Origin of the sequence: Kineococcus halophytocola (genome assembly GCF_041276425.1) — a bacterium.
Lineage (GTDB): Bacteria > Actinomycetota > Actinomycetes > Actinomycetales > Kineococcaceae > Kineococcus > Kineococcus halophytocola.
Window position 1 is genome coordinate 1 of record NZ_JBGFTU010000010.1, and the last position, 57,477, is coordinate 57,477.

Annotated in this window: 59 protein-coding genes, 1 tRNA gene and 1 rRNA gene (1 of these 61 only partly in view); 45 read left to right on the forward strand and 16 right to left on the reverse strand. The window is 75.4% G+C overall.

Going from position 1 to position 57,477, the window contains the following annotated elements; all coding sequences use genetic code 11:
• The first annotated feature begins 67 nt into the window (after positions 1–67).
• Positions 68–184: ribosomal RNA gene (gene rrf, locus AB2L27_RS10010) — 5S ribosomal RNA — on the forward strand.
• A gap of 135 nt (positions 185–319) precedes the next feature.
• Here the strand turns inward: rrf and AB2L27_RS10015 are convergent.
• Positions 320–1,576, reverse strand: a complete 1,257-nt coding sequence (locus AB2L27_RS10015; RefSeq protein ID WP_370441327.1) for a DUF1015 family protein — start codon at positions 1,574–1,576, stop codon at positions 320–322.
• Between the two features lie 135 nt (positions 1,577–1,711).
• Between AB2L27_RS10015 and AB2L27_RS10020 the strand changes: the two genes are divergently transcribed.
• The 13 genes from AB2L27_RS10020 to AB2L27_RS10080 are packed head-to-tail and all read left to right on the forward strand — an operon-like array spanning position 1,712 to position 15,312.
• Positions 1,712–2,077, forward strand: coding sequence for a tetratricopeptide repeat protein (locus AB2L27_RS10020; RefSeq protein ID WP_370441328.1), 366 nt, complete (start codon positions 1,712–1,714; stop codon positions 2,075–2,077).
• Positions 2,074–3,162: an HAD-IIA family hydrolase gene (locus AB2L27_RS10025; RefSeq protein WP_370441329.1), complete on the forward strand. Its 1,089-nt coding sequence runs from the start codon at positions 2,074–2,076 to the stop codon at positions 3,160–3,162. The genes AB2L27_RS10020 and AB2L27_RS10025 overlap by 4 nt, the downstream gene beginning before the upstream one ends.
• Positions 3,163–3,172: 10 nt before the next feature.
• Positions 3,173–3,394: a hypothetical protein gene (locus AB2L27_RS10030; protein WP_370441330.1), complete on the forward strand. Its 222-nt coding sequence runs from the start codon at positions 3,173–3,175 to the stop codon at positions 3,392–3,394.
• Between the two features lies 1 nt (position 3,395).
• Entirely contained in the window at positions 3,396–4,208 is an 813-nt protein-coding gene (locus AB2L27_RS10035) for a TlyA family RNA methyltransferase (protein ID WP_370441331.1), read from the forward strand.
• Positions 4,205–5,173 (forward strand): NAD kinase, encoded by a 969-nt coding sequence (locus AB2L27_RS10040; RefSeq protein WP_370441332.1) that lies wholly within the window; start codon positions 4,205–4,207, stop codon positions 5,171–5,173. Before AB2L27_RS10035 ends, AB2L27_RS10040 begins: the two co-directional genes overlap by 4 nt.
• Before the next feature lie 8 nt (positions 5,174–5,181).
• Positions 5,182–7,005: a DNA repair protein RecN gene (gene recN / locus AB2L27_RS10045; protein WP_370441472.1), complete on the forward strand. Its 1,824-nt coding sequence runs from the start codon at positions 5,182–5,184 to the stop codon at positions 7,003–7,005.
• A gap of 30 nt (positions 7,006–7,035) precedes the next feature.
• Positions 7,036–8,253 carry a putative cytokinetic ring protein SteA gene (gene steA / locus AB2L27_RS10050; protein ID WP_370441333.1) on the forward strand — a complete coding sequence of 406 codons (1,218 nt, stop codon included), beginning with the start codon at positions 7,036–7,038 and terminating at the stop codon, positions 8,251–8,253.
• A gap of 46 nt (positions 8,254–8,299) precedes the next feature.
• The gene (locus tag AB2L27_RS10055; RefSeq protein WP_370441334.1) at positions 8,300–9,304 is read left to right on the forward strand and encodes a copper transporter; all 1,005 of its coding nucleotides are present in this window, start codon (positions 8,300–8,302) and stop codon (positions 9,302–9,304) included.
• Positions 9,301–10,152, forward strand: a complete 852-nt coding sequence (locus AB2L27_RS10060; RefSeq protein WP_370441335.1) for a hypothetical protein — start codon at positions 9,301–9,303, stop codon at positions 10,150–10,152. The genes AB2L27_RS10055 and AB2L27_RS10060 overlap by 4 nt, the downstream gene beginning before the upstream one ends.
• 7 nt (positions 10,153–10,159) lie before the next feature.
• Positions 10,160–11,785 (forward strand): murein biosynthesis integral membrane protein MurJ, encoded by a 1,626-nt coding sequence (gene murJ / locus AB2L27_RS10065; protein ID WP_370441336.1) that lies wholly within the window; start codon positions 10,160–10,162, stop codon positions 11,783–11,785.
• Positions 11,786–11,799: 14 nt separating this feature from the next.
• The gene (locus AB2L27_RS10070; RefSeq protein WP_370441337.1) at positions 11,800–12,876 is read left to right on the forward strand and encodes a glycosyltransferase family 4 protein; all 1,077 of its coding nucleotides are present in this window, start codon (positions 11,800–11,802) and stop codon (positions 12,874–12,876) included.
• 34 nt (positions 12,877–12,910) lie between these two features.
• Positions 12,911–14,641: a CTP synthase gene (locus AB2L27_RS10075; RefSeq protein WP_370441338.1), complete on the forward strand. Its 1,731-nt coding sequence runs from the start codon at positions 12,911–12,913 to the stop codon at positions 14,639–14,641.
• Complete coding sequence (locus tag AB2L27_RS10080) at positions 14,638–15,312, forward strand: NUDIX domain-containing protein (protein WP_370441339.1); 675 nt, start codon at positions 14,638–14,640, stop codon at positions 15,310–15,312. Before AB2L27_RS10075 ends, AB2L27_RS10080 begins: the two co-directional genes overlap by 4 nt.
• Positions 15,313–15,325: 13 nt before the next feature.
• On the opposite strand, the gene AB2L27_RS10085 is transcribed toward AB2L27_RS10080, so the two are convergent.
• Together AB2L27_RS10085 and AB2L27_RS10090 are read right to left on the reverse strand one after the other, a co-directional pair.
• Positions 15,326–16,252, reverse strand: a complete 927-nt coding sequence (locus AB2L27_RS10085) for a methyl-accepting chemotaxis protein (protein WP_370441340.1) — start codon at positions 16,250–16,252, stop codon at positions 15,326–15,328.
• Positions 16,249–16,794 carry a PAS domain-containing protein gene (locus AB2L27_RS10090; protein ID WP_370441341.1) on the reverse strand — a complete coding sequence of 182 codons (546 nt, stop codon included), beginning with the start codon at positions 16,792–16,794 and terminating at the stop codon, positions 16,249–16,251. Before AB2L27_RS10090 ends, AB2L27_RS10085 begins: the two co-directional genes overlap by 4 nt.
• A gap of 137 nt (positions 16,795–16,931) precedes the next feature.
• Between AB2L27_RS10090 and AB2L27_RS10095 the strand changes: the two genes are divergently transcribed.
• The 24 genes from AB2L27_RS10095 (at position 16,932) to AB2L27_RS10210 (ending at position 38,622) form a co-directional block, all read left to right on the forward strand.
• Positions 16,932–17,981, forward strand: coding sequence for a site-specific tyrosine recombinase XerD (locus tag AB2L27_RS10095; protein ID WP_370441342.1), 1,050 nt, complete (start codon positions 16,932–16,934; stop codon positions 17,979–17,981).
• 310 nt (positions 17,982–18,291) lie between these two features.
• Positions 18,292–19,107, forward strand: coding sequence for a ParA family protein (locus AB2L27_RS10100; protein ID WP_370441473.1), 816 nt, complete (start codon positions 18,292–18,294; stop codon positions 19,105–19,107).
• Positions 19,108–19,304: 197 nt separating this feature from the next.
• Positions 19,305–21,953 (forward strand): AMP-binding protein, encoded by a 2,649-nt coding sequence (locus AB2L27_RS10105; RefSeq protein ID WP_370441343.1) that lies wholly within the window; start codon positions 19,305–19,307, stop codon positions 21,951–21,953.
• Between the two features lie 143 nt (positions 21,954–22,096).
• Complete coding sequence (locus tag AB2L27_RS10110; RefSeq protein WP_370441344.1) at positions 22,097–22,852, forward strand: SAF domain-containing protein; 756 nt, start codon at positions 22,097–22,099, stop codon at positions 22,850–22,852.
• A gap of 11 nt (positions 22,853–22,863) precedes the next feature.
• Complete coding sequence (locus AB2L27_RS10115) at positions 22,864–23,658, forward strand: hypothetical protein (protein ID WP_370441345.1); 795 nt, start codon at positions 22,864–22,866, stop codon at positions 23,656–23,658.
• Entirely contained in the window at positions 23,655–24,974 is a 1,320-nt protein-coding gene (locus AB2L27_RS10120) for a CpaF family protein (protein ID WP_370441346.1), read from the forward strand. The genes AB2L27_RS10115 and AB2L27_RS10120 overlap by 4 nt, the downstream gene beginning before the upstream one ends.
• Entirely contained in the window at positions 24,971–25,840 is an 870-nt protein-coding gene (locus AB2L27_RS10125) for a type II secretion system F family protein (protein WP_370441347.1), read from the forward strand. The genes AB2L27_RS10120 and AB2L27_RS10125 overlap by 4 nt, the downstream gene beginning before the upstream one ends.
• The gene (locus AB2L27_RS10130) at positions 25,837–26,799 is read left to right on the forward strand and encodes a type II secretion system protein (RefSeq protein WP_370441348.1); all 963 of its coding nucleotides are present in this window, start codon (positions 25,837–25,839) and stop codon (positions 26,797–26,799) included. Before AB2L27_RS10125 ends, AB2L27_RS10130 begins: the two co-directional genes overlap by 4 nt.
• A gap of 57 nt (positions 26,800–26,856) precedes the next feature.
• Positions 26,857–27,111: a hypothetical protein gene (locus AB2L27_RS10135; protein WP_370441349.1), complete on the forward strand. Its 255-nt coding sequence runs from the start codon at positions 26,857–26,859 to the stop codon at positions 27,109–27,111.
• On the forward strand, positions 27,072–27,524 hold the full coding sequence (locus AB2L27_RS10140) for a TadE/TadG family type IV pilus assembly protein (RefSeq protein WP_370441350.1): 453 nt from the start codon (positions 27,072–27,074) through the stop codon (positions 27,522–27,524). The genes AB2L27_RS10135 and AB2L27_RS10140 overlap by 40 nt, the downstream gene beginning before the upstream one ends.
• On the forward strand, positions 27,521–27,940 hold the full coding sequence (locus AB2L27_RS10145) for a TadE/TadG family type IV pilus assembly protein (RefSeq protein ID WP_370441351.1): 420 nt from the start codon (positions 27,521–27,523) through the stop codon (positions 27,938–27,940). The genes AB2L27_RS10140 and AB2L27_RS10145 overlap by 4 nt, the downstream gene beginning before the upstream one ends.
• Entirely contained in the window at positions 27,937–28,407 is a 471-nt protein-coding gene (locus AB2L27_RS10150; RefSeq protein WP_370441352.1) for a pilus assembly protein TadG-related protein, read from the forward strand. Before AB2L27_RS10145 ends, AB2L27_RS10150 begins: the two co-directional genes overlap by 4 nt.
• Positions 28,404–29,015: a hypothetical protein gene (locus AB2L27_RS10155; RefSeq protein ID WP_370441353.1), complete on the forward strand. Its 612-nt coding sequence runs from the start codon at positions 28,404–28,406 to the stop codon at positions 29,013–29,015. Before AB2L27_RS10150 ends, AB2L27_RS10155 begins: the two co-directional genes overlap by 4 nt.
• Positions 29,015–30,217: a hypothetical protein gene (locus tag AB2L27_RS10160; protein WP_370441354.1), complete on the forward strand. Its 1,203-nt coding sequence runs from the start codon at positions 29,015–29,017 to the stop codon at positions 30,215–30,217. Before AB2L27_RS10155 ends, AB2L27_RS10160 begins: the two co-directional genes overlap by 1 nt.
• Positions 30,214–31,161 carry a LysM peptidoglycan-binding domain-containing protein gene (locus AB2L27_RS10165; protein ID WP_370441355.1) on the forward strand — a complete coding sequence of 316 codons (948 nt, stop codon included), beginning with the start codon at positions 30,214–30,216 and terminating at the stop codon, positions 31,159–31,161. The genes AB2L27_RS10160 and AB2L27_RS10165 overlap by 4 nt, the downstream gene beginning before the upstream one ends.
• Before the next feature lie 35 nt (positions 31,162–31,196).
• Positions 31,197–32,102: a segregation and condensation protein A gene (locus tag AB2L27_RS10170; RefSeq protein WP_370441356.1), complete on the forward strand. Its 906-nt coding sequence runs from the start codon at positions 31,197–31,199 to the stop codon at positions 32,100–32,102.
• Positions 32,099–32,836 carry an SMC-Scp complex subunit ScpB gene (gene scpB, locus AB2L27_RS10175; RefSeq protein ID WP_370441357.1) on the forward strand — a complete coding sequence of 246 codons (738 nt, stop codon included), beginning with the start codon at positions 32,099–32,101 and terminating at the stop codon, positions 32,834–32,836. Before AB2L27_RS10170 ends, scpB begins: the two co-directional genes overlap by 4 nt.
• A complete protein-coding gene (locus tag AB2L27_RS10180) occupies positions 32,833–33,837 on the forward strand; it encodes a pseudouridine synthase (RefSeq protein ID WP_370441358.1) in 1,005 nt (334 codons plus the stop codon). The genes scpB and AB2L27_RS10180 overlap by 4 nt, the downstream gene beginning before the upstream one ends.
• Before the next feature lie 59 nt (positions 33,838–33,896).
• Positions 33,897–34,259, forward strand: a complete 363-nt coding sequence (gene aroH, locus AB2L27_RS10185) for a chorismate mutase (RefSeq protein WP_370441359.1) — start codon at positions 33,897–33,899, stop codon at positions 34,257–34,259.
• Between the two features lie 21 nt (positions 34,260–34,280).
• A complete protein-coding gene (locus AB2L27_RS10190) occupies positions 34,281–35,393 on the forward strand; it encodes a prephenate dehydrogenase (protein WP_370441360.1) in 1,113 nt (370 codons plus the stop codon).
• Between the two features lie 47 nt (positions 35,394–35,440).
• On the forward strand, positions 35,441–36,244 hold the full coding sequence (cmk, locus tag AB2L27_RS10195; RefSeq protein ID WP_370441361.1) for a (d)CMP kinase: 804 nt from the start codon (positions 35,441–35,443) through the stop codon (positions 36,242–36,244).
• Positions 36,241–37,005: a lysophospholipid acyltransferase family protein gene (locus AB2L27_RS10200; RefSeq protein WP_370441362.1), complete on the forward strand. Its 765-nt coding sequence runs from the start codon at positions 36,241–36,243 to the stop codon at positions 37,003–37,005. Before cmk ends, AB2L27_RS10200 begins: the two co-directional genes overlap by 4 nt.
• 26 nt (positions 37,006–37,031) lie before the next feature.
• Positions 37,032–38,507, forward strand: coding sequence for a ribosome biogenesis GTPase Der (gene der / locus AB2L27_RS10205; protein WP_370441474.1), 1,476 nt, complete (start codon positions 37,032–37,034; stop codon positions 38,505–38,507).
• A gap of 41 nt (positions 38,508–38,548) precedes the next feature.
• Positions 38,549–38,622, forward strand: a tRNA-Pro gene (locus AB2L27_RS10210).
• 351 nt (positions 38,623–38,973) lie between these two features.
• Here AB2L27_RS10210 and AB2L27_RS10215 read toward each other — a convergent pair.
• From AB2L27_RS10215 to AB2L27_RS10240, 6 genes are all read right to left on the reverse strand, one after another.
• A complete protein-coding gene (locus tag AB2L27_RS10215; RefSeq protein WP_370441363.1) occupies positions 38,974–39,363 on the reverse strand; it encodes a site-specific integrase in 390 nt (129 codons plus the stop codon).
• Positions 39,364–39,546: 183 nt separating this feature from the next.
• On the reverse strand, positions 39,547–40,368 hold the full coding sequence (locus tag AB2L27_RS10220) for an NAD(P)-dependent oxidoreductase (protein WP_370441364.1): 822 nt from the start codon (positions 40,366–40,368) through the stop codon (positions 39,547–39,549).
• A gap of 27 nt (positions 40,369–40,395) precedes the next feature.
• Complete coding sequence (gene folE / locus AB2L27_RS10225) at positions 40,396–41,016, reverse strand: GTP cyclohydrolase I FolE (protein WP_370441365.1); 621 nt, start codon at positions 41,014–41,016, stop codon at positions 40,396–40,398.
• Positions 41,016–41,771 (reverse strand): bifunctional 5,10-methylenetetrahydrofolate dehydrogenase/5,10-methenyltetrahydrofolate cyclohydrolase, encoded by a 756-nt coding sequence (locus AB2L27_RS10230; RefSeq protein ID WP_370441366.1) that lies wholly within the window; start codon positions 41,769–41,771, stop codon positions 41,016–41,018. The genes folE and AB2L27_RS10230 overlap by 1 nt, the downstream gene beginning before the upstream one ends.
• A gap of 11 nt (positions 41,772–41,782) precedes the next feature.
• Positions 41,783–42,688 (reverse strand): formyltetrahydrofolate deformylase, encoded by a 906-nt coding sequence (purU, locus tag AB2L27_RS10235; RefSeq protein ID WP_370441367.1) that lies wholly within the window; start codon positions 42,686–42,688, stop codon positions 41,783–41,785.
• Positions 42,689–42,753: 65 nt separating this feature from the next.
• Positions 42,754–43,656, reverse strand: coding sequence for a methylenetetrahydrofolate reductase (locus tag AB2L27_RS10240; protein WP_370441368.1), 903 nt, complete (start codon positions 43,654–43,656; stop codon positions 42,754–42,756).
• A 402-nt stretch (positions 43,657–44,058) separates the two neighbouring features.
• Here AB2L27_RS10240 and AB2L27_RS10245 point away from each other — a divergent pair, with 402 nt between their 5' ends.
• The 7 genes from AB2L27_RS10245 to AB2L27_RS10275 all read left to right on the forward strand — a co-directional run bounded on the left by AB2L27_RS10245 (position 44,059) and on the right by AB2L27_RS10275 (position 52,265).
• Positions 44,059–45,372, forward strand: a complete 1,314-nt coding sequence (locus tag AB2L27_RS10245) for an aminomethyl transferase family protein (protein WP_370441369.1) — start codon at positions 44,059–44,061, stop codon at positions 45,370–45,372.
• A gap of 378 nt (positions 45,373–45,750) precedes the next feature.
• Positions 45,751–46,677, forward strand: a complete 927-nt coding sequence (locus AB2L27_RS10250) for a PDR/VanB family oxidoreductase (RefSeq protein ID WP_370441370.1) — start codon at positions 45,751–45,753, stop codon at positions 46,675–46,677.
• Positions 46,678–46,698: 21 nt separating this feature from the next.
• Positions 46,699–47,937 (forward strand): cytochrome P450, encoded by a 1,239-nt coding sequence (locus AB2L27_RS10255; protein WP_370441371.1) that lies wholly within the window; start codon positions 46,699–46,701, stop codon positions 47,935–47,937.
• 45 nt (positions 47,938–47,982) lie between these two features.
• On the forward strand, positions 47,983–49,098 hold the full coding sequence (locus AB2L27_RS10260) for an alcohol dehydrogenase catalytic domain-containing protein (RefSeq protein WP_370441372.1): 1,116 nt from the start codon (positions 47,983–47,985) through the stop codon (positions 49,096–49,098).
• Between the two features lie 70 nt (positions 49,099–49,168).
• Positions 49,169–50,485 (forward strand): MFS transporter, encoded by a 1,317-nt coding sequence (locus tag AB2L27_RS10265; protein WP_370441373.1) that lies wholly within the window; start codon positions 49,169–49,171, stop codon positions 50,483–50,485.
• Between the two features lie 467 nt (positions 50,486–50,952).
• Complete coding sequence (locus AB2L27_RS10270; RefSeq protein WP_370441374.1) at positions 50,953–52,026, forward strand: methyl-accepting chemotaxis protein; 1,074 nt, start codon at positions 50,953–50,955, stop codon at positions 52,024–52,026.
• Positions 52,023–52,265 (forward strand): hypothetical protein, encoded by a 243-nt coding sequence (locus AB2L27_RS10275; RefSeq protein WP_370441375.1) that lies wholly within the window; start codon positions 52,023–52,025, stop codon positions 52,263–52,265. Before AB2L27_RS10270 ends, AB2L27_RS10275 begins: the two co-directional genes overlap by 4 nt.
• Positions 52,266–52,328: 63 nt before the next feature.
• On the opposite strand, the gene AB2L27_RS10280 is transcribed toward AB2L27_RS10275, so the two are convergent.
• The 7 genes from AB2L27_RS10280 to AB2L27_RS10310 form a co-directional block, all read right to left on the reverse strand.
• The gene (locus AB2L27_RS10280; protein WP_370441376.1) at positions 52,329–53,093 is read right to left on the reverse strand and encodes an HpcH/HpaI aldolase family protein; all 765 of its coding nucleotides are present in this window, start codon (positions 53,091–53,093) and stop codon (positions 52,329–52,331) included.
• Positions 53,090–53,884: a 2-keto-4-pentenoate hydratase gene (locus AB2L27_RS10285; protein ID WP_370441377.1), complete on the reverse strand. Its 795-nt coding sequence runs from the start codon at positions 53,882–53,884 to the stop codon at positions 53,090–53,092. Before AB2L27_RS10285 ends, AB2L27_RS10280 begins: the two co-directional genes overlap by 4 nt.
• Positions 53,878–54,291 carry a RidA family protein gene (locus tag AB2L27_RS10290; protein WP_370441378.1) on the reverse strand — a complete coding sequence of 138 codons (414 nt, stop codon included), beginning with the start codon at positions 54,289–54,291 and terminating at the stop codon, positions 53,878–53,880. Before AB2L27_RS10290 ends, AB2L27_RS10285 begins: the two co-directional genes overlap by 7 nt.
• Positions 54,288–55,055, reverse strand: coding sequence for an RraA family protein (locus AB2L27_RS10295; protein ID WP_370441379.1), 768 nt, complete (start codon positions 55,053–55,055; stop codon positions 54,288–54,290). The genes AB2L27_RS10290 and AB2L27_RS10295 overlap by 4 nt, the downstream gene beginning before the upstream one ends.
• A complete protein-coding gene (locus tag AB2L27_RS10300) occupies positions 55,046–56,320 on the reverse strand; it encodes a DUF3500 domain-containing protein (RefSeq protein ID WP_370441380.1) in 1,275 nt (424 codons plus the stop codon). The genes AB2L27_RS10295 and AB2L27_RS10300 overlap by 10 nt, the downstream gene beginning before the upstream one ends.
• An 8-nt stretch (positions 56,321–56,328) precedes the next feature.
• Entirely contained in the window at positions 56,329–56,877 is a 549-nt protein-coding gene (locus AB2L27_RS10305; protein WP_370441381.1) for a cupin domain-containing protein, read from the reverse strand.
• Positions 56,878–56,947: 70 nt separating this feature from the next.
• On the reverse strand, positions 56,948–57,477 hold the 3' end of the coding sequence (locus AB2L27_RS10310) for an alcohol dehydrogenase catalytic domain-containing protein (protein WP_370441382.1). The gene runs 583 nt beyond the window's last position; the window shows 530 of its 1,113 coding nt (coding positions 584–1,113); the start codon falls outside the window, past its right edge — the gene reads right to left on this strand; it ends in the stop codon at positions 56,948–56,950.

Below are 57,477 nucleotides of genomic sequence, written 5' to 3' on the forward strand. Positions count from 1 at the left end.
CGAGTGTTTCGCGTCCATTGTGTGGTTCTCGGGAGAGAACCCTTGTGTTCGATCCTGGCCTGTGTGGTCCGGTGGTCATAGCGGTGGGGAAACGCCCGGTCTCATTCCGAACCCGGAAGCTAAGCCCACCTGCGCCGATGGTACTGCTCGGGAGACTGGGTGGGAGAGTAGGTCACCGCCGGCCACTCATCTTTGGTGAGTGAGTACGTGGTGGAGGGGAGTGGCACCGCCTGTGGGCGGGGCTGCTCCCCTCTTCTGCGTTCCCGGGGGGTGCGCCCCCGGAGAACCGCGATGAGGCGGTGTGGTGGGTGCGGGGGAGTCAGCGCAGGCGCAGAACCGTCCCGGCCAGTGGCTTCGGGCGGAACGACGTCGTCTTGCGTCCCATGAGCGCCCCCTCGTCCGCCAGCGCGGTGAGGCCGGCGATGGTCGGGCGCGGCAGGAGCACCGCTGCGGCACCTCGCGCCTCGGTCAGGACCAGGTCCAGGTCGGACTGGTAGCGCACCGAGTCCGCCGGCGTCCCCCCGTCCCGGACGAGGGCGTCGACCCACGCGCCGGCGCCCACCGTCCCGTCGCCCGGGGCCGAGCCCTCGACGACCTCTGCGCCGGCGGGCAGCACGACGACGGCCTGCGTGGCACCCAGCGCGGCCTGCACCTCGCGCAGGACGGAGGGGGAGAGGTCGGGGAGGCGCCGGCGCCGGTCCGCGCCGCGCAGCACGCACTGCGCCGCCTCCGTCGGCAGGACGCGGTGCAGCGCGCGGACGTCGACCGGTTCCACGGACTCGTCCGCGACGGCCACCAGCAGCTGCTGGGGACGCCCGCTGCGACGCGCGGCCAGCAGGGCGGCCGCGTACCGGTGGTGCCCGTCGGCGATGAGGAAGCGGTGCCAGGCCGAGGCCTGCACGAGCGCGTCCACGACGTCCGGCTCGCGCACGCGCCAGACGTCCACGCTCCCGAACGCCCCCGCCGACCCCAGCACCCGATCGCCGAGACGCTCCGGGCCGGACCAGGCCACGGGCCACGGGTCGCTGTCCACGACCAGCACCGGTTCGGAGTCGACCCGGGTGGCCTCCAGCCGGTGCAGGCGCGCCAGCACGGCCTGCTCGAAGACCCCCTCGTGCGGGTGGACGCGCCGGTCGTCCGGGGTCACCGTCAGCGTGCCCAGGAGGAAGTGCCGCGTCCCCCCGGACGCCTCGCGCTGGCGGACCACGTAGAAGGAGGCCGGGTCCTGCAGCAGCACGCCGCGGTCGAGCCAGTCCAGGACCAGCGGCCGCGTCGAGCCCGTCCCGTGCTCGGGCCGTTCCAGGTGCGTCACCACGTGCGGTGAGGACGCCAGGAAGGCCGCGCGCCGGGCCCGGTCGAGCTCGGTGTGCGGGGGGGCCAGGAGGTCCTCGACCGGGCCGGCCACCCGGGGGTCGTAGCGCAGGCCGGGGAAGGGGCGCAGCAGGGGCTCGTCCGGGCGGGCCGGCGCCGCGGGGCCGGAGAGGTGTCCGGGGGTGTCGGTGCCGTCCAGCACGGTCTCCGACCCGATCTCCGGGCCGCCCGCGGGGACGCGCGCCCCCGTGCGTGCTGGCTCCACCCGTCGCATCCTACGGTCGGGGTGTCCACGGTGCCGACCGCCCGGCGGCCCGGCACCCCTACCCCGATCCCGCGAGGAGGCGCCGTGCCCGGACCGGAACCGTCCGGCCGACCGTCCGGAGGACCCTACGAGTGGTTGCAGCGGGGGCTGGCGCTGCTCGCCGCCGGGGAGGCCGCCGCCGCGGCGACCCTCCTCGCGCGGGCGCACGCCGAGGAACCCGGGTCCACCGTCGTCCTGGAGGCGCTCGCCCGGGCGCGGTACGACTCCGGGGACGTCCCGGGCGCGGCGGAGTGCTTCCGCGACCTGGCCGCCGCCCGTCCCGCCGACGACTACGCTCACTTCGGTCTGGGGCTCAGCCTCAGCCGCCTGGGACGGTTCGGGCTCGCCGCCGAGCACCTGGCCATGGCCACCGCCATGCGCCCGGACCGACCGGAGTACGCCGACCGCCTGCGACAAGTCCGCGCCACCCTCCGCGCGCGGCAGAGTCCGGAGACCCCGTGAGCACCCCCGCCGCCCACTTCCTGCCCACCACCGCGACGCTGCTGCACGACCACGACGCCCTCCTGCTCGACCTGGACGGCGTGGTCTACGTGGGCCCCGAGGCGGTGCCCCACGCGGCGCGGGCGCTCACGGCGGCGGTCGAGGCGGGGCACCGCCTCGGCTTCATCACGAACAACGCCTCCCGGCCACCGGCGACCGTCGCCGCCCACCTGCGCGACCTCGATGTCCCGGCCACCGCGCAGGACGTCGTCAACTCCGCGCAGGCTGCCGCCGAGCACCTGGCCCGGGAGTTCCCGGCGGGGTCGCCGGTCCTGCTCGTCGGCACCACCGGGTTGCGCGAGGCGCTCACCGACGTGGGCCTGCGACCCACCGGGGACCGCCACGAGGCGGTCGCCGTCGTCCAGGGGTTCTCCCCGGACCTCGGCTGGCAGCAGCTCGCCGAGGCGACGCACGCGGTCCGGTCCGGGTTGCCCTGGATCGCCACGAACCTCGACGCCACCGTGCCGACGCCGGGTGGTCCCGCCCCGGGCAACGGCCTGCTGGTCGACCTCGTCGCCCGGGCCGCCGGGCGCGGACCGGACGTGGTGTGCGGCAAGCCCGAACCGGCCCTCTTCGACGCCGCCGTCACGCGCCTGCGGGCCCGCCGCGCCCTCGTCGTCGGTGACCGGCTCGACACGGACCTGCAGGGTGCCCGGACCGCCGGCCTCGACGGGCTCCTCGTCCTGACCGGCGTCACGGGGGTCCGTGAGCTGCTCGCCGCGGCACCTCACGAGCGGCCCACGCACGTCGGGCACGACCTGCGCTCCCTGGCCGACACCCACCCCGGCGTCCGGGTGCGGGCCGGGGACGGGCAGGCGGCGGCCACCTGCCGGGACGCCGTCGTCGAGGTCACCGGGGGGCGGCTCACCGTGACGGCGGGGGAGGCCGGTCCGGACGGGCTCGACGTCCTGCGCGCGGCCGCGGAGGCGTCGTGGGCGGTGGCCGACGCCGGGGCGGGGCTCGCCGGGGACGGGCTGGACGCCGCGGCCGGCGCGGTCCGGGACGCGCTCGTGGTGCCGTCGGGCGATGTCCGGGCCGGCTTGTAGCGTGACGCCCGTGACTGAACCCGTGGGCCAGAGGACCTCCGTGCCCGCTCCCGCCCCCCGGCCCGGCCCGGCCCGGCCCGGGGCCGGCGCCCCCGCCGAGCAGGACCGCGCGCTGCAGGACGTCCTCGACCGCCTGGACGGGCTGGACGCGCTCGGCGTCCACGACCACGTCGAGGTCTACGCCGCCGTCGACCGCGCCCTGCGGGAACGACTGGCCGGCGCGGAGTCCTGACGTGGGTGCCCGCAGGCTCCGGCTCGACGCCGAGCTGGTCCGCCGGGGACTGGCCCGCTCCCGCGAGCACGCCGGGGAGCTGGTCGGGGCCGGCCGGGTGCGCGTCGGCGGCACCCCGGCGCTCAAGCCCGCGACCCAGGTCGACCTGGCGGCGGCCATCGTCGTCGAGGACGCCGGTGAGGAGGACGGGTACGTCTCGCGCGGGGCGCACAAGCTCGTCGGGGCCCTCGACGCGTTCGCCGTCGACGTCACCGGCCGGCGCTGCCTGGACGCCGGGGCCAGCACCGGCGGGTTCACCGACGTCCTGCTGCGGCGCGGCGCGGACCACGTCGTGGCGGTGGACGTCGGCTACGGGCAGATCGCCTGGTCGCTGCGCACCGACGAGCGCGTGAGCGTCCTGGAACGCACCAACGTCCGGACCCTGGACCCCGAGGTCGTTGCGCCGGCCCCGTCGCTGGTCGTGGCCGACCTGTCCTTCATCTCCCTCACCCTGGTCCTGCCCGCGCTCGTCCGGTGCGCCGCGCAGGACGCGGAGCACGTGCTCATGGTCAAGCCCCAGTTCGAGGTCGGGCGCGAGGCGCTCGGCGCGGGCGGTGTCGTGCGCAGCGCCGGCCTGCGCGCCGACGCCGTCCGCCACGTCGCGGCCGCGGCCGCCGACGCCGGGCTGGGGGTCCGCGGCGTCGCGGCCAGCCCGCTGCCCGGCCCCAGCGGCAACGTCGAGTACTTCCTGCACCTGGCGGCGGGCGCGCCCCCGCTGGAGGAGGACGCCCTGGCCCGGGCCATCGCCGACGGCCCGCAGGCGGGGCTCGCGTGAGCGCCGGGCAGGCGGCCGCGGACGTCCCCCGGGGCGCGCGCAGCGTCCTCGTCCTGGCCCACACCGGCCGCCCCGAGGCCGTCACCGCGCTGACGAAGGTCGTGCACCGCTTCGCCGAGGCCGGCATCCGGACGGTCATGACCCCCGAGGAGGCCTCGGCGCTCACGCAGGCCGACCAGGACCTCGTCGTCCGGTGCGAGCTCGAGGGCGCGGTCGACACGGCCGAGCTCGTCATCGTCCTGGGCGGGGACGGGACCATCCTGCGCGCGGCCGAGATCGTGCGGGGCAGCGAAACCCCGCTGCTCGGGGTGAACCTCGGGCACGTCGGCTTCCTGGCCGAGGCCGAGCGCGAGGAGGTCGTCGGGACGGTCGCGCGCGTGGCGGCGGGCGACTACCGGGTCGAGGAGCGCATGACGCTCGACGTGCGGGTCGTCCACGACGGCGCCGTCCTCGCGTCCTCCTGGGCCGTCAACGAGGTCTCGGTCGAGAAGGCGAACCGCGAGCGGATGCTCGAACTCGTCGTCGACGTCGACGGCCGCCCGCTCAGCAGCTTCGGCGGGGACGGCGTCATCGCCGCCACCCCCACGGGCTCGACCGCGTACGCGTTCTCCGCCGGCGGCCCCGTCGTGTGGCCGGAGGTCGAGGCGCTGCTCGTCGTGCCGATCAGCGCGCACGCGCTCTTCGCCCGCCCGCTGGTCATCGCCCCCGACTCGGTCGTGGGGGTGGAGGTGCTGCCCGAGATGGGCGACGGCGGCGTCCTGTGGTGCGACGGCCGCCGGACGTTCCCGGCCCCCGCCGGGGCGCGGGTGGAGGTCCGGCGCTCGGCGCAGCCCATCCGGCTGGCGCGGCTGAGCACGGGGGTCTTCACCGACCGGCTGGTGGCCAAGTTCGGGCTGCCGGTGACGGGGTGGCGCGGACCGCGGGAGCCGCGCGGACCGCACCACGGCGAGGGGGCCGGGTCGTGATCGAGGAGATGCACATCCGCTCCCTCGGGGTCATCCGGGACGCGCGGCTGCCGCTGGGCCCCGGGCTCACCGTCATCACGGGGGAGACGGGCGCGGGCAAGACGATGGTCGTCACCGGCCTGGGCCTGCTCATGGGGGAGCGCGCCGACGCCGGCGCGGTGCGGGCCGGGGACGAGAGCGCCGTCGTCGAGGGGCGCCTGCAGGTCCCCGAGGACGGGCCCGTCGCGGCGCGCACCCGGGAGGCCGGCGGCGAGGTCGACGCCGGTGAGCTCCTGCTCGCCCGCACGCTGTCGGCGGGTGGGCGCAGCCGGGCCCACGTCGGCGGCCGCAGCGCCCCCGTCGGGGTCCTCGCGGAGATCTCCGAGCACCTCATCGCGGTGCACGGCCAGACCGACCAGCTCCGGCTCCGGTCGGGGGTGCAGCAGCTGCGGGTGCTGGACGCCTTCGCCGGCCCGGCCGTCGCCGGGGACCTGGCCGAGTACCAGCGGCTGCACACCCGCTGGCGGACGGTCAGCGCCGAGCACGACCACGTCGCCGGTCACACCGCCGACCGTGCCCGCGAGGCCGAACTGCTGCGGCTGGGCCTGGACGAGGTCGAACGGGTGGACCCGCAGCCGGGTGAGGACACCGCCCTGCGGGAGGAGTCCGAGCGCCTGGCGCACGTGGAGGTGCTGCGCGCGGCCGCGGTCACCGCGCACGCGGCGGTCACCGGCCAGGGCCCGGGGGAGGAGGGGGTGGGCGAGGGCGGGGCCGACGCCCGCGTCGACGCGGCCCGGCGCGCCCTGGAGCAGGCGGGGGAGCACGACGCCGCGCTGGCCGCGCTGGCCGCGCGCGCGGCGGAGGTCTCCTACCTGCTGGCCGACCTGGGCACCGACGTCGCCGCGTACGCGGACTCCCTGGAGGCCGACCCGCTGCGGCTGCAGGCGGTCCAGGAACGGCGGGCGCAGCTGGCCGCGCTCGTGCGCCGGCACGCGGACGACCCGGACGCGGGGGTCGCCGGGGTGCTGACCTGGGCGCGGGAGGCCGCGCAGCGGTTGCTCGACCTCGACGACGACGGCCGGCTGGAGGCCCTGGCCCGGGAACGGGCCGAGCTGGAGGAGGAGCTGCGCCGTCTCGCCGGGCGCCTGACGGTGGCGCGCCGGGCGGCGGCGCAGGACCTGCGCGAGCGCGTCGCGACCGAGCTGGCCGCCCTGGCCATGCCCAGCGCCCGCCTCGAGGTGGCCGTCCACACCGGGAACGACCTGGGGCCCTGGGGCAGCGACGGCGTCGAGCTGCTGCTGGCCGCCCACTCGGGGGCCGCGCCGCGACCGCTGGCCCGCGGGGCCTCCGGGGGTGAGCTGTCCCGGGTCATGCTGGCCCTGGAGGTCGTCCTGGCGGGGGCCGAGCCGGTGCCCACCATGGTCTTCGACGAGGTGGACGCCGGTGTGGGCGGGCGCGCGGCCGTGGAGATCGGCCGCCGGCTGGCCCGCCTCGCCTGCAGCACCCAGGTCGTCGTCGTCACGCACCTGGCCCAGGTCGCGGCCTTCGCCGACACCCACCTGACGGTCGTGAAGACCGACGACGGCAGCGTGACCGAGTCCGGCGTGGTCCGCCTCGACGACGAGGGCCGGGTGGGCGAGCTGGCCCGGATGCTGTCCGGGCGCGGGTCCGGCACCGAACGGGCCCACGCCGAGGAGCTGCTGCGCTCCAGCCGGGCCGAGGCCACGGCCGCACCGTCCGCCGGGCGCGCGGGGCGGTCCCGCCCGGCGCGTGCGGCGCGGGGCGGTGCCGCCCGCGTGGGACGATCGACGTCCGCCCCGGACACCGGCGGGGCGCGACGGGCACGGAGCTGACGGCACGCGGGTGAGGAGAACGGTCCAGTGATGAGGCGTCGACGTGACCGCGGCGCCACCGCGCCCGGCTCCACCGGGGGCGCCGCGCCGGGCACCAGCGCCGTGCGCGGCACCGTCCGGGTCGACCGCCGGACCAAGCGCCTGACCAAGCGCCTCAGACCGGGCGACATCGCCGTCATCGACCACCTCGACCTGGACCGCGTCTCGGCCGAGGCGCTGGTCGCCTGCGCACCCGCCGCCGTCGTCAACGCCGCCCGCAGCACCTCCGGCCGCTACCCCAACCTCGGCCCGGGCATCCTCGTCGAGGCCGGCATCCCCGTGCTCGACGAGGTCGGCCCGGACCTGCTGACGGAGCTGTCCGAGGGCGCGGCGGCGGTCCTGCTGGGTAACCGTCTGGAGGTCGGGGGGGCCGTCGTCGCCTCCGGCCGCCGGCTCGACGCGGACGTGGTCGCCGCGGACATGGAGGTCGCCCGCGCGGGCCTGTCGCTGCAGCTGGAGGCCTTCGCGGCCAACACGATGGAGTACCTGCGGCGCGAGCGGGAACTGCTGCTCGACGGTGTCGGCGTCCCCGACATCCGCACCGACCTCGACGGCCGGCACGTCCTCATCGTGGTGCGCGGCTACCACTACAAGGAGGACCTCGTCACGCTGCGCCCGTACGTGCGCGAGTACAAACCCGTCCTCATCGGCGTCGACGGCGGCGCGGACGCCATCCTCGAGGCGGGCTGGAAGCCGGAGCTCATCGTCGGGGACATGGACTCGGTCTCGGACGCGGCCCTGCGCAGCGGCGCCGAGATCGTCGTGCACGCCTACCGCGACGGCCGCGCCCCCGGGCTCGAACGGGTCCGGTCCCTGGGCATCGACGCCGTCGTCTTCCCGGCCACGGGCACCAGCGAGGACGTCGCCATGCTGCTGGCCGACGACAAGGGCGCCACGCTCATCGCCGCCGTGGGCACCCACGTCACGCTCGTGGAGTTCCTCGACAAGGGCCGCTCGGGCATGGCCAGCACCTTCCTGACCCGGCTGCGAGTCGGGGGCAAGCTGGTCGACGCCAAGGGCGTCTCCCGGTTGTACCGCTCCCGCGTCTCCGACGTGCAGGTCCTCGTCCTCGTCCTGGCCGGGGTCCTGGCCCTCGTCGCGGCGCTGCTGGTGACCCCCACCGGGCAGGCCGTGCTGGCCGTGACCGGGGCCCGGCTGGAGGACGCGTGGGCGGGCGTGGTGGGTCTGCTGCCCGGGGTGGGCCCGTGACCGCCGCCACCGTCCCCACCCGCACCACCGAACGACAGGATCTGCAGTGATCGACTTCCGGTACCACGTGGTCTCGCTGGTGTCGGTGTTCCTCGCCCTCGCGGTCGGCATCGTGCTGGGCGCCGGGCCGCTCAACGAGGGCATCTCCACGGGCATCACCGACCAGGTCCGGCAGCTCACGACCGAGAAGAACGCGCTGCGCACCGAGCGCGACGAGGCGCTGGCGACGACCGAGCAGCAGGACGCGTGGGCCGAGGCCGTGGCCCCGGCGCTGCTGGCCCGCCAGCTCGCCGGCCGCGGCGTCGCCGTCGTGGAACTGCCCGGGGCCGACTCCAGCCAGGTCGACGCCAGCGTCGAGCAGCTGCAGGCGGCGGGGGCGAACGTGTCCTCCCGGGTCACGCTGCAGGACGCGTGGTTCGACGGTGCCCGCAGCGCCGTGGAGGACCGCCGGGAGACCGCCGCCGCGCTCGCCGGTCAGCTCCCGCTCGCACCGGCCCCCGACGCCGGGACCGAGGACGTGCTCGCGAGCGCCCTCGCCCAGGCCCTCGTGAGCACCGAGCCGGCCCCGGTGGAGAACCCGTCGGAGAACCCGGAGCAGAACCCGGACGAGAGCGCCCGCACCGTGCTGGGGACCCTGTCCGAGGCCGGCCTGGTCGACGTGCAGGACGGCACCGACCCCGTCCCGGCGCGTGCGACCCTCGCCCTCGTCGTCGGCGGGGCGCCGGACCCGGACGCGACCGACGCGGTGCGCGGGTCGACGGCGCAGGCCTGGACGGCCCTGCTGCGCGAGCTGGACGGCGCCGGCGCCGGTGCGGTCCTGGCCGGCCCGCCGGAGGCCGCGGCCGACGGGGGCCCGCTGGCGGTGCTGCGCGCGGACGCGGACCTGAGCGCGGCCGTCAGCGGCGTCGACGACCTGGACTCGCCCATCGGCCGGATCAACGCCGTCCTGGCCCTGCGCCAGCAGCTGACCGGCGGCGCCGGCCAGTACGGCAGCGCCGACTCCGCGACCGACGTCAGCCCGCCGCTGCCCGCCCCGGTGAGCGCGACGTGACCGCCCTCCTGCGCACCGCCGCGGCCGCCGCGACCGCCGCGACGGTCGCCGTGCGCGCCGGCGGGCTGCTGCGGCGCCACCCGCCCGGCGGGGCGGCCCGGTGGGAGCGGGTCAACCACGCCGGCCGCCGGCTGACCCTGCTCGAGGGTCCCACCGCGGCCGCGGCCGTCGCGGCGGGCAGCCTGGCCGCCCGCCCCGGCTGGCGGGCCGCGGCGGTCCTCGCCGCCGCCGGGGCCGCCGGGCTCGGCGCCCTCGACGACCTCGCCGAACGACCCGAGGACCGCTCGGGCGGCGCGCGCGGACTGCGCGGGCACCTGGCCGCGGCCCGCCGGGGCCGGCTCACGACGGGGTCGTGGAAGGTGCTCGGCATCGGGGCCACCGGGCTGGCCGCGGCCGCCGTCGCCGGCCGCTCCCACGGCGGCCGCGGCCCGGCCCGGGCGCTGGACGTCCTGCTCGGCGGCGCGCTCGTGGCCGGGACGGCCAACCTCGTCAACCTCTTCGACCTGCGACCCGGCCGGGCCGCGAAGGTCGCCTCCGTGGTGGCCCTGTCCCTGACCGCCGGCCCGGGGGCGCCGGACGCCCGCCCGCTCGCCGGCGCGGTCACGGGTGCGTGCGCCGCCGTCCTGCGCGACGACCTCGCCGGACGCAGCATGCTCGGGGACACCGGGGCGAACGCGCTCGGCGCCGTCCTGGGCGTCGCGGCCCTCGCCCGCTGGGACCGGACGGGCCGGGCGGTGGCGCTGGGAGCCGTCGTGGGACTCACGCTGGCGTCCGAGAAGGTGAGCTTCAGCCGGCTCATCGAGGCCCAGCCGCTGCTGCGCGAGCTGGACCGGCTCGGCCGTCCGTGAGCCGCGGGTGAGCCCCCGCCGGGCCGGTGCCCGGTCCGTCGCGGCCGCGGCCGTGTCCGTGGCCCTGCTCACCGTCCTGGCCCGCGTCGCCGGGTTCGGCCGCATCTTCGCCTTCAGCCAGACCGTCGGCGACACCTGCCTGGGCACGGCGTACACGACGGCCAACCAGGTGCCCAACGTCCTGTTCGAGGTCGTCGCCGGCGGCGCCCTCGCCGGGGTCCTCGTGCCCCTGCTGTCCTCGCGCCTGGCCTCCGAGGACCCCGCCGAGCGCGCCGCGGCCTCCCGGACGGCCTCGGCCGCGCTGACCCTGAGCGTGCTGGCGCTCGTCGTGGTCGGTGCGCTCACGGCGTTCCTGGCCCGTCCCGTGCTGGCCCTGCTCCTGGCCGAGGGGGCCGGCGCGGACTGCGGGGGGTCCCTGCTGCGGCTGGCCACGGTCATGCTCTGGGTCTTCCTGCCGCAGGTCCCGCTCTACGCGGTCGCCGTCGTCTTCGCCGGGGTCCTGCAGGCCCAGCAGCGGTTCACCGCCCCCGCGGCCGCCCCGCTCGTCTCCAGCCTCGTCGTCGGGGCGGCCTACCTGGTCTTCGGGGCCCTCGTCCCGGCCGCCGTGGTCGAGGGGGACCTGGACGGCGTCCCCCGGTCGGGGATCGCCGTCCTGGCCGGGGGCACGACCCTGGGAGTCCTGGCCCTCGCCCTGACCCACCTGCCGGCGCTGCGCGGCCCGGTCCGCTGGCGCCCGGCCCTGCGCCCGGCGCCCGGGGACGGGGCCCGGTTGCGGTCCCTGGCCCTGTCCGGGCTGGCGGTGCTCCTGGCCCAGCAGGTCGTCACCGTCGCCGTCACCGCGGTCTCCAACGACGCCGGGGCCGGGGCGGTGAACCGCTGGAGCTACGCCTGGGCGCTGTTCCTGCTGCCCTACGCCGTGCTGGCGGTGCCGGTGGCCACGGCCGTCTTCCCCCGCCTGGCCCGGGCCGCCGACGCCGGCCGGGCCGAGCTCGGTGCCGTCCTGGGCCCGGCCGTGCGGGCGGTCCTGCTCGTCAGCTCCCTGGGTGCGGCCGTCCTGGCGGCCGTGGCGGTGCCGGTCGCGGTCGTCTTCGTCCACGGCCGGGTCGGGTCCGGGCGCTCCGGCGACCTCGGCCTGGCCCTGGTCCTGTTCGCCCCCGGGCTGCTCGGCTACGGGCTCGTCGCGCTGCTGACCCGGGCGCTGTACGCCCTGGGGGCCGGGCGCAGCGCCGCGGTGGCGACCGTCGGCGGGTGGGCCGTCGTCCTGGCCGGTGTCCTGCTCCTGCCGTCGGCCGTGCCGGCCGACCACGTGGTCTCGGCGCTGGCGCTCGCGCACAGCGCGGGCCTGACCGTCGCCGGGGGGCTGCTGCTGCGGCAGGTGCACCGGCGGGTCCCCGGCGCCCTCGGCGGGCTGGCCCGCGTCGCGCTCGCCGCCGTGCTCGCCGGGACCGCGGCGGGAGCCGCGGGCGCGCTCGTCGGCCTGGGGTGGCGCACGACGCACGTGACCCTCGCCGTCGGCCAGGGGATCGCGCTGGCCGCGCTCGCCGGGGTGGTCTGGTTCCTCCTCGCGCGCCTGGCCGCCCCCGCCGACCTGCGCACGCTGACCGGCACCGCCCGGCGGGTGGTCCGCCGGTGACCCCAGGAGGAGACGTGACCCCAGCCGCGCCCGAGGGCCCGGTCCTGTTCGTGCTCGGCAGCAGCGCCGGGGGCGTCGTCCGCCACGTCGGCGCGCTGGCCGCGCGCCTGCACGCCGAGGGGGTCGACGTCCGCGTCGCCGGGCCCGCGCAGACCCTGGCCCGCCTGCGGGCCCCCGTGCCCACCGCGACCGTGGAGATCGGGGCCTCGGTGGACCCCGTGCGCGACCTGCGGGCCGCCGCCGCCCTGCGACGGGCCGTCGGCCGCCTCCCGGGGGCCCTCGTGCACGCCCACGGCGTGCGGGCCGGGTTCGTCACCGCCCTGGCCCTGGGCGGCACCCGGCGGCGGGTGCCGTTCGTCGTCACCCTGCACAACGCCGTCCTGGGGTCCGGGCCCCGGGCGCGGCTGGGCACCGCGGTCCTGGGCGTCGTGTGCCGGCGCGCCGACGTCGTCCTCGCCGTCTCCGGCGACCTCGTCGCCCTCGCCCACCGCCTCGGCGCCGCCGTCGCCGACCGTGCGCTCGTGCCCGCCCCCGCGCTGCCGGTGGGGGACCCCGCCCGCGGCCGGCAGGTCCTGGGACCGGGCCCGGTGGTCCTCGCGGTGGCCCGGCTGGCCCCGCAGAAGGGGCTCGGCACGCTGCTCGACGTCGCCGCCGGCGCCGGTGCCCCCGTGGTCGTCGCCGGCGAGGGACCGCTGCGCGCCGAGCTGGAGGAGCGCGTGCGGGCCCGGGACCTGCCCGTGCGCCTGCTGGGCCGGCGCGAGGACGTCGCCGACCTGCTCGCCGCCGCCGACGTCGCCCTCAGCACGAGCACGTGGGAGGGCCAGCCGGTGTTCGTCCAGGAGGCGCTGCGGGCCGGGGTGCCGGTGGTGGCCACCGACGCCGGCGGCACCCGCGAGGTGACCGGGGACGCCGCGGTGCTCCTGCCCGTGGGGGACGGTCCCGGCCTGGCGGCCGCGGTGCGCCGGCTCGTGCGGGACCGCACCGAGCACGCGGTGCGGGCCGAGCGCTCGCGCGCCCGCGCGGGCGAGCTGCCGACCGAGGACGACGCGCTCGGGCAGGTCCGCCGGGTGCACCGGGCCGCGCGCGGCTGACGGCCCACCGCCGCGTCGGGTACGCTCGAACCCCGTGGCGAACCGCAGCACCCCCGAGTCCCAGACCCAGCACGTCTTCGTCACCGGGGGGGTGGCCAGCTCCCTCGGGAAGGGTCTGACGGCCTCCAGCCTCGGTCGTCTGCTCCGCGCCCGCGGCCTGCGCGTGGCGATGCAGAAGCTCGACCCGTACCTCAACGTCGACCCCGGGACGATGAACCCGTTCCAGCACGGCGAGGTGTTCGTCACCGACGACGGCGCCGAGACCGACCTCGACATCGGGCACTACGAACGGTTCCTCGACGTCCGCTTCGACGCCTCCGCGAACGTCACCACCGGCCAGGTGTACTCCGCGGTGATCGCCAAGGAACGGCGCGGGGAGTACCTCGGCGACACCGTCCAGGTCATCCCGCACATCACCAACGAGATCGTCGACCGGATGCGCGCGCAGGCCCGCGAGGACATCGACGTCATCATCACCGAGGTCGGCGGGACCGTCGGCGACATCGAATCGCTGCCGTTCCTGGAGGCCGCCCGCCAGGTCCGCCAGCGCCTGGGCCGGGACAACGTGTTCTTCGTGCACGTCTCGCTCGTGCCGTACATCGGCCCCAGCGGTGAGCTGAAGACGAAGCCGACGCAGCACTCCGTGGCCCAGCTGCGCAACATCGGCATCCAGCCCGACGCCATCGTGTGCCGCGCCGACCGGGAGATCCCCGAGGGCGTCAAGCGCAAGATCGCCTCGATGTGCGACGTCGACGACGAGGCCGTCATCGCCTGCGTCGACGCCCCCTCGATCTACGACATCCCCAAGGTCATCCACCGCGAGGGCCTGGACGCCTACCTCGTGCGCAAGCTGAACCTGAGCTTCCGCGACGTGGACTGGTCGACGTGGGACGACCTGCTGCGCCGCGTGCACAACCCGCGCCGTCGGGTCGAGATCGCGCTGGTGGGCAAGTACATCGACCTGCCCGACGCCTACCTGTCGGTGACGGAGGCGTTGCGGGCCGGTGGTTTCGCCGAGGACGCCAAGGTCGACATCCGCTGGGTCCCCTCCGACGAGTGCGCCACCCCCGAGGGGGCGCAGAAGCAGCTGCACGGCGTCGACGCGGTCTGCGTCCCGGGGGGTTTCGGGGTGCGCGGGATCGAGGGCAAGCTGGGGGCGCTGCGCTGGACGCGCGAGAACGGCGTGCCGACCCTGGGGTTGTGCCTGGGCCTGCAGTGCATGGTCATCGAGTACGCGCGCAACGTGGCGGGTCTGACCGAGGCGAGTTCGACGGAGTTCGAGCCCGACGCCGCGCACCCCGTCATCGCCACGATGGCCGAGCAGCGCGAGATCGTCTCCGGTGAGGGGGACATGGGCGGCACGATGCGCCTGGGGTCCTACGAGGCCGTCCTGCAGAGCGGATCGGTCGTGGCGGGCACCTACGGCAGCGAGCGCATCTCCGAGCGCCACCGGCACCGCTACGAGGTGAACAACTCCTACCGGGCGCAGCTGTCGGCGAAGGGCCTGGTGTTCTCGGGCACGTCCCCGGACCGCGAGCTGGTCGAGTTCGTCGAACTGCCCGCCGACGTCCACCCGTACTACGTGGGCACGCAGGCCCACCCGGAGTTCAAGTCCCGCCCGACGCGCTCGCACCCGCTGTTCTCCGGGCTGGTGGCCGCGGCGGTGCGCCGCCAGCGCGAGGGTCAGCTCATCGACGTCGACCCCGAGCCGACCGAGGCCCCCGAGGACGCGGGCGCCGAGGAACTGACGGACGTGACCGCGTGAGCTTCCCGGAGGAACTCCCCGTCCCCGTCGTCGACGGCGCCGAGCTGGTCGACACCCCGGTGCGGCGGACGGTGTCCGAGAGCGAGACCGTGTTCCACGGCCGGATCTGGGACGTCGTGCGCGAACGGGTCGAACTGCCCGACGGCGGGACCGTCGTGCGCGACCTGCAGCGCCACCCCGGTGCGGTGACGGTCCTGGCCCTGGACGGGGACGAGAACGTCCTGTTCCTGCGCCAGTACCGCCACCCGGTGCGCCGGGACCTGTGGGAACTGCCCGCCGGGCTGCTGGACGTGGCCGGGGAGGAACCGCTCGCGGCGGCGCAGCGGGAACTGGCCGAGGAGGCCGACCTCCTCGCCGCGGACTGGGCGGTCGTGGCGGACTGGTTCAACTCCCCGGGCGGCTCCAGCGAGGCCAACCGGATCTACCTGGCCCGCGGCCTGTCCGCGGTCCCCGAGGCCGACCGGCACGTGCGCGAGGACGAGGAGAAGGACCTCGTGCCCGTGCGCGTCCCGCTGGACCAGGCGGTCCGGGCGGTCCTGGAGGGTCGCCTGGCCAACCCGGGCAGCGTCATCGGCGTGCTCGCCCTGCAGGCCGCGAAGGCGAACGGCTGGGCGGACCTGCGCCCGGCCGGCACGCCCTGGCCCGCCGGGCTCAGCACCCCGCAGCTCTGACGGTGCTGCGGGGTCAGGAACCCCGCACGGTCGCGACGAAGCCGGTCACCTGCTGCTGCAGGAGGCCGGCGACCTCCGACAGGCCCACGGAGCCGTAACCGCCGGAGACGGCGTCGGAGATCGCGCCGACCTGGGCGTCCATCCCCTCGATGCGCCGGGCGACGCCCTCGATGACGGCGACGGCCTCCTCGGTGGCCTGCATGCTCGCGGCCACCTGCGCCGCGATGACGGCGTTGGACTGCGCGGCCTGCTCGGCCAGGCTCTTGACCTCCTCGGCGACGACGGCGAACCCGCGGCCGGCCTCCCCGGCGCGCTCGGCCTCGATGGTCGCGTTGAGCGAGAGCAGCCGGGTCTGGGCGGCGACCTTCTCGATGAGCTGGACGGCCTCCTCGATGCGGGCCGAGGCCGCCCGCAGGGACTCCACCGTCGCCACGGCGCGCTGGACCTCGGTGACGGCCTCGCGCGCCGTCCCGGCGAGTTCGACCGCCCCCGAGCCGGCGCTGGTGGCTCCCGCGCTGACCTGCTCGGAGGCGGACAGGACGGTGCACTCCAGCTCGTCGGCCAGGGCGAGCCGCGCCGCGGTGGCCTGGTCCAGCTCGGCGCCGGCGGTGGCGCTGGCCCGGCGGGCGGCGTCGATGACCCGGGCGCCGTGCCGGAACGCGCCCCGGGTGCCCCCGAGCAGGAAGCGGCGGTGGAAGCGGCCCTCGCTGGCCGCCTCCAGGGTCGCGGAGGAATCGCGCACGAACGCGTCGGTCATGTCGAGCTGGTGGTTGAAGGCGCGGCGCAGCTCCACGAGCAGCTCGTCGTCCCCCAGGTGCGGCACACGCGCCTCCAGGTCCCCGGCCGCGGCGCGGCTGGCGACCTCGACGAGGGCCCGCAGGACCTCGTGGTGCTCGCCCGCGCCGGTCGGCGGGGCGGGGAAGAGGGATCGCAGCTTCACGCGGCGGCTCCCTCGGGGGTCAGCGACCACACGAACTCCTCGTAGGTCCGGCCGGCGGCGGCCAGCTGGGCGGACAGGGCGGCCCGGGAGGCCGCGACGGCGTCGGCGGGGCGGGAGTGCTGGGCCTCCACGGCCAGCAGGTCGTCGTAGAGGCGGCGCACCGCGGCCACGGCGGCCGGGTCGGGCACGCGCCGGTTGGAGTGGTAGCCCAGCAAGGTGCCCTGCGCGTCCACGCTCGGGGTCACGTGCGCCAGCACCCAGTAGTGCGCGCCGTCGGCGGCCAGGTTGACCACGTAGGCGAACATCTCGCTGCCCCCGCGCAGGGTCTCCCACAGCAGGTCGAAGATCCCGCGGGGCATCCCCGGGTGCCGGATGATGTTGTGCGGGCGGCCCACGACCTCCTCCTCGGTCAGCGCCGAGACGCGCAGGAAGACCTCGTTGGCGTAGGTGATGACCCCCCGCGGGTCCGTCTTGGTGACGATGAGCTCGTCGTCACCGAAGCGGCGCTCGACCCCCGTGGGCGCGGTTCTGGATGCACGCATGCTGCGGTCATCGGCCGAACGGGGGAACGCCTTGAGCGGACCGTCACGACCCCGGACCCGACCGGTGCGCGGTTGCTCCACGGGGTTGCTCCGCGTGGGTGCCCCGACGCGGGGGGCCGGTCCCCTAGGGTCGACGCGTGTGCGCCGCCTCCCTCGACGCGCGGCCGGTCCCGCCCCCGGGTGAGGAGCCGGCCGCGCTGCAGCGCGCGGTGCGCGACTACCTGGGGCACCTGCACGTCGAGCGGGGCCTGTCGGAGAACACCCTGGGGGCCTACCGGCGCGACCTGGCCCGCTACGTGCGGTTCCTCACCGCGCGGGGGGTCAGCGCCCCCGGGGAGGTCGACGAGGCCGCGGTCAGCGCCTTCGTCGTGGCCCTGCGCACCGGTGAGGACGGCGGGGCGGTGCTCACGGCCAGCTCGGCGGCCCGCGCGGCCTCGGCGGTCCGCGGCTGGCACCGCTTCCTGCACGCCGAGGGGCGCAGCCCGGCCGACCCCGCCGTCCTCGTCCGCCCGCCCACCCCGCCCCGGCGGCTGCCCTCGGCGCTGAGCGTGCCGGAGGTCGAGCGCCTGCTGGAGACTGCCGGCCTCGGCGGGGAGGGACCGCAGGCGGTCCTGCCGCTGCGCGACCGCGCGCTGCTGGAGCTGCTGTACGGCTGCGGGGCGCGCATCAGCGAGGCCGTCGGCCTCGACGTCGACGACGTCTCCCCGGAGGTGCTGGGGGAGACGGGGGTCGTCCGGTTGCGCGGCAAGGGGTCCAAGGAGCGGGTGGTGCCCGTCGGGTCCTACGCGCAGGCGGCCCTGGAGCGCTACGTCGTCCGGTCCCGGCCCCACCTGGCCGCCCAGGGCCGCGGGACGCCCGCGCTGTTCCTCAACACCCGCGGGGCACGGCTGTCGCGCCAGAGCGCCTGGGCGGTCCTGCAGAACGCCGCCGGGCGGGCCGGGATCGCCCGGACCGTCTCACCGCACACGCTGCGGCACTCCTTCGCGACCCACCTGCTGCGCGGGGGGGCCGACGTGCGGGTCGTGCAGGAGCTGCTGGGCCACGCCTCGGTGGCCACCACCCAGGTGTACACGCTCGTCACGGCGGACAACCTGCGCGAGGTCCACGCCGAGACCCACCCCCGTGCCCTGCTCACCGGCCCCGCCGGGGCCGCCCCGTCAGCACCACCGGCGCGCGGCGAGGGCTAAGGTCACGCCAGACCGTCCGTCCCTGCGACCGCCCGAGGAAGTGCCACCTCCCGTGACCAGCGAGTTCCCGCCGTCCGCCCCCGCCGCGCCGCACGCCCCCGGGCCCTCCGTCTTCGGGCCCGGTGTCGACGCCTTCCGCGAGCGGGCGCAGCAGCCGGGGCAGCCGGGCACGGACCGGCCCGCGCCCGGCCCGGCGAGCGCCCCGGCCCGCCCCCCGGCGCAGACCGCGACCGAGGCGCAGACCGAGGCGCAGACCGAGGCGCAGACCGAGGCGCAGGCCGCACCGGGGAACGGGCCGACCGGGCGGCCGGTGCCGACCTTCCCCGTGCCCGCCCCGCTGGAGCACCACGGGCCGGCCCGCGTCATCTCGATGTGCAACCAGAAGGGCGGCGTCGGCAAGACGACGACGACGATCAACCTGGGGGCGGCGCTCGCGGAGTACGGCCGCCGGGTGCTGCTCGTCGACTTCGACCCCCAGGGCGCCCTGTCCGCCGGGCTGGGCGTCAACCCCCACGAGCTGGACAAGACGGTCTACCAGCTCCTCATGGAGCGCGGGACCGACGTGCGCGAGGTCATCCGCGAGACCGCCGTGGCGGGCCTGGACCTGCTGCCGGCCAACATCGACCTGTCCGCCGCGGAGGTCCAGCTCGTCGGTGAGGTGGCCCGCGAGAGCGTCCTGGCCCGGGCGCTGCGACCGGCCCTGAACGACTACGACGTCGTGCTCATCGACTGCCAGCCCTCCCTGGGGCTGCTGACGGTCAACGCGCTCACCGCCTCCCACGGTGTCCTCATCCCGCTGGAGTGCGAGTTCTTCGCCCTGCGCGGGGTGGCGCTGCTGGTGGAGACGATCGAGAAGGTGCAGGAGCGGCTGAACCCCGGCCTGGAGATCGACGGCATCCTCGCCACGATGTTCGACGGCCGGACCCTGCACAGCCGGGAGGTCGTGACCCGGGTCGTGGACGCGTTCGGGGACGACGTGTTCCACACGGTCATCGGCCGGACGGTGAAGTTCCCCGACGCCACCGTCGCGGCCGAACCCATCACCTCCTACGCCGGGAACCACCCGGGAGCCGAGGCCTACCGCCAGCTCGCGCGCGAACTCGTCGCCCGCGGGGACGCGGCCTGAAACCTCCCGCGGCGTAAGGGTTTCCGGGTTCCACAATGGCTCCCCGTGGAACTCACGGGACGGTCGGTGACGGAAAGCTCCCCCGGTCAGTCCCGACCGGGCCGACGTCCCCCGGCCGGGCGCCGCAGACGGTGCTCACGGGCTAGGGTGCGGCCGTCGAGACCGGCCCCTCAGGCCGGTCGGGGAGGGGGCCACCCGTGGGGGAGAACGCCGGGACGGACCTCGTGGGCGCAGGGTTCACGAGGTTCTCCGAGGAGCACGCGCAGGGGTGGCTCCTCCCGCGCATCGTCGAGGTCGCGCTGGCCCGCGCCGGGCAGGTCGTCGTGGCCGACCCCGGGACGCGGCTGACCGGTGCCGGTCTGCTGCGGCGCGCGGCCCTGGTCCGCGCCGCCGTCCTGGAGCACCACCGGGCCGACGGCCGGGACCCGCAGGAGGTGCCCGTCGGGGTGCTGCGCGGGCACGACGCGGGCGCCGTGGCGGCCGTCGTCGGCGTGATCGCCTCCGGGCACCCCGTCGTCGTCCTGGACCCCACCACCCCGGCCCCCCGGCTGCGCCACTACGTCGAGGCGGCCGGGGCGGACCTGGTCGTCACCGACGCCGAGCGCCGCGTCACCGCCGGCCGGGTCGCGCGCGCCGTCGTCGACCCCGACTCCCACGTCGGCGCCGATCCCTCCGACTCCTCCGACTCCTCCGACCCCTCAGACCCCGGCTGCGACCCCCGCACCGCCGCCGCGGCCCTGCTGACCCGGACGGCCGCCCCCGACGACGTCGCCGTCATCGTCTACACCTCCGGGTCGACCGGGCGGCCCAAGGGCGTCGCCTGCGACCACCGCTCGATCCTGCACGACACCTGGGTCAACGCCGAGGCCACCGGCGCCTACCCCGCCGGCAGCGTCGTGGCGCACCTGCTGCCGATGGCCTTCAGCGCCGGCACGACCCCGACCCTGGCCGGGCTGCTCGCCGGCTCGCGCCTGGAGCTGTTCGACCCCCGCCGCCGCCCGGTCACCGAGCTGCCCGGGTTCCTGGGCGAGGTCGACGCCGACGTCCTGCTGGCCTCCCCGGCCATCCTGCGCGGCGTCGTGACGGCCCTGGGCGCGCAGGGCCACCTCCCCGGGCTGAAGACCGTCACGATGGCCGGGGAGACGGTGCACGGCGCCGAGCTCGCCGCCGTCCGCCGGGTCGTCGGCCCGGACTGCGTGCTGCGCAACCGCTACGGGTCCACCGAGACGTGGCTCATGACCGAGCACGCCATCGGCGGGCAGGACGAGGCGCCCGAGGGGGCCACGCCGGTGGGCCGGGCCGTGCCCGGCGCACGCCTGCAGGTCCAGCGGGAGGACGGCTCCCTGGCCGACACCGGCACCGGCCGGGTCGTGCTGACCTCCCGGTGGCTGGGCGCCCGCTACTGGCGCGACCCGGGCAAGACCGCCGAGGTGTTCACCGACAACCCCGACGGTTCCCGCACGTTCCGCACCAGCGACGTCGGCACGCTGGGCCCGGACGGCTGCCTGCGGCTGCTGGGCCGCAGCGACCACAGCGTCAAGGTCCGCGGGCTGCTCGTCGAACCCGGTGAGATCGACGCGCTGCTGTTCGCCCAGCCCGACGTGCGCGAGGCCCTCGTCGTGGGACGGGTGAACCCCCGCACGGGACGGACCGGCCTGGTGGCCTACGTCGTGCCCGAGGGGTCGCGCCCGCAGGCCTCGGCCGTGCGCGCCGTCGTGCGCGCGCACCTGCCCGCGCACATGGTCCCCGAGCACGTCGTGTTCCTCGAGGCCTTGCCCCGCACCGAACGCGGCAAGCTCGACCGCTCGCGACTGCCCGAACCCCCGCGCAGCAGCGCCCCGTTCGAGGCGCCGCGCTCGAGCTGGGAGCAGATCGTCCACGAGCAGTTCTGCGCCGTCCTGGAACTGCCGGACCTGTCCGTCCACGACGACTTCTTCGAACTCGGCGGGGACTCCCTGGCCGCCGAGGCCCTCGTCAGCCGCATCGAGGCGCTGGGGGCCGGCGGGGTCAGCACCGCCGGCGGCACCTCCCTCGTGGCGAACGCCCCCACCGTGGCCTCCTTCGCGGCGGCCGTGCGGGCGCGCAACCGCAGCGCGCGCCCCACGCTCGTCCCCCTGCGCACCGAGGGCGGGGGCCGGCCGCTGTTCGTCGTCGCCGGTGCCGGCGGGGCCGCCCTGGCCCTGCGCACGTTCGCCCGGCGGCTGGCCCCGGGTTTCCCCGTGCTGGGGCTGCAGGCCAACGGGTTGGAGAACCGCGCCCTGCCGGACTGGTCGGTGCGGCGGATGGCGCGCCGGAACGTGGCCACGGTGCGCGAGCAGCAACCGCAGGGTCCCTACCGGCTCGCCGGGCACTCCCTGGGCGGTCTGATCGCCCTGGAGATGGCCCAGCAGCTGCGGCGGGCCGGTGAGGACGTCGACCTGCTCGCGGTCCTGGACTCCTTCCCCCCGAACCCCGCGCTCATGCCCGTGGTGCGCCACCCCGGCCTGCGGGCCAAGGCCAAGGAGGCCCTGTCGCTGGCCCTGACGGGCATCAAGGCCCACGCTGGTCTGGGGCACTATGTGCGGTTCTTCCGCCAGGGCAACGTCGTGCAGCGCCGGTACACGACGGACGTCTACCCCGGCCGCACCCTCGTCGTCGTGGCCGCCGACGACGTCGACGCGTCCGCGCGCGCCCGGTGGGCCCCGCACCTGTCCGGCAGCTTCGACGTCGTCCCGGTGCCCGGGGAGCACATGTCGATCCTGCGCGAACCCCGGGTCGAGGCTCTCGCCGCGCTGGTCTCGCGCGAGATCGCGGGCGCGGGCGCCGACCGGTCGCCGGTGGTGCCGGGGGAACTCACCGACCGGTGAGCGGCCCGCACCGCGCACGGGAACGGCCCGTGCACGCAGCGTCGTCACCAGGTCCGCTGGCCGGGTGATCGGGCCGTTCCGGACGGCGTAACCGCCCGCGGAACGCCACCGGCGGCCGGGACCGCGCTGGCACCGTCGAGGCCATGCCCACCGCCTCCCCCTCGCTCCCGCGCGGGCCGGTCCCCCTCGCGCCGGGGACCCCCGCCGCCCCGGCCGGCCCCCGGCTGCCCGGACCGGTCCGGGAGCGCCGGCCGGTGCTCACGGCGTTCGGTCTCGTCCTCGTCGTCGCCGGGGCCCTGGCCAGCGCGGTCGTGGTGCACCGCACCGGCGAGCGCGTCGACGTCCTCGTCGCGCGCACCGACATCGCGCCCGGTCAGCTCGTCCGGGCCGAGGACCTGCGCACCGCGCGCGTCGCCGCCGACGGGGCCGCGCTCGTGCCGGCCGGTGCCCTGGACGCCTTCGTCGGCACCCACGCCACGACCCGCATCCCCGCCGACACCCTGCTCAACCGGACGATGTTCCTCGCCGGTGGCACGGTGCCCGCGGGAGCGGCCGTCGTCGGTGTCGTGGTGCGAGCCGAGCAGCGGCCCACCGCCCCGCTCCTCGCCGGTGACGTCGTGCGCGCCTACCTCGTCGCGGCCGACGGGGCCACCACGGTCAGCGGCCAGCCCGCCGGGACGGTCCTGCTCGAGGCCGCCCGCGTCGTCGGCGGCGCGACCCCCGCCGGCCCGGTGACCGGTCCCGGCGACGTGAGCGCGACCTCCGGGGCCGGCGACGTCTCGCTGCTGGTCCCCGAGGCCGACGCCGCCGCCGTCGTGACCGCGGCCGCGGCCGGGCAGGTCGCCCTCGTCCGCCTCGCCGGGGCGACCACCCCCGCCGTCGACCTGGCCGGGAGCTGACCGTGGCCGTGGTGACCTTCCTGTCCGCCAAGGGATCCCCGGGCGTGACGACGACCGCGCTGCTCGCGGCGGCGCTGTGGCCCCGGCCCGCGCTCCTGCTGGAGGCCGACCCCGCCGGCGGTGACGTCGCGGCCCGCCTCAGCGCCGCCGACGGTGCGCCCCTGGACACCGGCCGCGGACTGCTGCCGCTGCTCACCGCCGCGCGCCGCGGCCTGGACGCCGCCGCGGTCCTCGACCAGGCCCAGCCCGTCGCCGGCGGCAGCCGCGTCGTCCTGGGGCTGACGGGCCCGCAGCAGGCGGCCGCCGGCGGACGGGGCTGGGCGGCGCTGACCGCCGCCGTGGAGGACCTGGGCGCCGGCCCCGGGCAGGAGGGCACCGACGTCCTCCTCGACGCCGGCCGGGTCGGGGCCGCGCCGGTGCACCTGGACCTGCTGCGCGCCAGCGACCGCGTCGTCCTGCTCGTGCGCGCCGACGCCGCCGCGGTCCTGCACGCCCGGGACCGGCTGCGCCTGCTCGGCACCGCCCTGCGCCGCCGCGACGGTCTGCTGCCCCGCACCGGCGTGGTCGTCGTCGGGGACGGCGCCGGCCGCGGTCGCGACGCCGCCGGCGCCGTGGAGGTGCTGCGCGCCGCGCAGCCGTGGGTCGAGGACCTCGGCCGGCTCCCGCACGACCGCACCGGGGCGGCCGTCTTCACCGGCACGCCCGTGGCGCGCCCCGAGCGCACGGCGCTCGTGCGGGCCGGCCGCGTCCTCGTCACCGCGCTCGCAGGACGCGCCGTCCACCCCGCACCGCGGAGCGCCGCGTGAGCGCCCGGCACCGCCCCGACCACGACCTCGTCCGCCACGTCCGGCGGGCCGTGGCCGACCGGCTCACCGCCTTCCGCCGCCGCGAGGACGCCGCCGGCCGGGCGCCGCTGTCACCGGCCGACGAGCGCCAGTTCGCGCGCTCGCTCGTCGTGCAGGTCCTGGAGGACCACGCCCGGGCCGAACTGGCCGCCGGGCGCGAACCGCTCACCCCGCACGAGGAGGAGGCCGTGGCCGCCGCCGTCGGGGCCGCGCTGTTCGGCGTGGGCCGGCTGCAACCGCTGCTGGAGGACCCCGACGTGGAGAACGTGGACGTCAACGGGTGCGACCGCGTCTTCGTCAGCTACGCCGACGGCCGCGAGGAACTGCACGACCCCGTCGCCGAGTCCGACGAGGACCTCGTGGAACTGGTGCAGGTCCTGGCCGGGACCGTGGGCCTGGCCAGCCGCCCCTTCGACGCGGCGAACCCGCAGCTGGACCTGCGGCTGCCCGACGGCTCGCGCCTGTCGGCCGTCATGGGCGTGTGCCGCCGCCCGGCCCTGAGCATCCGCCGCGCGCGGCTCGCCAGCGCCACCCTCACCGATCTCGTGGCCTCCGGGACGATGACCGACGACCTCGCGCGGTTCCTGCGCGCCGCCGTCCGCGCCCGCAAGAACATCATGATCGCCGGGTCGACGAACTCGGGGAAGACGACGCTGCTGCGGGCGCTGGCGGCCGAGATCGGCCCGCACGAACGCCTCATCACCGTCGAACGCGCCCTCGAACTCGGCCTGGACGCCCAGCCCGGGCACCCCAACACCGTCGCCTTCGAGGAACGGCTGCCGAACTCCGAGGGGCAGGGGGCGGTGACGATGGCCGACCTCGTGCGCCGGTCCCTGCGCATGAACCCCAGCCGCGTCATCGTCGGGGAGGTCCTCGGCGACGAGATCGTCACCATGCTCAACGCCATGAGCCAGGGCAACGACGGCTCGCTGTCGACGATCCACGCGAACTCCTCCGCGGAGGTGTTCAACCGGATCGCGACCTACGCGCTGCAGGCGGCCGAACGCCTGCCCGTGGAGGCCACCCACCTGCTCGTCGCCGGGGCGGTCGACTTCGTCGTGTTCCTGCACAAGCAGAACACCCACCACCTCGGCGGCGGGCTGCGCCGCGTCGTGGCCAGCGTGCGCGAGGTGACCGGGGTCGACGGCCGGGTCCTCAGCTCCGAGGTCTTCCTCGCCGGCCCCGACGGCACGGCCCGCGCGCACGCCCCCCTGCAGCGCGCCGAGGACCTCGCCGCGGCCGGCTACGTCGCCCCGGCCCTGGAGTGGGCGTCGTGAGCGGGCCGTCCGCGACGGTGGCCCCGGCGCCCGAGCTCCTCGTCGCCCTCGCCACGACGTTCGCCGGTGCCGGCGTCCTGCTCACCGTCGTCGGCCTGCGCGGGCGGGCCGGCGGGCCCAGCGCCCGGCCCGCGCGCCGGTGGGGGACCTCGGGGCGGCGGCTGGCCCTCGCCGCCGGGGCCGGTGTGCTCGCCCTCGTCCTGACCCGCTGGGTCGTCGCCGGCGTGGGCGTCGGGCTCCTCGTCGCCGGCTGGCACCGCCTGCTCGGCGGCAGCGCCGCCGAGCAGCGCGGCACCGCCCGCATCGAGGCGCTCGCCACGTGGACGGAGTCGTTGCGCGACACCATCGCCGGCGCCACCGGCCTGGAGCAGGCGATCCCGGCCACCGCCGCCACGTCGGCCCCGGCGCTGCGGCCGGCGCTGAACCTGCTCGTCGACCGCCTGCGCGTCCGCGAACCCCTCCCCGAGGCGCTGCTGCGCTTCGCCGACGACGTCGACGACCCCGGCGCCGACGTCGTCGTGGCGGCCCTCGTCCTCAACGCGCGACTGCGCGGGCCGGGCCTGCGCGACGTGCTGAGCGCGCTCGCGGCCTCCACCCGCGAGGAGCTCGACGTCCGCCGCCGCATCGAGGCCGGCCGGCGCAGCATCCGCCGCAGCGTCCAGATCGTGCTGCTCATCGTCCTGGGCGTCATGGGTCTGCTGGCCGTGTTCAACCGGGACTACGTCGCCCCCTACGGCTCGTTCACCGGCCAGCTCGTGCTCGTCGTGGTGGCCGCGCTGCTCCTGGCCGGTCTGGCCTGGCTGCGCCGGCTGGCCCGCCTCGACCCGCACGACCGGTTCCTCGCCGTGCGGGGGGTGCCCCGGTGAGCGAGGTCCAGGCCGCCCTGGCCACGGGAGCCCTCACCGGGGCGGGTCTGCTCGTCCTGACCGCGGCCCTGGTCCCGGCGCGCGAGTCGCTGGGGGCCCGCATCGCCCGGTGGGACCGGGCCCAGCGCCGCGCCCACCGCCGGGTGCTGTCCGCGGCCGAGGCCGCCGCCGCGACGGCCCCCGACCGCGGGGTCCTCGGCCTGCCGGCCGTGCTGGGCCGGACGGTGGCCCGGCTCGGGGACCGCCTGGAGGTGCTGGCCGCCGACCGCGGCTGGCGGCTGCGGCGGACCCGGGCCGACCTGGCCGTCCTGGGGCGCGGCACGGGGGAGTTCCTGGCCACCAAGCTCCTCGCCGGCCTGCTCCTGCTGCTGCTCGTCCCGGTGTGCTGGGTCGTCCTGCGCGCCTGGGGGGTCCCGCTGCCCGGCGGGGTCCCGCTGGCGCTCGCGCTGCTGCTCGGCGTGGCCGGTTTCCTCGCCCCCGACCTGGCCCTGCGCGGGGAGGCGACCCGCCGCCGCCGGGACCTGCGCCGCGTCGTGGGGGTGTTCTGCGACCTCGTGGCGATGAACCTCGCCGGGGGGCGCGGGCTGCCCGAGGCGCTGCTCGGCTCGGCCTGCGTCAGCGACTACTGGGCGCTGGTCCGCATCCGCCAGGCCCTCACCGGTGCCCGGCTGGCCGGTGGCACGCCCTGGCAGGCGCTGGGGGACCTGGGCGCCGAGCTCGACGTGCCCGAGCTGGCCGACCTCGCCGGTGCGCTGACCCTGGCCGCCGACGACGGCGCCACGATCCGCGCCTCCCTCGCGGCGCGGGCGGCCACGGTGCGCCGCAAGGACATGGCCGAGGTGGAGGGCGAGGCCGGGGAGAGGTCGCAGTCGATGCTCGTGGCCCAGCTCGTCCTGTGCACCGCGTTCATGGTGTTCCTGGCCTTCCCCGCCGTGCACGACCTGCTGGCCAGCGCATGACCCCGGTCCGGCGCCCCGACCCGACCCGTTCCACCCGACCCTCCGGAGGAGAGACGCATGTCCCGCACGACCCCGAACCCTTCGCCGCGACGCCCGCCGGCCGTCCTGGCGTTCCTGCTGACCCGTGCCCGCCGGGCCGCGGCGACCGGACGCGACTGCGGGGCCTCGGCCCTGGAGTGGGCCGTCATCGCGGCCGTCGTCGTGGTGGCCGCCTCGCTCATCGGGGGTGCGGTCTACAAGATCGTGCAGGACAGGAGCCGGGACCTGCAGACGTGCGCGACCGTCGCGGTCGGCGGTTCCTGCGCCACGTGATGCCCGGCGCCGGTGCGCGCGGGGACTGCGACCGCGGGTCGGCCGCGCTGGAGATGGCGTTCATCGCGCCCGTGTTCCTGCTCCTGGTGTTCTCCGGCGTCCAGATCGGGTTGTGGGCCTACGGCCGGTCGGTGGCGCTGGCCGCCGCCCGCGAGGGCGTGGCGCAGTTGCGGGTCCTGCCCGACGAGCAGTTCGCCGCGGCGGCCGATCCGGTCGTGCGCGCCCACGTCGAGCAGTTCGCCGTCACCGTGGGCCGCGAGTCGCTGCTGGAACCGCGGGCTACGACGGCCTGGACCCGCGACCGCGTCACCGTCGCCGTCAGCGGCCGCGTCGTGAGCCTGGTCCCCGGCCTGGACCTGCGCACGACCCAGCGCGCCTCCGGCACCGTCGAACGCTTCGCGGGTGCCCGGTGACCGGGATCCGTGGCCGGCGCGCGGAGGAGGGGTCGATCGCCCTGGAGTTCACGCTCCTGGCCCCCGCCCTGCTGCTGCTCGTCGCGTTCCTGCTGGTCTGCGCCCGGTTCACCGCGGCCGGGGCGAGTCTCGACGCGGGCGTGCGCGACGCGGCCCGCGCCGCCACGACGTCCCGGTCGGCGGCCGAGGCGCAGCAGCGGGCCGCCGCCGTCGTGCACGCCGCGGTGGGGCCCGGGGCGTGCGCGGACTCCCTCGTCGTCGAGCCGCTGCCGGAGTTCACCGCGGGCCGCCCGGTGACGGTCACCGCGCGCTGCACCGTGCCCGTCGGCGACCTCGGGGTGCCCGGGGTGCCGGGGCGCCTGACGGTCACCAGCGCGTTCTCCTCACCCCTGGACCCCAACCGGGAGCTGTCGTGAGGGTTCTGCGCGGCCGGGACGAGGAGGGCTCGATCGCCCCGGCCGTGCCCGTCCTGGCCCTCGTCCTGCTGCTCCTGGCCGGGCTCGTCCTCGACGCGAGCCGGCAGCTCAGCGCCCGGGCCCGCGCCGTGGCCTACGCCGAGGAGGCCGCCCGTGCGGGCGCGGCGGCCGTCGACCTCGACGCCCCCGACCTGCGGTTGCTGCCCCAGGAGCAGGTGGCCGCGCGCGTCACCGCCTACTGCGCCGCGGTCGCCGCCTCGGGTGCACCCGTCGTCGACCCCGCGTCCTGCTTCCGCGGCACGACGGCGGTGGGGGACCCGTCGGGGCGCCGGACGGTCGTGCGCACCCACGTCGAGCTCGTCCTGCCCGCCTCGCTGCTGGGGATCGTCGGCGTCCGCGAACTGCGGGCCGCCGGCGACGGCAGCGCCCGCCCCTTCGAAGGAACCCGAGAGGAGGACGCCCGGTGATCCGCGTCCGTCCCCAGACCCCGCACCCGGCCCTGCGCCCGGCCCTGCTGGGGCTCACCGCGCTCGCCCTGGCCGGGTGCGGGCAGCCCGCCGCTCTGGCCCCACCCACCGCGGTGGGTCCCCCCACCGCCGTGGTCCCGCCCACCGCGACCCCACCCGGGCCCGTCCCGCCCACGCCGGCGGTGACCGCCACGTCTCCCGGGCCGGTCGAGGCGGTCCGGGAGCACCTGCGGCAGCAGGCGCTCGCCGTCAACGCCGGCACCGCCGACCCCGCGCGGGTCCCGGGGTTCACGGCGACCCTCACCCCGGCCGCGCGGGAGTGGGCGCTGCCGCTGCTCGCGGCGAACCTCGGCGACCGGATGCCCGGCCCCTACCCCTCCGGGGTCCTCGGGCAGCAGGCCGCCGGGCCCGACCGCGTGGAGCTGCGCCTGTGCCTGCAGGACCGCGGCTGGCAGGTCGACGCCGCCACCGGGACCCCGGTGAACACCCCGCACTTCGCCACCGCGACGGCCGCCGTGGTCCGCAGCGACGGACGGTGGCTGCTGGACGACCTCACCACCGACGGCGGGACCTGCTCGGCCGCCGACGTCGTCGTGGAGCGGTTCTGATGCGGCCCCCCGCCGTCCTCGCGGCCCTCCTCGTGGCCCCGCTCGTCGTGGTCGCGGCCCTGACCGCACCGGGGGCCGCGCACGCGGCCGAGGCCGGGGCCGCGCGGGCGCGCTCGGCCGGTGGCGACGTCCACGGCACGGCGGGGTCGTGCGCGTTGTGGTCCAGCGCCGCGGGCGCGTACGGCATGCGCTGCGCCGGTGGGGGAACCGCGCGCAGCTACGCCGAACTCCTCGCGGGTGCCCCGGTGCCGGGGTGCTGGCTGCTGCCCGCCGGCAGCGAGCACGACCTCACCCCGGCCGACGCGCGTCCCGTCGACCTCGGACCCGTCCCGACGGCGCCGCCGCCCGTGGTCCCCACCCCGGCACCGGAACCGGCCGGGATCCCCGTGGAAACCCCCGCGGAAACTCTCGCGGAAACCCCAGACGGAACTCCTGGCGACACCCCAGGGGAAACCCCGGAGGGAACTCCCGCGGGAGCACCGGGCGGGGGACCGGCGCCCCTGCCCCCGGTGCAACCCCCGCCACCGCCACCACCGCCCGTCGAGCTGCCCGAGCGGTTCCTGCGCGTGTGCCTGAGCCCGGCACCGGACGCGCGGACCCTGGCCCCGGCCTGGGACACGACCCTGCTCACCTCGACCGTGGCCTTCCTGCGCAGCGACCCGCAACGGCCGAGGTTCTGGTGGGAACTCACGACCGGGCAGCGGCGGTACCTGACCCGTGCCGAGGCCCGCGGCGGCATCGTGGAGGGAACCCTGCGCACCACGCCCTCGCGCACCCCGCGCATCGGGCAGACCGTCGCGTTCTCGGCCGTCGCCGCCTCCGCGCCCACGATCGCGCTGGGCCGCAGCCGGATGCGTGGCGTCCTCACCTCCCTGGAGGTCCAGCCGGGGGAACCCGGAAGGCGGCCCGCCACGTGCACCGGACCCGGGCGGGAACTGCGGGCGGGGGAGGGGGAGCGCACCGGGCCGGACGTCTGCTCGTTCCGGTACGCCCGCACCTCGGCGGCCGGGACCGGGGACACCCCGGACACCTACGCCGTCTCCGGGACCCAGACGTGGCGCATCGAGGCCAGCGCCGACGACGGCGCCACGTGGGACCTGCTGCGCGAGGTCCGCCGTTCCGTGCGCGTGGACCTGCGCGTCACCGAGGTCCAGACCCTCGTCGTCCCGTTCAGCCCCGTCCGCGCGGAGGGAACCCCGTGACCCCGACCACCCCCGGGCGAGGACCCGCCGCCGGCGCGGACCGCCGCCCCGACCGGTTGCCGCGGGCCGCGCTGAGCCGCGGCGAGCGGGCCGGGGAACTGCTGCGCGGGGCCGCCGCCGGCGCCGTCCTGCTGGCCGTCCTCCTCGGCCTGCCGTGGGCGCTGGCCCTCGTCGTGGGGAACCCGCTGCCCACCGGTGCGCCGCAGCGCGGGTGGCTGGACGCGGAACTGTCCACGACCGCCCTGCTGGACGTCCTCGCCGTCGTCCTGTGGCTGCTGTGGCTGCACTTCGCGGTCTGCGTCGTCGCCGAGCTGCACGCCTGGGCCACCGGTGCCCCCGCCGCGCGCTCGGGCCTGAGCACCCCGACGCGGCTCCTGGCCCGCCGGCTCGTGGCCGCGGTGCTCCTCGTCGCGGCCGGGGGCGTCCCCGCGGCCGCCCCGGCCGCGGCGGCGGTCGTCCCGGCCCCCGCGGCCACGGCCACGGCTACGGCCACGACGCCGGGGACCGTGCCGCGGACGGCGGACCCGGGCTGGCCCGGGGGCCAGGAGGCCGGGCCCGCCCGGACGGCGCCCGGGGCGCCGGAGGTCCCCCGGATCCCCCAGGCCCCCGCGGACGCGGTCCCCGGCGCCCCGGACCCCGCCTGGGGCCCGGCGCCCCCGGCCGCCGCCGGGCCGGCGGGGGCCGGGCTCGTCACCTACGTCGTCCAGCCGCCCCGGGGCCGCCACCACGACTGCCTGTGGGACATCGCGCAGCGGACCCTGGGCGACCCCCTGCGCTACCGGGAGGTCTTCGAGCTCAACCACGACCGCGTCCAGGCCGACGGCTCGCGCCTGGTGGACGCCGACCTCGTCCGGCCCGGCTGGGAGCTGCTGCTGCCGGCCGACGCGGTGCTCGTCGCGGAGCCCGGCGCGGTGCCCGACACCCCGTCTCCGCCCGGCGCATGAGGGCCGCCGTCCCCGGCGGTCGCTACCGTGGGCGCGTGAGCGCCCCCGCCCCGAGCCCCGCAGCGGACGTCGACCCGCTGACCGGCCGCCGCGGGTTCACCGTCTCGCTGCCGAACTTCACCGGCCCCTTCGACCTGCTGCTCGGTCTCATCACCAAGCACCAGCTCGACGTCACCGAGGTCGCGCTGGCGAGGGTGACCGACGAGTTCATCGCCCACATCCGCGCCGCCCAGCGGGCTGCGGCGGACGGCGGCGCCGACTGGGACCTCGACGAGGCCAGCGAGTTCCTGCTGGTGGCCGCGACCCTGCTCGACCTCAAGGCGGCGCGGCTGCTGCCGGCCGCCGAGGTCGAGGACGCCGAGGACCTGGCCCTGCTGGAGGCGCGGGACCTGCTGTTCGCCCGGTTGCTGCAGTACCGCGCCTACAAGCAGGTCGCGGCCCTGCTCGGCGACCGGTTCGCCGAGTCCTCCCGGCGGGTCCCGCGCGCCGTCGCGCTGGAACCGCACTTCGAGAAGCTGCTGCCCGAACTCGTCCTGACCGTCAGCCCCGAGCAGTTCGCCGCCGTCGCGGCCCGTGCGCTCACCCCGAAACCCGTCCCCGTCGTGGGGCTCGACCACCTGCACAGCAGTGCGGTGAGCATCCGCGAGCAGGCCGTGCTCGTGATCGACCGATTGCGGCGCACCGGGACCGCCACGTTCTCCGAGCTCGTGGCCGACGCCGGGGAGGGTGAGCTGGGGACCCTGGTCGTCGTCGCCCGGTTCCTCGCGGTGCTGGAACTGTTCCGCGAGCGCCGCGTGCGGCTGGAACAACCCGAGGCGCTGGGGACGCTGACGGTGCGGTGGGACCCGGACGCCGAGGCGAACCGGGGGGCCGGGGCGGCGGCGGCGCCGTCCGGTCTGGACGAGTTCGAGGGAACGGGCCAGGAGGGGAGCACGTCGTGACCGACGTCACGCAGAGGACCGACGGGACCGCGGTCGGGGAGGACGCCGGCCGCCGCGTGCGGGCCGCGATCGAGGCCGTGCTCATGGTCGCCGACGAACCCGTCGCGGTGCCCGCCCTGGCGCGCGCGACCGGGGAGCAGCCCGACGAGGTCGACCTGCTCCTGCGCGAGCTGGCGGGGGAGTACGCCGAGCAGGGCCGGGGTTTCGAGCTGCGCGAGGTGTCCGGCGGGTGGCGGATGTACTCCCGGGCCGAGCACGCCGACGTGGTCGAGGCGTTCCTGCTGGACGGCCAGACGGCGAAGCTGACCCAGGCCGCGCTGGAGACCCTGGCGATCGTCGCCTACCGCCAGCCGGTCAGCCGCGCCCGGGTCTCGGCGGTGCGGGGGGTCAGCGTCGACGGGGTCATGCGCACGCTGCTGACCCGCGGGCTCGTGACCGAGGCGGGAGTCGAGGCGACCTCCGGGGCCACGCTGTACCGGACGACGGAGGAGTTCGTGCAGCGGATGGGGCTGGACAGCCTCGACGACCTGCCGCCGCTGGCGCCGTTCCTGCCCGAGGAGGTGTCGCTGGAGGACCTCGAGCCCGTCGAGGTGCTGGCCGAGCCCGTGCCCGAGCAGGTGGTCGGACCGGCCGCCGCGGTGGGGGATGATGGAGGGTCGGCGGACGCCACGTCCAGCGATGCACCACCCCAGCACGACGACCCAGAACCCCGGCAGCAGGAGGACCAGTCATGAGCCCGCAGGCACCCCGCGGAGGCGGCGGCCGAGGGCAGGGCCGCCCCCAGCGCCCCGCGACGGGCCGCGGCAAGGGTCCTCAGAGCGGCGGAAAGACCGGTGGCAAGGCGGGCGGCAAGGCCGGTGGCACGACTCAGGGCGGCAAGCCCCGCACCGGCGGTGCGGCGAACCGTCGCGGGGCCGCGCAGCGGATGACCGACAAGATCGCCCCCGCCCCGCAGCCGCCGCGCCGGGGTCCGGCGCCGGTGCGGCGTCCGGGCGCCGACGTCCACGACCCCGAGGGCGTGCGCCTGCAGAAGGTGCTGGCCCAGGCCGGGGCCGGGTCGCGCCGCGCCTGCGAGGAGATGATCGCGGCCGGGCGGGTCACCGTCGACGGTGAGGTCGTCACCGAGCTCGGCGTCCGCATCGACCCCACGCGCCAGGTCGTGCACGTCGACGGGATGCGCTTCAGCATCGACGACGAGCTCGTCTACATCATGGTCAACAAGCCCAAGGGCGTGGTGTCGACGATGTACGACGAGCAGGACCGGCTGAACCTGGCCGACATGGTCGGCCCGCGCGAGCAGCGCCTGTTCCACGTCGGCCGCCTCGACCTGGACACCGAGGGCCTCATCCTGCTGACGAACGACGGGGCGCTCACCCACCGCCTGCAGCACCCCTCCTTCGGGGTGCAGAAGACCTACCTCGCCGAGGTGCGCGGGCCCGTCAAGCGCGAGCTGGGCCGCAACCTGCGCGCCGGGATCGAGCTGGAGGACGGCCCCGTCTCGGTCGACTCCTTCAAGCTCGTGGACTCCAAGCCGGGGTACGCCCTGGTCGAGGTCGTGCTGCACGAGGGCCGCAAGCACGTCGTGCGCCGCCTCCTGGAGGCCGAGGGCTACCCCGTCCTGAAGCTGGTCCGCGTGCAGATGGGCCCGATCGTCCTGGGTGACCTCAAGCCCGGCAAGAACCGGCGCCTGACGCGCGGTGAGGTCCAGCAGCTCATGTCGGTCGCGGGGCTGTGACCACGCCGGGGACCACCTCGGGGACCACGGGCGAGCCCGTGGTCGGTACCCTTCCGCGCGTGTCGGTGAGGGCGGTCCGTGGTGCGGTGCAGGTCGACGTCGACGAGCGCGAGGAGGTGCTGGCGCGCACCCGGGACCTCGTCGCGGAGGTCATCAGCGCCAACGAGCTGAGCCTGGACGACTTCATCAGCGTGATCTTCACCTCCACGGCCGACCTGGTCTCGGAGTTCCCCGCCGTCGCCGCGCGCGAGCTCGGCATGGGCGACGTCCCGCTCATGTGCGCGCGGGAGCTGGAGATCGAGGGGTCCATGCCGCGGGTCATCCGCCTCATGGCCCACGTCGAGACCACGCGCACGCGCGCCCAGGTCCGCCACGTCTACCTCAACGGGGCCCAGGCCCTGCGCCGCGACATCGCGCAGTAGTCCTCGACGGGACCCCGACCAGTGACCCTCGACGCCGCGGCCCCCGCCCGCACGACCGGCACCGTCCGCGTCGTGGGCACGGGGCTGCTCGGCACGTCCGCGGCCCTGGCGCTGACCCTGCGGGGGGTCGACGTCGTCCTGGCCGACCCGTCCCCGACGGCGGTGGCCCTGGCCCGCGACCTCGGGGCCGGCCGGTTCGCCGGCCCCGGCGACGACCCCGCCCTCGTGCTCGTGGCCTGCCCGCCGGACGTGGTCGCCGACGTCGTGGCCGAGGAGCTCGCCCGCTCCCCCCGGGCCGTGGTCACTGACGTCGCCAGCGTCAAGGGCGGCCCGCTGGCCGCGCTGCGCGCGCGGGGCGCGGACCTGACCCGCTACGTCGGCTCGCACCCCATGGCGGGGCGCGAGCGTTCGGGGGCCGTGGCCGCGCGCACCGACCTGTTCGCCGGCCGGCCCTGGGTCATCGCCGCCACCGAGGTGACCGGACCGGCGGCGCGGCAGGCGGTCCACGACCTCGCCGCCGACTGCGGCGCGGTCCCGGTGACGATGCCCGCCCACGAGCACGACGAGGCCGTCGCCCTCGTCTCGCACGCCCCGCAGGTCGCCGCCAGCCTCGTCGCCGCGCGGTTGCGGGAGGCGGCCGAACCGGCGGTGGGCCTGGCCGGTCAGGGGTTGCGCGACGTGACCCGCATCGCCGCCAGCGACCCCACGCTGTGGGCGCAGATCCTCGCCGGCAACGCCGCCCCCGTCGCGGACGTCCTCGAGGCCCTGCGCGCCGACCTCGACGACGTCATCGGGGCGCTGCGCGCCCTGGCGCAGGACCCGGTCGCGCCGGGGGCCCGCGCCCGCTTGGCCCGGGTGATCGCCGACGGCGGCGCCGGCCGCGACCGGATCCCCGGCAAGCACGGCAGCGCCCCGACCCTCTACCGCACGGTCGTCGTCGTCGTGCCCGACCGTCCCGGGGCCCTGGCCGCGCTGCTGACCGACGTGGGGCGGGCGGGGGTGAACCTGGAGGACCTGCGCCTGGAGCACTCCGAGGGGCAGGCCGTCGCGCTCGCGAGCATCGACGTCCTGCCCGCGTCCGCGGACCCGCTGACGGAGGCGCTGCGGGCGCGCGGGTGGACCGTCCCGCACTGACCCTCTCCGGTTCGGGCGGCGGGCCCGGTGTCGACTAACCTCGTCCGGTGTCCTCCACCCCCGCCGCCCGTGGTCCCCTCGCGTCCCCGACCGCCGAGCAGGAGGTGTCCGTGGTGAGCACCGCGCTCGTCGTCGCCGTCGACGGGCCCTCCGGCAGCGGCAAGTCGAGCGTCAGCCGGGCCGCGGCCGCGGCGCTGGGCGTGGCCTTCCTGGACACCGGGGCCATGTACCGCGCCGTCACGTGGGCGGTGCTGGAGGCCGGGGTCGACCTGTCCGACGCCGAGGCCGTCGCGGCGCACGTGCGGACCGTCCCGCTCGTGGTGGGCACCGACCCGCAGGCCCCGACCGTGGCCGCCGTCGTCGAGGGCGCCGAGGTGGACCTGACCGAGGCCGTCCGCACGGCGCGGGTGACCGCGAACGTCAGCGCGGTCGCGGCCGTGCCCGCGGTCCGCCAGGACCTCGTGCTGCGCCAGCGCACCCTCATCGAGGCCGCCTGCGTCGCACCCGAACCGGGCCGCGAGCCCGGGATCGTCGCCGAGGGCCGGGACATCACGACCGTCGTCGCCCCCGACGCCGACGTGCGGGTCCTGCTGACGGCCGAGGAGTCCGTCCGCCTGGCGCGCCGCGCCCAGCAGGACCTCGGGACCGCGGACTCCGAGGCGCTGGCGGCCACCCGCCGCGGGATCGTCGAGCGCGACCGCGTGGACTCGCGGACCACGGCCTTCACGACGGCCGCCGACGGCGTGGTGACCGTGGACTCCACGGCGCTGGACTTCGACGGGACGGTCGCGGCCGTCCTCGACGTCGTCGAGCGCCGGGTGCGCGCCGGCGGGACGGGAGGCCGGGCGTGACCCTGCGTCCCCACCGCGCCCCCTCCGGCGGGTCGCTGCCGGGGGAACCCTTCGCCTGGACCCGCGGGGTCGGCAAGCTGTTCGCGCACGGCGTGTGGAACTCCCGCGTCCTGGGCGCGGAGAACGTGCCGCGCACCGGCCCGGTCCTGTTCGCCGCCAACCACGCCTCGATCATGGACGGGCCGCTGCTGTTCGGGGTGACCCCGCGCCCGGCGCACTTCCTCGTCAAGAGCGAGATGTTCACCGGCTCCCCGCTCAACCGGTTCGTGGGCTGGGCGCTGCTGCAGGCCGGGCAGATCCCGATCGACCGCACCCGCGGTGACCGGGACGCGCTGCAGTCCGTGCTCGCCGTCCTGGCGGCCGGCGGTGCCGCGGGCGTCTTCCCCGAGGGCACCCGCGGGCGGGGCGACGCGGCGAGCGTGCGCTCGGGCATCGCCTGGATCGCGCTGCAGTCCGGCGCCCCCGTCGTGCCCGTCGCGTGTCTGGGCGCGCACCTGCCCGGCGAACCCCGCCGGTCGGTGCCGCCCGTGCGGCGCCGGCTGACGTTCTGCTTCGGCGAACCCTTCGCGGTGGTCAAGGAACCCGGCGTCCCCGGCCGGGTCGCGCTGGCCGCCGCCGTGGAGCAGGTCCGCGTCAAGCTCTCCGGTCACGTGCTGGACTCTCTGCAGCGCACCGGTATCCAACTCCCCGATGACGACGCCGCCGACGAGCTCGGGCTCGGCGAGATGGCGTCCGACGACGTGCCAGGAGGCACCCGGTGACCCCCACCGACGAACCGCAGGAACCCATCGAGACCACGGCCGACGAGAACGTGGACGAGAACGTGGACGAGAACGTCGGGCAGGCGCTGCGCGTCGGCCTCGACGAGTACGACCTGTCCGAGGAGGACGTCGCCCTCCTCGACGCCGACGGCCTGCCGCTGGAGGAGGACGAACCGGCCGGGCCGCTGCCCGTGCTGGCCGTCGTCGGCCGCCCGAACGTCGGCAAGTCGACGCTCGTCAACCGCATCATCGGCCGGCGCGAGGCCGTCGTGGAGGACGTCCCCGGTGTCACCCGCGACCGCGTGGCCTACCCGGCGAACTGGGCCGGGCGCGACTTCACCCTCGTCGACACCGGCGGGTGGGAGGCCAAGGCCGAGGGCCTGAACCTCGCCGTGGCCGACCAGGCCGAACTGGCCATCGAGCTGGCCGACGCCGTCCTGTTCGTCGTCGACGCCACCGTCGGCGCCACCGCCAGCGACGAGCGGGTCGTCCGGCTGCTGCGCCGCTCGGGCCGCCCGGTCGTGCTGGTGGCCAACAAGGTCGACGGTCCCCGCCAGGAGGCCGACGCCACGCAGCTGTGGTCCCTGGGCCTGGGGGAGCCGTACCCCGTCTCGGCCCTGCACGGGCGCGGCACCGGCGACGTCCTCGACGCCGCGGTGGAGGTGCTGCCCGCGGTCTCGGCCGTCGGTGGCGGCTACACCCACGAGGGCGGCCCGCGTCGGGTGGCGCTGTTGGGCCGTCCGAACGTCGGCAAGAGCTCGATGCTCAACCAGCTCGCCGGGTCCGAGCGGGTGGTCGTGCACCCCACGGCCGGCACGACCCGCGACCCGGTCGACGAGCTCATCGAGCTCGGCGGGCGCACCTGGCGCTTCGTGGACACCGCCGGCATCCGCCGCCGCGTCCACCTCACCAAGGGCGCGGACTTCTACGCCTCGCTGCGCACGCAGACGGCGCTGGAGAAGGCCGAGGTCGCCGTGGTGCTCGTCGACGCCAGCGTGCCCATCGCCGAGCAGGACATCCGGATCATCTCCACCGTGGTGGAGTCCGGTCGCGCGCTCGTCGTGGCGTACAACAAGTGGGACCTCACCGACGAGGAGCGCCGGCACTACCTCGAGCGCGAGATCGAGAAGGAGCTCGTCCAGATCCCCTGGGCCCCGCGGGTGAACGTCTCGGCGCAGACGGGCCGGCACATGGACAAGCTCGTCCCGGCGATCGACACGGCGCTGGAGTCCTGGGAGACGCGCATCCCCACCGGCCGCCTCAACGCCTTCCTCGGCTCGATCGTCGCCGCGCACCCGCACCCGGTGCGCGGGGGCAAGCAGCCGCGCATCCTCTTCGGCACCCAGGCCTCCACCCGGCCCCCGCGCTTCGTCGTCTTCGCCAGCGGGTTCCTCGAGGCCGGGTACCGCCGGTTCATCGAGCGCAGGCTGCGCGAGGAGTTCGGCTTCGTCGGCTCCCCGATCGAGCTGAGCGTGCGGGTGCGGGAGAAGCGCAAACGATGAGGTAAGGTTCTACCCGGCTCGCACGCAAGGGCGGGTCGATTCGGGCTGTGGCGCAGCTTGGTAGCGCACTTGACTGGGGGTCAAGGGGTCGCAGGTTCAAATCCTGTCAGCCCGACCGGCGTTCGCGCAGGTCAGAGCGGGTGTCTACCTTCGGGTGGGCACCCGCTCAGTCGTTGTGACAGCAAGCAGGACAGCACCGGCGAACCGGTTGCTTCCTTGGTCACCGGTCCATGGCCTGGTCCAGCAGGTCGGCTGCCTCTCGGGCCTGGGACACCACGCGCCCGCTGATGGGGGCCTTGCAGTACGTCGCGTCCAAGAACACGTTCCCCCGCAAGCGGGCGGTACCCCCAGGGCAGACTGGTCCTCGAGGGCCATCGCGGTGATCCTTCTTCCACGAGTTGCTTGGCGGTTACTCGCAGAGCTTCACGCGGTGGCCTCGCCTGCGTCTCGGACACGCCGAGACCGGTCAGGCTGAGGCCGAGTTGCACCACTCCAGGGGACTCACCCACCGGCGCAGGACGTTGCGCGGCTCCAAGCCGGTACCGACCTCGGACGCGAAGACGAGGTCGGTCTCCTTCCACAGGGGCCCGGCAGCGAGACGGTCGAGGAGCTGCATCTTGCGCTGCGCCCTGAGGGCGTCGGCGGCGGCGGTGGGCAGGGGGAAGGTCCGGCGCGACCACTCCGTCGTGGGGTCGCCGAGGGTCAAGCCGGCGCTGGTGCGGGGCGACGTCCACCGGACCCGCAGCTGCCGGGCCTCGAGGTCGACGTCGGCCCAGTGCAGGCCGAGGGTCTCGCCCCCGTGGAGACCCGTCGCGAGCATGACGCGGACACGGGCCCGACGGGCGAAACCGGTCACGCACGTGCCGGACGTGCGGCGGCAGCGCGACGACGCGCCCGACGACGTCCAGCGGTTCGTGGCGATGATGCTGTCGAGACGTGAGTTCGGACGTGAGCGGATCGATCTCGTCGTCGAGCAATCCCCGGCAGACGGGGAGACGGACACGTCTCCGTGACGGTCGTCGGCACACGTGGAGAACGCTCATCCCTCCTGCGGCCGCGGCCAGCGGGCGAAGACCTCGGCGGCCCCGTCGGCGAAGCCGGTCGGTGTGCCGGCCGCCGACAGGGTGCGGCCGATCTCGTGCATCTCACCGGTCCAGCGCCACCCCTTGGTCACGGCCGACTCCCGGGCGGCCGTGAGGCGGGACGCGAGCTCCGGCTGGGAGAGCGCCCACTCCGCGCGCAGCGCCTCCTCGACGCCGAGGGCGCGCGCCGTGTCGTCGACACCCACCAGCAGCGCTGCAGTGATCTTGGTCCACGCGGCGTAGGCCATCTTCAGCGCGGAGGCCGCGACATCGTCGCCGTCCAGCACGACGGGCTGCACGGGCGTGTCCGCGAACAGGCCGGCGACCTCGGTGGCCCGCCTCCCGGACAGGTACAGCCGCGTGCTCCCGGCCGTGACGGGGGGCGGGCCGACGACGGCGGCGTCGACGTGCTCCGCGCCCCGGTCCCGCACCGTCGAGGCCACGGCCCGCGCCGTGTCGGGGCTGACGGCGTTGGCGTCGACGTAGAGCCCGGTGAAGCCGTGCAGCCCGCGAGCCGTCTCCAGCGCGGCGTCCGGTGGGCACAGGGAGACCACCACGTCGTACGACGCCAACTCGGAGGCCGAGGTCACCGCGGTCAGCCCGGCCTCCAGCGCCCGGCGTCGGGTCCCCTCGGACCGTCCCTCGGGCACCCAGCCGACCTCGTGGCCGGCCAGCCGCAGGGCGCGCGCCACCGCGGCCCCCATCCGCCCCGGGTGGAGCACCGCGATGCGGCGCGCCGCGCGGTCGGACGGACTCTGAGCCGGGGTCGTCGTCACCACGCGGTCAGTCTGCGTCCCGGGCACGGGCTACGCCGCGCCGGCGCCGGTCAGCGCGAGGAACTCGGCGCGTGTGCGGGCGTCCGAGCGCATCCGGCCGAGCATCGCCGAGGTCCGGGTGGTCGCACCCGTCGCGCGAACCCCGCGCACCGACATGCACAGGTGCTCCGCGTCCAGGACCACGCCCACCCCTTGCGGTTGCAGTTCCTCGTCGATGACCCGGGCCACCTGGCCGGTGAGCCGCTCCTGCACCTGGGGACGCGCCGAGAGGTGCTCCACCACCCGGGCCAGCTTGGAAAGGCCGATGATGCGCGCCCCGGGCAGGTAGCCCACGTGGGCGACCCCCATGAAGGGCAGCAGGTGGTGCTCGCACACCGAGCGGAACGGGATGCCCCGGGCCAGGACCACCTCGTCGTACCCCTCGTCGTTGGGGAAGGTGGTCAGCGTCACCGGCTCGGCGCGGAACAGCTCCGCGTAGGCGTGGGCCATCCGCTCGGCCGTGCGCTCGAGCCCCGGAGCGCTGGTGTCCACGCCGAGCGCGCGCAGGAAGGCCTGCGCGGCCTCGGTCGCCGCCGGCACGTCCACCGCGCGCAGGGGGCTCGACAGCTCAGCCGGGCGCGCCACCGGCATCGTCGCGGTGTCGGCGGTCATCAGCGGGTGCTGACCCCGTCGCCGAGAACGGCCCGGGCCGCGTCGAGCGTGTTCGACAGCAGCAGCGCGATCGTCATGGGTCCCACGCCGCCCCGGACGGGTGTCAGCGCACCGGCGGATGCCGAGACCGCCTCGGCGTCGACGTCGCCCACCAGGGCGCCGTCCACCCGGTGCATGCCGACGTCCACCACCACGGCGCCGGGCTTGACGGCGTCCGCACCGATGAGGCGGGGGATGCCGGCGGCCACCACCAGGACGTCCGCGCGGCGGCAGACCGCGGCCAGTTCGCGGGTGCGCGAGTGGCACGGCGTGACCGTGGCGTCCCGCTGCAGCAGCAGCTGGGCCATCGGCCGGCCCTGGGCGAGCAGGCCTGCGTTGGTGGTGGTGAGCCCGTCGACGTCCTTGGCCGCCGGGATGCGTCCGAGCAGGGCCTCGGCGTCCAGGTGCCCGGGCACCGGCAGTCGCAGCAGGATCCCCGAGACGGCGGGGTCGGCGGCGAGCCGGTCGAGCAGGGCTGCGGCCGCCTCCTGGCTCACGTCGGCCGGCAGGTGCTGGTGCAGGTCGACCATGCCCGCCGCTGTGCACGCGCGGCGCTTGCTGCGGATGTACACCTGCGAGGCGGGGTCGTCGCCGATCAGCACGGTGGCCAGACCGGGTGGGGGCCCACCCTCCGCGGTCAGCGCCGTGACCCCCGCCGCGACCTCATCGCGCACCCGCAGCGCCTCTGCTGCTCCGTCGATGACTCGGGCTCTCACGTCCAGGCCCCTCAGAAGACGACGGTCGTGCCGTCGTGGCGGACCACGCGGTCCTCCAGGTGCCACCGGACGGCCCGCGAGAGCACCGCGCGCTCCACGTCCGCGCCCAGGCGCACCAGGTCGGCGGTGCTCTGGCGGTGGTCCACCCGCACCACGTCCTGCTCGATGATCGGGCCCTCGTCGAGGTCGGCGGTGACGTAGTGCGCGGTCGCGCCGACCAGCTTGACGCCTCGTTCCTTGGCCTTCTGGTACGGCGCCGCGCCGATGAAGGCGGGCAGGAACGAGTGGTGGATGTTGATGAGCGGGCAGCCCACGCCCTCCAGGAACTCCGGCGTGATGATCTGCATGTAGCGAGCCAGGACCACGAGGTCGACGTTGCCGCGCAGCAGTTCCAGCATGCGCTGCTCGGCCTCGGCGCGGTTGTCCTTGGCCGCGGGCACGTGGAAGAAGGGGACGCCGAACGGCCGCACCTCCTCAGCCAGCTGCGGGTGGTTGGAGATCACCATGGCGACGTCCATGGGCAGCTCACCCCGGCGGTTGCGCCACAGCAGGTCGAGCACGCAGTGGTCGGTCTTGGAGACCAGGATCGCGACGCGCTGGGGCTTGTCGGCCTCGACCAGGCGGAAGGACATCCCGAAGCGCCCGGCGACGTCGGCCTGGAACCGCTTCGCCAGCTGGTCGACGGCCGCGGAGAGCCCGGGCAGGTGGAACGTGGTCCGCTGGAAGAACGTCCCTCCCGTCTGCTCCGTCGAGTGCTGGGCCAGGTCGACGATGTTCGCGCCCACGTCCCGCAGGAACGTGCTGGTCGCCGAGACGACACCGGGCACGTCCCGGCACTTGACGAGGAGACGGCCGGTGTCGCCCGGGCCCGCACCCGTGCGGGCGTGGGGGAGCGTGTCGATCGTGGGGGTGCTCATGAGGGGGCTCCTGGTGGTTCGTCGGTCCTGCGCAGGCGCCGGCGCGGCGGGCAGGGGGTCGTGCCTCACGCGATGCGGTCCAGGTGGCGCCGCCGCCAGGCCTCGGTGGGGCCGAGGTCGTTGAAGGTGAAGACGTGGAATCCGTCGATGAGGCTGTCGCGCTGCTCCACGGACGGTGAGAGGGCCTTCACGAGCTTGTCGGGGTTGTAGCCGCCGGGGGTGAAGAAGCGCCAGAACATGTTCTGCTGCTTGCTGAGGAACTTCGCCGACTGGCCCAGGCCCAGGCCGGCCGAGACCCGGACCAGCTTGGTGCGGCTGACCGCCCCCGGGACACCCACGTGCACGGGCAGCGAGACGCCGCGGTCCGCGAGCCGTCGCGCCCACGCCGTGATGACCCGCGGGTCGAAGACGATCTGCGTGGTGATGGACGTCGCCAGGGCCGCCTTGTCGACCAGGGCCTGCAGGAGGACCTCGTCGGAGACGGCGGGGTGCCCCTCGGGGTGCCCGCCGATGCCGATGCCGGTGAACCCGTGGTCGAGCTCGTGCAGGGCGCGCAGCAGCGCCAGGGCGTCGGTGAACTGCGTCGGGGTGTCGGTGCGGTCACCGCCCACCACGAAGACGTCGGCGATGCCTGCCTCCCGGCAGGCGGCGACGACGTCGGCGAGGTGGACCCGGTCGCGGACCTGCTGCGCCGACAGGTGCGGCGCGACGCGGTACCCGTGCCCGGCGAGGGCGACGGCGAGGTCGACGGTGGCGTCCTGGCCCTTCGCGGGCGAGGCGGTGACGGTGAGGCGCACGTCGCTCGGGACGTGCGCCAGCACCTCCGACTCCGTCTTCTTGAAGGGGATGACCTCGTAGCCCAGGTCCTGGAAGACGCGCCGCCGCGCAGCGTGCTGCTGCTTCGTTGCCGGGGCGGATCGGTCGCTCATGAGCCAGCGCTCCTTCGTCGTGGCGGAAGGGCTGCTCACCGGCGGACCGGCTCCACCACGGGTCCGTGTCGGTGGGTGCGGGGCGTCGTCGCGCCGGCCAGCCCACTGGCATGTTCACCGTCACAGCCGGCGCCGGCAACCACTCTTTACCGGACACGAAGTTCGGAGCACCCGACGTGACTTGTCCGGGTCCGCCGAAGTTGCACCGCGCTTCTGCCTGCTTTACCCGCGCGACGTCGTGGAGCAGTATCGACGGAACCGGGACAGCACGTCAGCGCGTGCCCTCACCGCCGAGTCCGGTCCCTCCACCAACCACCGGTGGGCCGTCGGCGGTGAGCGTCCCAGCTCGACGGGAGGAAGACCGTGGCCGCGAGTCTCGATGACGCGATCGCCAACGCCGGAAGCGCTCACCAACTGCTCTGGGAGTCTCAGACACCGGCGGTGGTCATCGCCGGGCTGACGCCCGAGTTCACCAACTGGCGCGACGAGCAGCTCGCCTGGCGCCGCACTTCGGTGCTCTTCGACCAGTCGCACCACATGTTCAACCTCAACATCAAGGGCTCGGACGCACTGCGCCTGATCCGCGACACCGCGGTCAACAGCACGGAGAACTTCCCCGTCGACGCGGCCAAGCAGTACGTGGCCGTGAACGGGGAGGGAAAGCTCATCGGCGACAACATCCTCTTCCGCTACGAGGAGGACGAGTTCCACGCCGTCGGCATGGCGGCCACCGTCAACTGGCTGCAGTTCCACGCCGAGACAGGAGGTTACGACGTCGAGCTGACCCGCGACGAGCCGTCCAACGTGCGCGTCGGCCCCCCGCGCTCGTACCGCTACGAGGTCCAGGGGCCGGGAGCCATCGACGTCATCCGCGACGCCACCGGTGGGGACGTCCCCACGGTCAAGTTCTTCCACGGGGCCCGCTTCACCATCGGCGGGCAGCAGGTCCGGGCGCTGCGCCACGGCATGGCCGGTGAGCCCGGGTTCGAGTTCGTGGGCCCGTGGGAGGAGCGTGAGCCGGTGCACGCCGCGCTGCTGGAGGCCGGGGCCAAGCACGGCATGGTGCAGGTGGGCGGGCGCGCGTACCTGACCAACACCCTCGAGTCCGGGTGGCTGCCGCGGCCCCTGCCGGCCATCTTCACCGGGGAGAGCACCGCGGCGCACCGCGCCTGGCTCACCGCGGACTCCCACGACGCCAGGGCCTCCCTGGGAGGGAGCTTCCGCTCCGAGGACATCGAGGACTACTACTTCACGCCGTTCGACCTCGGTTACGGCCGCATCGTCAAGTTCGACCACGACTTCATCGGCCGCGCCGCCCTGGAGGCGCAGCTGGCGGACGGCACGGCCCAGGCCAACCAGAAGGTCACCCTGGTCTGGAACCGCGAGGACACAGCCGCCGCCTTCGGGTCGATGTTCGACGAGGAGCTCGGGGCCAAGTACTTCAACATGCCGCTCGCCAATTACGCGACGTACCAGTACGACCGCGTCCAGACCCCGGACGGGAACTACGCCGGTCGGTCCAACTACGTCGGCTACTCGGCCAACGAGCGGGCGGTCCTGTCGATCGCCGTCGTCGACGCCGCCGTGGCGACGCCGGGCACCGAGGTCGTCGTCCTCTGGGGGGAGTCCCCCGTGTCCTCCAAGGTGCAGGTGGAGAACCACCGCCAAGTGGCCATCCGCGCCACCGTCCAGCCGGCTCCGCTCGTGGCCAAGGCGCGCAGCGAGTACCGCTCGAACACCCCGGTCGGGGTCTGAGGCCCGCGGCACCGCCCGGTTACCCCGACCGGGCGGTGCCGCCGTCCACACGGTTCGTGCGCGTCCGGCGGAGAAGGTGTCGCGTTGCCGATCACCCCACCTCGCGGTCCGCCGGGTCTGCCCCCGGTTCTGCCGAACCCCGACCGGTGAAGACCGGCGGTCCGCACCGGGAGGTGCCCACGGTGCAGGGTGGGCCGGATCTTCTTCGGCTCGGTCGCGGACCATCCACGGAAATGCCTCGTTGACTTGTGACGAGGCGTCATCGACGGTGAGGTGACGAGGCACGGCGGGCGCGACGAGGCTCCCTCCGGCTTCAGACCAGGCGCGCCGGCGCGCCTGAGGGAGGTTCCCGTGAACGGCTCGAACTCAGCACCAACGATGCGCGTGGTGACCAAGACCGAGGTCGCCGACGGCGTCGTGGCACTCTCCCTGGCCGACCCCGAGGGGCGCCGACTGCCGGACTGGGCCCCCGGATCGCACGTCGACCTCGTCCTGCCCGACGGACTCACCCGCCAGTACTCGCTGTGCGGGGACCGGTGGGACGCGCACACCTACCGGATCGGCGTGCTCCGCGAGGCCGACGGTCGGGGCGCCTCGCAGTTCGTGCACGACCGGCTCCGCGTCGGCGACCTGGTCGGGGTGGGAGCACCGCGCAACTCCTTCCCCCTGGTTCCCTCGTCCTCGTACCTGTTCGTGGCCAGCGGCATCGGCATCACCCCGCTGCTGCCGATGATCCAGCAGGCGGACCTGCTCGGAGCGGACTGGCGGCTGTTGTACAGCGGACGCCGAAAAGCCTCGATGGCGTTCCTCGACGAGCTCTCCGCTTACGGCGAGCGGGTCCGGCTGCACCCGCGTGACGAGTGCGGGCCGCTCGTGCTCGAGAGGTTCCTCGGTGAGCCACGCGGGGGAGTCAAGGTCTACTGCTGCGGTCCTGTCCGCCTGCTGGATGCCATCGAGGCCGCATGCGCGGACTGGCCGCGCCACGCGCTGCACATCGAGCGCTTCGTCGCCGTGCAGGCCGGTCCCCCCGCGCTCGAGGGACCGTTCGAGGTGGAGCTGACCCGGACCGGGCGGACCGTCACGGTCACCCCGGACGTCTCGGTGCTGGACGCGGTGCGGGGTGCTGGGGCCGACGTCCTGTCCTCGTGCGGCCAGGGCCTGTGCGGGACGTGCGAGACCGAGGTGGTCGAGGGCGTTCCCGACCACCGCGACTCCCTCCTCGACGACGTCGGGCGAGCCGCGAACGACTGCATGTACGTCTGCGTGTCCCGCTCCTGCACCCCCCGCCTCGTCCTCGACCTCTGACCCGTTTCCCGGAGGAACCCCGTGAGCTCAGCCCTGACGGACCTCGCCGTCCTGCCCACGTCCGATGCCGACCCGTTCTCGCTGGAGAACCTCACCGACCCGCTGCCTCTGCACGCCGCCCTGCGCGACGCGGGCCCCGTCGTCCACCTCAGCCGCTACGACGCGTACGCGATGGCGCGGTACGACGAGGTGCACGACTCGCTCCGGAACTGGCAGGACTTCGAGTCCTCCTCCGGCGTGGGGCTCCCCAACTTCCGCCACGAGAAACCCTGGTGGACGCCGAGCGTGCTCCTCGAGGCCGATCCGCCGCGGCACGACGCGCCGTACCGGGTGCTGAAGGACATCCTCTCCCCGCGGGCCCTGCGGCGGCTGCGAGAGCGGTGGGCCGCCGACGCGGACGGCATCGTCAACGCCCTGGTGGCAGGCGCCGGCAGCGGGACGGTGGACCTCGACGCGGTCCCGGACCTCGCCGAGGCCTTCCCCCTGCGGGTCTTCCCCGACGAGGTCGGCATCCCGAGCGAGGGCCGTGAGAACCTGCTGCCCTACGGCGACCACCAGTTCAACGCGCTCGGACCGCCCGGTGAGCTGAAGGACCGGCACGCCGCGCGGGCCCAGGAGCTGCTCGCGTGGGTCATGGCGCAGACGTCCCGCGACGTGCTCAGCGCCGACGGCTTCGGCGCGCAGGTCTGGGCCGCGGCGGACCGTGGGGAGATCCTGCCCGAGCACGCGCCGATGCTCGTCCGCGCGCTGCTGTCCGCAGGGTTGGACACCACCATCAGCGGCATCGCCGCCGTCCTCAACGCCTTCGCCCTGCACCCCGACCAGTGGCAGCGACTGCGTGCCGAACCCGAGCTGATCCGGGTCGCCTTCGACGAGGCGGTGCGCTGGGAGTCCCCGGTGCAGACCTTCTTCCGGGTCGCCACCCGCGACGTGAGCGCAGGCGCAGCGGTCGTCCCCGAGGGCCACAAGATCCTCATGTTCCTGGGCTCGGCCAACCGCGACCCGCGGCGCTGGTCCACACCCGAGCACCCCGACCCCGACGCGTTCGACCTCACCCGGGACCCGTCCGGCCACGTCGGCTTCGGCATGGGCGTGCACCACTGCGTCGGCCAGCACGTCGCCCGCCTCGAGGCGCAGTCGCTGCTGACCGCTCTCCTCCCACGGGTCGAACGCATCGAGCTCACCGGGGAACCTCGCCGGCACCTCAACAACACCCTGCGCATGTGGGAATCCCTCCCCCTCCGCCTCCACCTCGCCTGACCCGCAGCCACCCTTCCGTCGACGACGACTCCCGAGAGGTCACCCATGGCCACGATGCGCGCTGCCCGCATGCACGCCCTCCACCAGCCCTTCACCGTCGACGAGGTGGAGGTCCCCGAACCCCGCCCGACCGACGTGCTCGTGCAGGTCAAGGCCTGCGGCATCGTCCCCAACCTCGGGAACGTGCTGAACTTCCTGCCCGAGTGGTGGCCGCACCTCACCTTCCCACCGCTCCCGGCGATCTTCGGCCTCGACGTCGCCGGAGTCGTCGTGGCCACCGGTGCCCAGGTCCACGGCATCGAGGCGGGCCAACGCGTCTACGTCAACCCGGGACGGCACTGCGGCGGCTGCCACGCCTGTCGCACCGGTGACCCGCAGCAGTGCCCCGCCTACACCTTCAGCGGGTACTTCGGGTTCGGTCCCGGCTCCGCCGAACTCTTCGCCGACTACCCCTACGGCGGTCTGGCGGAGTACATGACGGCTCCGCTGTACAGCCTGGTGACGATTCCCGACAACCTCTCCTTCGAGGGTGCCGCCAGGTTGGGGTACCTCGGCACGGCGTACCGGGCCCTGCGCGAGGCCCGTGTCGACAGCAACAGCGTGGTCGTCGTGAACGGAGCCAGCGGGACGCTCGGCGTCGGTGCGGTGCTCATGGCCTTGGCCATGGGAGCGCGCAAGGTCCTCGGCATCGCCCGCAACCGAGGGCTGCTGGCCCAGGTCGAGGCACTGGACCCGCACCGCGTCGGGGTCTTCTCCACGGTGGACGCCGCCGAGGGCGACGTGGCCGCGTGGATCCGGGAGAGCTCCGGCGGGCGGGGCGCCGACATCGTCATCGACGCCCTCCAGTCGGGCGCCGAGCCGCAGCCGCTGCTGGAGGCACTGGCCGGTCTGGCGCGCGGTGGCCGCCACGTCCCCGTCGGTGGGGTGCTGGGCGCGTTGCCGATCAACCTCAACGTGCTCATGTCCAACGACCAGCGCGTCGTGGCGTCGCTGTGGTTCGACACCGCCGACGGCCAGGCCATGGCGAGCATGGTCGAGAGCGGTGTGCTCGACCTCAGCGTCCTGGAGCACGAGGTGTTCGAGCTCGAACAGGTCAACGAGGCGCTCGCCGTCATCGCCAACCGCAACGGTGGTTTCAGCAACTACGTCCTGAAGCCCTGAGGCTCGTCCTCCACCCACCACCGCTGTCGGCGAGGCCCGCGGTGCACGGCACCGACCCCTGGAGAGAACATTGATCACCACCTCGGACACCGGGACCACCTCGACGAGCCGGTCCCCGCTGAAGGTGGCGTTAGCCAGCTTCGTCGGCACCACCGTGGAGTACTACGACTTCTTCATCTACGGCACCGCCGCAGCACTGGTCTTCCCGACCCTCTTCTTCCCGGGGGACAGCCAGCTGATCGGCACGCTGCTCGCCTTCGCGACGTTCGGCGTCGGGTTCCTGGCTCGCCCCGTGGGCGGCGCCGTCTTCGGCCACTTCGGCGACCGCGTCGGCCGCAAGAAGATGCTCGTCATCTCGCTGACGGTGATGGGTGCCGCGACCACCCTCATCGGCCTCATGCCCAGCTATGCCACCATCGGCGTCGCCGCGCCCGTCCTGCTGACCCTGCTGCGTCTGGTCCAGGGTTTCGCCGTCGGTGGCGAGTGGGGCGGCGCGACGCTGATGGCCGTGGAGCACGCCCCCCCGGGGCGTCGCGGCTTCTTCGGAGCCTTCCCGCAGATGGGTGCACCCGCCGGTGTGGCTCTGGCGACGATCGCGTTCTACCTGGCCAGCCAGCTCGCTCCTGAGGCCTTCGCGAGCTGGGGGTGGCGGGTTCCCTTCCTCTTCAGCGCAGGACTCGTCCTCATCGGGCTGCTGATCCGGCTCTCCCTCGACGAGAGCCCGGAGTTCGCGCGGATCCGGGAGTCGGGGACGCCGGTCAAGGCGCCGCTGCGGGAGGCTTTCCGCCGCCATCCCCGGGTGATCTTCCTCGTCGCCGGCACCTACCTCAGCCAGGGGGTGATGGCGTACATCACCATCGCCTACCTCGTCTCCTACGCCACCGGGGTCCTGGAGCTGCCGCGCACGCGCGTCCTCCTGGGGGTCTTCGTCGCAGCGGCGATCTCCACGGTCCTCACCCCGCTGTTCGGCGCCCTGGGGGACAGGATCGGGAGGAAGACGGTTTACCTCGTCGGTGCGGGGCTGCTGCTGCTGAGCATCGTCCCCGCCTTCGCCTTGATCAACACCGGCGACCCGGTGGCCTTCGCCGCGGCGATCGTCCTCATCTTCGGCTGCGGCATGGCGGCCGTGGGGGGAGTGACGGGCTCGCTGTTCTCCATGGTGTTCACCCCGGAGGTCCGCTACTCGGGTGCGTCCGCCGGGTACACCATCTCCCAGGTCCTCGGCGCAGCCTTCGCGCCACTGATCGCCACGGCGCTGTACGCCTCCACGGGCACCACCACGCCCGTGGTCGTGTACCTGCTCGTCGTGTGCACCATCTCGGTGGTCGCGGTGCTGCTCCTGCCGGGGAGGATCGGACGGCGCGAGCCCGCCGGAGTGAGCGTCTGAGGGACGACACCAGCCGCATCGAGGCCACCTGGACCTCGGGCCTCGGAGGGCGGCACCCGGGAAACTCCCACGTCGGCCCTGCGCGGGACGTGTCGACGGGTCGCGGAGGACGGGACCCATCCGTGGACCGGACCTGGTGAGGACGCGGCAGGCGTCCTCGCCGTAGGTCACGTCCCGGACGGGGTGCACCGGTCCTCGACGCGCTCACGGGTTCTGGTGGTGCCGGCGTCGGTGACCGGTCGATGCTGCGGGGCGGGCACAGTTCCCCTCCGCAGCCCGGGTCGGTGGGGGAGCCCCTGCGATCCTCGAGGGCCGTGCGCGTCGTCACCGTCGCCCTCACCGGTCCAGCTCTCGGCGGTGCACCACGCCGGCCGGACGCAAACCCCGGGTGGCACCTGATCGCGCAGCAGAGGCCTCCACTTCAACAGACCCACCGGGCGGACAGTGCGGCGTCGAGGCTCCAGTCGGTGGACACGTCGGCCGATGGATCCTCGAGGACGACGGCGACCTCGAGGAGACCCGTTCAGATGCACACCTCCCACCCGCGATTCGTCGCCGGGTCTCTCGTGGCGGTCACCGGTGTGCTCGTGTGGTTGCTCGCTGCGACTGTCGGCGGTCCGTGGCCGGCGGTTGTGATCCTCGCCGGTCTCGTCGTGACCCGGACGACCAGTCGTGCCGTCCGTGACCGCGGCGACGGTGTGTCACTGCTCGGAGACGGCGATCTTCGTGGCGTCGTCACGGACGAGGCGACCGACCCGGGTTTGCGGGAAGCCGCGCGGAACCTCTCCGCGACGTTGTCGGCCGTGCCCTCGTCCGTCGCCCTCCTGACCTTCGCCAGCCGTGAGCTGAAGATCCTGGCGGGGACGATCTCGGGCAGTGCCGCCAGCGCCGCTCACGACGTGCCGCAGGTGAACGTCTCCGCCGAGGAGATGGCTCAGCAGATGGTGAGCCCGGCGGCTGCCGGGAAGCAGGTGGGAGCGGCGATCGACGAGATCTCCGCCTCGGTGTCGCGGGCCTCCGTCGCAGCGAACGAGGGCGTCGGCGCAGTGCACGCCGCCACCGGCACCATGGAGGCCCCGGGGCGCAGCTCCGCGACCACCGGCGGCGTCGTCGAGACCATCACCGCCATCGCTGCCCAGACCAACCTCCTGGCGCTCAACGCCACCATCGAGGCCGCCCGCGCCGGCGATGCGGGCAAGGGGTTCGCCGTCGTCGCCGGTGAGGTCGAGGACCTCGCGGGGGAGACCGACCACTCGGGCGACCGAGGAGATCACCGCACTGGTGTCGACGCTCCAGGCCGACTCGCTGGCAGCGACCGTCGCCCTCGAAGCCGTCGGCGCGATCATCGACGTCATCTCCGAGCACCAGGAAACCATCGCGGCCGCCGTGGAAGAGCAGACGGCGACCACCAGCGCCCTGGCCGACACCACGCAGGGGGCTGCCCTGCGAGTGCAGGACATCTCCCAGAGCATCCTGCGTGTCGACGGCCCAGGAGGCCCAGGACTACGCGCGCCGTCTCCAGGACGGGATCCGGGGCGTGAAGCCTGGGTGGGTGGGCATCTTCGACCTCCGCGAGCAGGTCCCGGTGACCCCTGAAGTCCACCACGAACTGCTCAAGACCTGGGGTCCCCTCATGCAGAGCCAGATGGCGCGCTCTGCTTTCGTCATGCCTTTCGCCGTGGCCGCCCTGCAAGCCCAGCGAGGCGTCGACGAGGCGGGTCTGCCCGTCACGTTCGTGACCTCCCTCGAGGAGGCGCAGCACGTCGTGTCGGGGGTGTGAGCACCTGCCCGCGGCGTCCGGCCCACCTCGTCCACTGCTGGTGGTCGGCGACGCAGCGCCTCCTCAGCCGGCGCGGCCCCGGTCCAGGGCGAAGCGCATCCCCTCGGTGAGGACGGACTGGTCCACCGCCACGGTCACCATGGTGAAGCCCTGCGCGAGGCGCTTCCCGGCGAGCGCCGCGCTGGCGTGGACGCCCGCGGGGACCCCGTGCCGCCGCGCGCTGGCCACCACGGCGGCCAGCGCGTCGTCGAAGCGGGCGTCGTCCTGGTCGAGCAGGGCCGGCAGCCCCAGGCTCAACGACAGGTCGGCGGGGCCCACGTAGACGCCGTCGACGCCCGGGACGGCCAGCACCTCGTCGACCCGCGCCAGTCCCGCGGCGGTCTCGATCATGGGGATGCAGCACACGGCCGCGTCGGCCCGCTGGGCGTAGTCGCCGCCGTGCAGCGCGCGGGCCCGGGCGGGGCCGAAGCTGCGCAGCCCGCCCGGCGGGTAGCGGCACGCCGCCACCGCGGCCGCGGCCTGCTCGGCCGACTCGACGAGGGGCACGACGACGCCGAAGGCGCCGGCGTCCAGCGCGCGGCCGATGAGCCCGGCGTCGTTCTGGCGCACGCGCACCAGCGGCGTGGTGCGGGGCGCGAGCGCTGCCACGAGCTCCTGGGTGGACGCGTCGGTGGCGGCTCCGTGCTGGGCGTCGACACCGACGTAGTCGAAGCCCAGTCCCGCGACGGTCTGGGCCACCAGGGTGTCCGCGGTGAGCAGCCACGCGCCCAGCGCGGGACGCCCAGCGGTCCAGGCCGAGCGCAGGGGGTGGTCCATGACGCCGCTCACGCGGCCGCCTGGCCGATGTCCACGCTGACCTGGCCGCAGCCCTCGAAGCGCGCGGTCAGGCAGTCGCCCGCGGAGATCCACGGCGCCCGGACGAACGAGCCGGAGAGGATCACGTGGCCCGGCTCCAGGGGCACCCCGAACTCGTGCAGGGTGGCGGCGAGCCAGGCGACCGCGTTGACGGGGCTGCCCATCGACGCCGCCGAGGTGCCGCGCTCCACCACCTCGCCGTTGATCTCGAGCGAGCCGACCACGGCGTTGACGTCGATGTCGGTGAGGCGGCGCGGCCGGCTGCCCAGCACCACGCGGCCGCACGTGGCGGCGTCCGCGATGCTGTCGACGACTGTCCCCCGCACGCGGAAGCGGCTGTCGACCACCTCCATCGCCGGCAGTACGAACTCCGTGGCGCGGACGACGTCGGCGGCGGTCGGTCGCGGCACGTCGAGCGGCCGCCCGAGGACGAACGCCAGCTCGATCTCCACGCGGGCCTCGTTGAGTTCCTCGACGGGGATGGTGCTCGACTCCGGCACCACCCAGTCGTCGAAGAGGGAGCCGAAGTCGGGCTCGTCGGCTCCCACGAGTTCGCGCATGGCCGGCGAGGTGAGCCCGATCTTGTGGCCCACCACGCGACGCCCGGCCGCGACCTTCAACTCGGTCACGAGCATGGACACGCGGTAGGCGTCCTCGACGTCCATGCCGGGATGGGTGTTCGTCAGCGGCTCGATCCAGGCGCGGTCTCGCTCGGCGTCGTACAGCGCTCGGGCCGCTGCGGCCCGCTCCTGTTCCGTCAGCACGGGGTCTCCTCCGGGGGCGGTGCGTAGGCGATGAACTCGCACCGGATGCCCAGGGGGTGCGCGACCTCGTGGGCGATCCGCGCGGGGCGGGTGGCGGCGTCGGGGAAGGTGGCCGTCCAGACCTCGTTGACGGCGGTCCGCTGAGCGAGGTCGGGCAGGTAGAAGGTCATCCGCACCACGTGCTCCCAGCCGGCCCCGCCGGCGTGGAGCACCGCCGCCACGTGGTGGAAGAGGTTGGCCACCTGCGCCGACGGCTCGGGAGGCACGTCGGTGGTGCCCGGGTCGTAGCCGATCACCATGCTGGACACGAGCAACGGTCCCAGGCGGCTCGCGGCCGGCAGCGGGTTCTTGTGGCCGAAGCCGTCGACGTCGACGGCCCGTCGGCCCTCGGGCGGTCCCACGGTCACGGCGCGGCCGTCGGCCCGCAGGCCCGCGCGGCTGCCCACGCCTCGAACTCCGGTCGGCGTGCCGCCGAGAGGGGGAAGACCCCCGCGGTGCTCTCCCCGGCGCGCAGCCGCTCGGCGGCCCAGGTCTCCTCCAGCTCCTGCTGGACGGCGTCCTGCGCCACCTCGGCTGCGAGGGAGAAGGGTACGACGGTGCACCCGCCGCCGTCGCCGACGACGACGTCCCCGGGCACCACGAGGACTCCGCCGCAGGCGACGGGCTGGCCGACCTCGTGGGGGAGGTGGCGGCGCCGGAAGGTGGCCGCGTGCGCGGCCTGGTGGTACACCGGCAGCCCGAGCTCGCGGATCGCCGGTGCGTCCCGCAGGGCTCCGTCGGTGACCACGCCGGCGGCGCCGCGCTGCAGGAGGCGCAGCACGAAGAGGTCCCCGATGGTGCCGGCGTCCGGGACACCGCGGGCGTCGATGACGAGGACGTCACCGGGACCCGCGGCCTCCACGGCCCGTCGCTGCGCGTTGGTGCCGCTCATGAACGAGCTCTCCTGGTCCTCGCGGTAGGGCACGAAGCGCAGGGTGAGGGCTCGGCCGACCATGCGCTGCGTGGGGACCAGGGGGTGCAGGCCGGTCAGGAAGGTGCTGGTGATGCCGCGCTTCTGCAGCTGGTGCACCAGCGTCTCCACGCTCACGGAGCCGAGGGCGGTCCGCAGCTCGTCGCTCAGCCCCCCGGACCCGGTGCCCTCGGGGCGCGCGGAGGTGTCGGTCAGGTCCACGGAGTGTGCCTCCCGGTGGAGTGGTCCCAGCGCTCGTGGTGCTGGCGGATGAGGTCGACGCCGTAGTCCCCGCCCAGCGGGGTGCGGACCATCGTGTGGATGTGGTTCGGCGTCGGGTCGGGGTTGTCGAAGACGGTGCCGGCGTGGTGGTCGAACTCGATGAGCACGCTCGGCCCGAGGATGCGGTAGTAGAACGGGCCGCGATCGGCGACCTCCCCCATCCAGGAGAAGCTCGTCTCGTCGAGCAGCTCCGAGGCCAGAGCCCGTCGCACGGCCGCCGTGGTGTCGGGGCTCCACTCCAGGTACGTGCTGATGGCCGAGAGCAGCAGCGAGCGCTGCGTCGGGGTGAGGTCCGCACCGCGCACCCCCTCGTGGGGGATGACGACGTTGTCGCGGAACGGCCCGGACAGCACCCGCCCGTTGACGGGGTGCAGCAGCTCGGGAGGGAGGTCGGCGGTGCGGATCGACGGGCGCGTGGTGGCCGTCGGGCGCTGGTGGGCGTCCAGGGAGCGCATGAACCGCAGACCGGCGTCGTGCTCCGGGCGCAGCACGCGCGTCCCGGCCAGCGGACCCGAGGTGATGGCGCAGGGCTCGGAGCCCATGAAGGCGGGGGTGGTCACCACGTGCTGGTTGACCACCACCACGTTGAGCACGAGGTGGTGGCCGTCCAGCTGCCAGCCCCACGGCCGGTCGAGGCCGGGGGTCCCGAAGACGGAGACGAAGTAGGGCCACTCGCCGAACTCTTCCGCCCGCCCGCTCAGCTCCACGAGGTGGCCGTTGATGCGCATGATGTCGCGCGCCTGCTGGTAGCCGCGCTCGGACAGCGAGGCGCGCATGAGGCCGGTGACCAGGTGGCGCTGCTGGTCGGTCAGCTCCTCCAGCAGCAGGCCGTGGCGGAGGATGTTCGGGTGGGTGTTCAGCCACGTCTGCCACTGCTCGGAATCGACCGGGTGGGTCACCCGGTCCCGCTGGTCGGCGGTCAAGCCGTCCAGGAGCGCGGCGCCGGCGTCGGTGACCGCCGCCGCGGTGCGCGGGTCGGGACTGCCCGGCGGTGGGGCCGGCCGGGTCCTCCCCTCCACCGCGGCCGGTGGACCGGCGTCCGCGATCTGGACGCCGGTGAAGGGCCGGACCGGCTGGATGATCGACGCGTACATCGGCCCGGAGTCGACGCGCTGGCGGGACGAGCGTGCGACGAAGGGGCGCAACCCGAAGACGTCCTCGTCCTCGTCGTCGCGCCTGCCGCCCGCGGTGGTGGGAGAGCTCACCGGTGCGGTCAGCTCCCGGCGGGGTCGGAGACCCCGGTCAAGACGAAGGCGACCGTGGCCGGCTGGTCGGACTTGTTGCGCCACGCGTGACGGCCCGCGAGCTGGACGATCGTGTCGCCGCGCCGCAAGAGCGTCTCCGCGCCCCCGTCCAGCTCCAGCCAGATCTCGCCGTCGAGCACGACGCCCAGGTCGAGGCTCTGCGTGCGGTGCATCCCCGGGGAGTCCGGTTCCATGGCGGCCGCGAGGTCGGGCAGCTTGGCGGCGAACTCGCCACCTGCCGCGGCGCCGTCGAAGCCGGGCTGGAAGGCCACCGAGTCCGGCGCGTACTGCACGATGACGAAGCTCGAACCTCCCGCTGCGGGGAAGAGCGGTCCCTCGTCGGTGGTCGGCTCCCCCTCCGGCGGGGTGGTGCTGGGCACCCCGCCGGAGAACCAGATCCGGGCGTGGGCCTGTCCGGGCAGGTGCTGGTACTCGTGGGAGTGCGGGACGGCGTCGTCGGAGAGGAACACCGACCTGCCGCTGGCGTCGTTGCCTGCGACGACTCGCCTGACCTTCATGGGTTTCTCCTGGTTCCGTGCGGGAGGGTGCGGGAGGGTGCGGGACGGCGGGTGACGGCCCCCCGGCGCGTCAGGGGACGATGACGTAGTTGCTGAAGCCGCCGTTGCGGTTCTTGAACACCGCCAGCGCCTCGTTGACCCGTTCCAGGCCGAAGACCTCGTGCTCGAGCACCGACAGGTCGACGGCGCCCACCGCGGCGAGGTCGGCCATCTCCTGGCCGTCGGTCGGGGTGAACCACAGCGAGCCGACGAGGGTCTGGTTGCGGTCCATGACCTCGTGGAGGTTGATGGGCAGCTCCCCGGCCACGGCGCCGATGTTGACGTGAGTGCCGCCGCGCGCGAGCGCCCCGAACGCGTCGAGGGTGCTGGACTGCGGCGCCCCGGGCCCGAGCGCGTCGACGACGATCGAGGTGCCGACGCCTCCGGTGAGACCGTGCACCCAGTTCGTCACGCTGACCTCGTCCCCGAGGGCGTGGGTCCGGATCCGGCCGGGGGCCAGTGCCTCCACCTGCTTGAGCAGCTCCAGGTCGCGCCCGGTGCCGTAGATCTCGCGGACGCCGAGCGCGAGCCCGAAGAGCACCGCCCCGATGCCCAGGGTGC

Excerpts from the sequence above, each read along its gene's own strand:
- recN (WP_370441472.1), top strand. The coding sequence starts at position 5,182 with ATGCACATCCGCTCCCTCGGGGTCATCCGGGACGCGCGGCTGCCGCTG.
- steA (WP_370441333.1), top strand. The coding sequence starts at position 7,036 with ATGAGGCGTCGACGTGACCGCGGCGCCACCGCGCCCGGCTCCACCGGG.
- AB2L27_RS10090 (WP_370441341.1), bottom strand. The coding sequence starts at position 16,794 with ATGCGTGCATCCAGAACCGCGCCCACGGGGGTCGAGCGCCGCTTCGGT.
- AB2L27_RS10110 (WP_370441344.1), top strand. The coding sequence starts at position 22,097 with ATGCCCACCGCCTCCCCCTCGCTCCCGCGCGGGCCGGTCCCCCTCGCG.
- AB2L27_RS10135 (WP_370441349.1), top strand. The coding sequence starts at position 26,857 with ATGTCCCGCACGACCCCGAACCCTTCGCCGCGACGCCCGCCGGCCGTC.
- AB2L27_RS10160 (WP_370441354.1), top strand. The coding sequence starts at position 29,015 with ATGCGGCCCCCCGCCGTCCTCGCGGCCCTCCTCGTGGCCCCGCTCGTC.
- AB2L27_RS10180 (WP_370441358.1), top strand. The coding sequence starts at position 32,833 with ATGAGCCCGCAGGCACCCCGCGGAGGCGGCGGCCGAGGGCAGGGCCGC.
- folE (WP_370441365.1), bottom strand. The coding sequence starts at position 41,016 with ATGACCGCCGACACCGCGACGATGCCGGTGGCGCGCCCGGCTGAGCTG.
- purU (WP_370441367.1), bottom strand. The coding sequence starts at position 42,688 with ATGAGCACCCCCACGATCGACACGCTCCCCCACGCCCGCACGGGTGCG.
- AB2L27_RS10250 (WP_370441370.1), top strand. The coding sequence starts at position 45,751 with ATGCGCGTGGTGACCAAGACCGAGGTCGCCGACGGCGTCGTGGCACTC.
- AB2L27_RS10260 (WP_370441372.1), top strand. The coding sequence starts at position 47,983 with ATGGCCACGATGCGCGCTGCCCGCATGCACGCCCTCCACCAGCCCTTC.
- AB2L27_RS10305 (WP_370441381.1), bottom strand. The coding sequence starts at position 56,877 with ATGAAGGTCAGGCGAGTCGTCGCAGGCAACGACGCCAGCGGCAGGTCG.